Source organism: Janthinobacterium breve (genome assembly GCF_051380895.1).
In the GTDB taxonomy this organism is placed as follows: Bacteria; Pseudomonadota; Gammaproteobacteria; order Burkholderiales; family Burkholderiaceae_D; genus Janthinobacterium.
Genome location: NZ_JBNYXY010000006.1, coordinates 55845 through 112277, shown reverse-complemented (window position 1 = coordinate 112277; position 56433 = coordinate 55845). Strand labels below are relative to the sequence as shown.

The 56433-nt window shown below is 63.5% G+C and carries 47 protein-coding genes and 2 tRNA genes (1 of these 49 cut by a window edge); 31 read left to right on the top strand and 18 right to left on the bottom strand.

Annotation, left to right across the window (positions count from 1 at the left end):
• Positions 1 to 495 carry the start of a sugar phosphate isomerase/epimerase family protein gene (locus ACQ4W0_RS12970; protein ID WP_436577085.1) on the bottom strand. Its footprint begins 567 nt before the window's first position, so the window shows 495 of its 1062 coding nt (coding positions 1-495); the start codon lies at positions 493 to 495; its stop codon lies beyond the left edge, outside the window.
• Between the two features lie 140 nt (positions 496 to 635).
• Between ACQ4W0_RS12970 and ACQ4W0_RS12965 the strand changes: the two genes are divergently transcribed.
• Complete coding sequence (locus ACQ4W0_RS12965) at positions 636 to 1232, top strand: TetR/AcrR family transcriptional regulator (RefSeq protein WP_436577084.1); 597 nt, start codon at positions 636 to 638, stop codon at positions 1230 to 1232.
• 14 nt (positions 1233 to 1246) lie between these two features.
• Here ACQ4W0_RS12965 and ACQ4W0_RS12960 read toward each other — a convergent pair whose 3' ends face one another.
• Positions 1247 to 1618, bottom strand: coding sequence for a flagellar basal body protein (locus ACQ4W0_RS12960; protein ID WP_436577083.1), 372 nt, complete (start codon positions 1616 to 1618; stop codon positions 1247 to 1249).
• Between the two features lie 263 nt (positions 1619 to 1881).
• On the opposite strand from ACQ4W0_RS12960, the gene ACQ4W0_RS12955 reads away from it, so the two are divergent.
• The 4 genes from ACQ4W0_RS12955 to ACQ4W0_RS12940 all read left to right on the top strand — a co-directional run bounded on the left by ACQ4W0_RS12955 (position 1882) and on the right by ACQ4W0_RS12940 (position 6279).
• Positions 1882 to 2964, top strand: a complete 1083-nt coding sequence (locus tag ACQ4W0_RS12955) for a dienelactone hydrolase family protein (RefSeq protein ID WP_436577082.1) — start codon at positions 1882 to 1884, stop codon at positions 2962 to 2964.
• Positions 2965 to 3076: 112 nt separating this feature from the next.
• Entirely contained in the window at positions 3077 to 4552 is a 1476-nt protein-coding gene (locus ACQ4W0_RS12950; protein ID WP_436577081.1) for an NYN domain-containing protein, read from the top strand.
• A 136-nt stretch (positions 4553 to 4688) separates the two neighbouring features.
• A complete protein-coding gene (trhA, locus tag ACQ4W0_RS12945) occupies positions 4689 to 5306 on the top strand; it encodes a PAQR family membrane homeostasis protein TrhA (RefSeq protein ID WP_436577080.1) in 618 nt (205 codons plus the stop codon).
• Positions 5307 to 5397: 91 nt separating this feature from the next.
• Positions 5398 to 6279 (top strand): LysR substrate-binding domain-containing protein, encoded by an 882-nt coding sequence (locus ACQ4W0_RS12940; RefSeq protein WP_436577079.1) that lies wholly within the window; start codon positions 5398 to 5400, stop codon positions 6277 to 6279.
• Here ACQ4W0_RS12940 and ACQ4W0_RS12935 read toward each other — a convergent pair.
• Positions 6276 to 9152 carry a bifunctional diguanylate cyclase/phosphodiesterase gene (locus tag ACQ4W0_RS12935; RefSeq protein WP_436577078.1) on the bottom strand — a complete coding sequence of 959 codons (2877 nt, stop codon included), beginning with the start codon at positions 9150 to 9152 and terminating at the stop codon, positions 6276 to 6278. The two genes, ACQ4W0_RS12940 and ACQ4W0_RS12935, sit on opposite strands and share 4 nt — an antisense overlap.
• A gap of 154 nt (positions 9153 to 9306) precedes the next feature.
• Positions 9307 to 10077 carry a spermine/spermidine synthase domain-containing protein gene (locus ACQ4W0_RS12930; RefSeq protein ID WP_436577077.1) on the bottom strand — a complete coding sequence of 257 codons (771 nt, stop codon included), beginning with the start codon at positions 10075 to 10077 and terminating at the stop codon, positions 9307 to 9309.
• Between the two features lie 153 nt (positions 10078 to 10230).
• On the opposite strand from ACQ4W0_RS12930, the gene ACQ4W0_RS12925 reads away from it, so the two are divergent.
• Together ACQ4W0_RS12925 and ACQ4W0_RS12920 are read left to right on the top strand one after the other, a co-directional pair.
• The gene (locus ACQ4W0_RS12925; RefSeq protein ID WP_436577076.1) at positions 10231 to 10506 is read left to right on the top strand and encodes a hypothetical protein; all 276 of its coding nucleotides are present in this window, start codon (positions 10231 to 10233) and stop codon (positions 10504 to 10506) included.
• A 37-nt stretch (positions 10507 to 10543) separates the two neighbouring features.
• Positions 10544 to 11695: a GGDEF domain-containing protein gene (locus ACQ4W0_RS12920; RefSeq protein WP_436577075.1), complete on the top strand. Its 1152-nt coding sequence runs from the start codon at positions 10544 to 10546 to the stop codon at positions 11693 to 11695.
• 6 nt (positions 11696 to 11701) lie between these two features.
• Here ACQ4W0_RS12920 and ACQ4W0_RS12915 read toward each other — a convergent pair whose 3' ends face one another.
• Positions 11702 to 12070 (bottom strand): hypothetical protein, encoded by a 369-nt coding sequence (locus ACQ4W0_RS12915; RefSeq protein ID WP_436577074.1) that lies wholly within the window; start codon positions 12068 to 12070, stop codon positions 11702 to 11704.
• Between the two features lie 283 nt (positions 12071 to 12353).
• On the opposite strand from ACQ4W0_RS12915, the gene ACQ4W0_RS12910 reads away from it, so the two are divergent.
• The 4 genes from ACQ4W0_RS12910 to fdhD all read left to right on the top strand — a co-directional run bounded on the left by ACQ4W0_RS12910 (position 12354) and on the right by fdhD (position 16720).
• Positions 12354 to 13436 (top strand): calcium:cation antiporter, encoded by a 1083-nt coding sequence (locus ACQ4W0_RS12910; protein ID WP_436577073.1) that lies wholly within the window; start codon positions 12354 to 12356, stop codon positions 13434 to 13436.
• Between the two features lie 164 nt (positions 13437 to 13600).
• Positions 13601 to 15058: a Ppx/GppA phosphatase family protein gene (locus ACQ4W0_RS12905; protein WP_436577350.1), complete on the top strand. Its 1458-nt coding sequence runs from the start codon at positions 13601 to 13603 to the stop codon at positions 15056 to 15058.
• 93 nt (positions 15059 to 15151) lie between these two features.
• Positions 15152 to 15823: a hypothetical protein gene (locus ACQ4W0_RS12900; protein ID WP_436577072.1), complete on the top strand. Its 672-nt coding sequence runs from the start codon at positions 15152 to 15154 to the stop codon at positions 15821 to 15823.
• Between the two features lie 78 nt (positions 15824 to 15901).
• Positions 15902 to 16720: a formate dehydrogenase accessory sulfurtransferase FdhD gene (gene fdhD / locus ACQ4W0_RS12895; RefSeq protein ID WP_436577071.1), complete on the top strand. Its 819-nt coding sequence runs from the start codon at positions 15902 to 15904 to the stop codon at positions 16718 to 16720.
• On the opposite strand, the gene ACQ4W0_RS12890 is transcribed toward fdhD, so the two are convergent.
• Positions 16717 to 19020 carry an FdhF/YdeP family oxidoreductase gene (locus ACQ4W0_RS12890; RefSeq protein WP_436577070.1) on the bottom strand — a complete coding sequence of 768 codons (2304 nt, stop codon included), beginning with the start codon at positions 19018 to 19020 and terminating at the stop codon, positions 16717 to 16719. The two genes, fdhD and ACQ4W0_RS12890, sit on opposite strands and share 4 nt — an antisense overlap.
• A 144-nt stretch (positions 19021 to 19164) precedes the next feature.
• On the opposite strand from ACQ4W0_RS12890, the gene ACQ4W0_RS12885 reads away from it, so the two are divergent.
• Positions 19165 to 19926, top strand: coding sequence for a GNAT family N-acetyltransferase (locus tag ACQ4W0_RS12885; protein ID WP_436577069.1), 762 nt, complete (start codon positions 19165 to 19167; stop codon positions 19924 to 19926).
• Here ACQ4W0_RS12885 and ACQ4W0_RS12880 read toward each other — a convergent pair.
• The 3 genes from ACQ4W0_RS12880 to ACQ4W0_RS12870 all read right to left on the bottom strand — a co-directional run bounded on the left by ACQ4W0_RS12880 (position 19859) and on the right by ACQ4W0_RS12870 (position 26779).
• Positions 19859 to 25327, bottom strand: a complete 5469-nt coding sequence (locus ACQ4W0_RS12880) for a CHAT domain-containing protein (RefSeq protein WP_436577068.1) — start codon at positions 25325 to 25327, stop codon at positions 19859 to 19861. The genes ACQ4W0_RS12885 and ACQ4W0_RS12880 overlap by 68 nt on opposite strands.
• 292 nt (positions 25328 to 25619) lie before the next feature.
• Positions 25620 to 25907: a hypothetical protein gene (locus tag ACQ4W0_RS12875; RefSeq protein ID WP_034786045.1), complete on the bottom strand. Its 288-nt coding sequence runs from the start codon at positions 25905 to 25907 to the stop codon at positions 25620 to 25622.
• Between the two features lie 179 nt (positions 25908 to 26086).
• Positions 26087 to 26779 (bottom strand): ABC transporter ATP-binding protein, encoded by a 693-nt coding sequence (locus ACQ4W0_RS12870; RefSeq protein WP_436577067.1) that lies wholly within the window; start codon positions 26777 to 26779, stop codon positions 26087 to 26089.
• Between the two features lie 322 nt (positions 26780 to 27101).
• Here ACQ4W0_RS12870 and egtD point away from each other — a divergent pair, with 322 nt between their 5' ends.
• Both egtD and egtB read left to right on the top strand, forming a co-directional pair.
• Complete coding sequence (egtD, locus tag ACQ4W0_RS12865; protein ID WP_436577066.1) at positions 27102 to 28094, top strand: L-histidine N(alpha)-methyltransferase; 993 nt, start codon at positions 27102 to 27104, stop codon at positions 28092 to 28094.
• Positions 28095 to 28104: 10 nt separating this feature from the next.
• Positions 28105 to 29352, top strand: a complete 1248-nt coding sequence (gene egtB, locus ACQ4W0_RS12860; RefSeq protein ID WP_436577065.1) for an ergothioneine biosynthesis protein EgtB — start codon at positions 28105 to 28107, stop codon at positions 29350 to 29352.
• A 5-nt stretch (positions 29353 to 29357) separates the two neighbouring features.
• On the opposite strand, the gene ACQ4W0_RS12855 is transcribed toward egtB, so the two are convergent.
• From ACQ4W0_RS12855 to ACQ4W0_RS12840, 4 genes are all read right to left on the bottom strand, one after another.
• Positions 29358 to 30962: a methyl-accepting chemotaxis protein gene (locus ACQ4W0_RS12855; RefSeq protein ID WP_436577064.1), complete on the bottom strand. Its 1605-nt coding sequence runs from the start codon at positions 30960 to 30962 to the stop codon at positions 29358 to 29360.
• A gap of 169 nt (positions 30963 to 31131) precedes the next feature.
• On the bottom strand, positions 31132 to 32838 hold the full coding sequence (leuA, locus tag ACQ4W0_RS12850; RefSeq protein ID WP_436577063.1) for a 2-isopropylmalate synthase: 1707 nt from the start codon (positions 32836 to 32838) through the stop codon (positions 31132 to 31134).
• A gap of 364 nt (positions 32839 to 33202) precedes the next feature.
• Entirely contained in the window at positions 33203 to 33490 is a 288-nt protein-coding gene (locus ACQ4W0_RS12845) for a barstar family protein (protein ID WP_436577062.1), read from the bottom strand.
• Positions 33487 to 34146: a hypothetical protein gene (locus tag ACQ4W0_RS12840; RefSeq protein ID WP_436577061.1), complete on the bottom strand. Its 660-nt coding sequence runs from the start codon at positions 34144 to 34146 to the stop codon at positions 33487 to 33489. The genes ACQ4W0_RS12845 and ACQ4W0_RS12840 overlap by 4 nt, the downstream gene beginning before the upstream one ends.
• Before the next feature lie 176 nt (positions 34147 to 34322).
• Between ACQ4W0_RS12840 and ACQ4W0_RS12835 the strand changes: the two genes are divergently transcribed.
• The 6 genes from ACQ4W0_RS12835 to ACQ4W0_RS12810 all read left to right on the top strand — a co-directional run bounded on the left by ACQ4W0_RS12835 (position 34323) and on the right by ACQ4W0_RS12810 (position 41489).
• A complete protein-coding gene (locus ACQ4W0_RS12835; RefSeq protein WP_436577060.1) occupies positions 34323 to 35234 on the top strand; it encodes a patatin-like phospholipase family protein in 912 nt (303 codons plus the stop codon).
• Positions 35235 to 35293: 59 nt separating this feature from the next.
• A complete protein-coding gene (locus ACQ4W0_RS12830; RefSeq protein WP_034786036.1) occupies positions 35294 to 35701 on the top strand; it encodes a GlcG/HbpS family heme-binding protein in 408 nt (135 codons plus the stop codon).
• 294 nt (positions 35702 to 35995) lie between these two features.
• Complete coding sequence (gene carA / locus ACQ4W0_RS12825; protein WP_436577059.1) at positions 35996 to 37174, top strand: glutamine-hydrolyzing carbamoyl-phosphate synthase small subunit; 1179 nt, start codon at positions 35996 to 35998, stop codon at positions 37172 to 37174.
• The gene (carB, locus tag ACQ4W0_RS12820; RefSeq protein WP_436577058.1) at positions 37167 to 40397 is read left to right on the top strand and encodes a carbamoyl-phosphate synthase large subunit; all 3231 of its coding nucleotides are present in this window, start codon (positions 37167 to 37169) and stop codon (positions 40395 to 40397) included. Before carA ends, carB begins: the two co-directional genes overlap by 8 nt.
• 166 nt (positions 40398 to 40563) lie before the next feature.
• On the top strand, positions 40564 to 41040 hold the full coding sequence (greA, locus tag ACQ4W0_RS12815; RefSeq protein ID WP_102123315.1) for a transcription elongation factor GreA: 477 nt from the start codon (positions 40564 to 40566) through the stop codon (positions 41038 to 41040).
• A complete protein-coding gene (locus ACQ4W0_RS12810) occupies positions 41040 to 41489 on the top strand; it encodes a DUF4149 domain-containing protein (protein ID WP_436577057.1) in 450 nt (149 codons plus the stop codon). The genes greA and ACQ4W0_RS12810 overlap by 1 nt, the downstream gene beginning before the upstream one ends.
• A gap of 106 nt (positions 41490 to 41595) precedes the next feature.
• Here the strand turns inward: ACQ4W0_RS12810 and ACQ4W0_RS12805 are convergent, their stop codons facing one another.
• Positions 41596 to 42066 carry a YhbY family RNA-binding protein gene (locus ACQ4W0_RS12805; RefSeq protein WP_010397237.1) on the bottom strand — a complete coding sequence of 157 codons (471 nt, stop codon included), beginning with the start codon at positions 42064 to 42066 and terminating at the stop codon, positions 41596 to 41598.
• 42 nt (positions 42067 to 42108) lie between these two features.
• Here ACQ4W0_RS12805 and ACQ4W0_RS12800 point away from each other — a divergent pair, with 42 nt between their 5' ends.
• The 6 genes from ACQ4W0_RS12800 (at position 42109) to ACQ4W0_RS12775 (ending at position 47525) form a co-directional block, all read left to right on the top strand.
• Entirely contained in the window at positions 42109 to 42792 is a 684-nt protein-coding gene (locus ACQ4W0_RS12800) for an RlmE family RNA methyltransferase (RefSeq protein WP_096234939.1), read from the top strand.
• Positions 42793 to 42994: 202 nt separating this feature from the next.
• Positions 42995 to 44878, top strand: coding sequence for an ATP-dependent zinc metalloprotease FtsH (ftsH, locus tag ACQ4W0_RS12795; RefSeq protein ID WP_436577056.1), 1884 nt, complete (start codon positions 42995 to 42997; stop codon positions 44876 to 44878).
• Positions 44879 to 44985: 107 nt separating this feature from the next.
• Positions 44986 to 45819: a dihydropteroate synthase gene (gene folP / locus ACQ4W0_RS12790; RefSeq protein ID WP_436577055.1), complete on the top strand. Its 834-nt coding sequence runs from the start codon at positions 44986 to 44988 to the stop codon at positions 45817 to 45819.
• Between the two features lie 40 nt (positions 45820 to 45859).
• Positions 45860 to 47197 (top strand): phosphoglucosamine mutase, encoded by a 1338-nt coding sequence (glmM, locus tag ACQ4W0_RS12785; protein WP_436577054.1) that lies wholly within the window; start codon positions 45860 to 45862, stop codon positions 47195 to 47197.
• An 82-nt stretch (positions 47198 to 47279) separates the two neighbouring features.
• Positions 47280 to 47356 (top strand) — tRNA-Pro (locus ACQ4W0_RS12780).
• Between the two features lie 94 nt (positions 47357 to 47450).
• Positions 47451 to 47525 (top strand) — tRNA-Arg (locus ACQ4W0_RS12775).
• A gap of 71 nt (positions 47526 to 47596) precedes the next feature.
• Here ACQ4W0_RS12775 and ACQ4W0_RS12770 read toward each other — a convergent pair.
• From ACQ4W0_RS12770 to ACQ4W0_RS12760, 3 genes are all read right to left on the bottom strand, one after another.
• Entirely contained in the window at positions 47597 to 47776 is a 180-nt protein-coding gene (locus ACQ4W0_RS12770) for a hypothetical protein (protein ID WP_436577053.1), read from the bottom strand.
• Between the two features lie 168 nt (positions 47777 to 47944).
• A complete protein-coding gene (locus tag ACQ4W0_RS12765; RefSeq protein WP_436577052.1) occupies positions 47945 to 48931 on the bottom strand; it encodes a hypothetical protein in 987 nt (328 codons plus the stop codon).
• Positions 48932 to 49089: 158 nt separating this feature from the next.
• Positions 49090 to 49662, bottom strand: a complete 573-nt coding sequence (locus ACQ4W0_RS12760) for a GbsR/MarR family transcriptional regulator (RefSeq protein ID WP_436577051.1) — start codon at positions 49660 to 49662, stop codon at positions 49090 to 49092.
• Between the two features lie 117 nt (positions 49663 to 49779).
• Between ACQ4W0_RS12760 and cydD the strand changes: the two genes are divergently transcribed.
• The 5 genes from cydD to cydX all read left to right on the top strand — a co-directional run bounded on the left by cydD (position 49780) and on the right by cydX (position 56150).
• The gene (gene cydD / locus ACQ4W0_RS12755) at positions 49780 to 51468 is read left to right on the top strand and encodes a thiol reductant ABC exporter subunit CydD (protein WP_436577050.1); all 1689 of its coding nucleotides are present in this window, start codon (positions 49780 to 49782) and stop codon (positions 51466 to 51468) included.
• Positions 51465 to 53150, top strand: coding sequence for an amino acid ABC transporter ATP-binding/permease protein (locus tag ACQ4W0_RS12750; RefSeq protein ID WP_436577049.1), 1686 nt, complete (start codon positions 51465 to 51467; stop codon positions 53148 to 53150). Before cydD ends, ACQ4W0_RS12750 begins: the two co-directional genes overlap by 4 nt.
• Positions 53151 to 53256: 106 nt before the next feature.
• Positions 53257 to 54834 carry a cytochrome ubiquinol oxidase subunit I gene (locus tag ACQ4W0_RS12745; RefSeq protein WP_436577048.1) on the top strand — a complete coding sequence of 526 codons (1578 nt, stop codon included), beginning with the start codon at positions 53257 to 53259 and terminating at the stop codon, positions 54832 to 54834.
• A gap of 13 nt (positions 54835 to 54847) precedes the next feature.
• On the top strand, positions 54848 to 56002 hold the full coding sequence (gene cydB / locus ACQ4W0_RS12740) for a cytochrome d ubiquinol oxidase subunit II (protein WP_436577047.1): 1155 nt from the start codon (positions 54848 to 54850) through the stop codon (positions 56000 to 56002).
• 22 nt (positions 56003 to 56024) lie between these two features.
• On the top strand, positions 56025 to 56150 hold the full coding sequence (gene cydX, locus ACQ4W0_RS12735; RefSeq protein ID WP_070258990.1) for a cytochrome bd-I oxidase subunit CydX: 126 nt from the start codon (positions 56025 to 56027) through the stop codon (positions 56148 to 56150).
• Between the two features lie 62 nt (positions 56151 to 56212).
• Here the strand turns inward: cydX and ACQ4W0_RS12730 are convergent, their stop codons facing one another.
• Positions 56213 to 56425, bottom strand: a complete 213-nt coding sequence (locus ACQ4W0_RS12730) for a hypothetical protein (protein WP_436577046.1) — start codon at positions 56423 to 56425, stop codon at positions 56213 to 56215.
• Positions 56426 to 56433: the final 8 nt, after the last annotated feature.

Genomic DNA, 56433 nt, shown 5'->3' with positions numbered 1-56433 from the left:
CAGTTCGTCGAAGGCCGTTTCGATCAGGCCGGGCGGGCGCTGCGGGAACGGGAACAGATATGGCCAGGCGAACGAGCCGGAAAACGTGCCCATTTCCGTCAGGCCCAGGCGCTTCGAGGCCATGGCCGCCAGCTTGACCTGCTCGATGGCCCACTCGGTGCGCGCCGCCGGCTGGCCATGCAGGTGGGCTGGCGCGAAGCTGTCGCACAGCGCGTCGTAGGCCGGATGCACGGCTACCAGCTGGCCGAAGATGTGCGTCGTCAGTTCGCTGATGACCAGGCCATGGCCGGCCAGCATGGCGACCAGCTCGTCGCAATATTGCTGGCTGTGGGCGGCCTGCGCCACGTCGAACAGGCGCGCATCCCAGGCGGGAATCTGCAGGGCCTTGAAGCCCATGCCGGCCGCCCACTCGGCGATGGCAGGCAGGGTGTTGAAGGGCGCCGTATCGGCGGCGAATTGTGCCAGGTGCAGGCTGGGTCCTTGGATGGTTTTCATATCGGCTCCTATTATTTGTCGATCGACAAAGAATAGGCGAAATTGTTGGCGCGGTCAAGCCATCAATGCGAAATAAATCGGGAACGCGGCATGCGGGCCAGGCGTTATACTGGCCGCCAGATCGTAAGCAGAGGGTAAACATGGCAGGAAGACCGAGGGAATTCGACCGCGCGCTGGCGCTGGCAAAAGCGCGCGACGCATTCTGGACGCGCGGCTACGAGGGTGTGTCGATGGCTGACCTGGTGGCGGCGCTGGGCATCGCCTCGGCGCGCATCTATGCGGCGTTCGGCTCGAAGGAACAGCTGTTCCGCGAAGCCGTGGAACTGTACGAGTCGGGCGAGGGCGCGTTTGCCGTGCATGCGCTGGCCGCCAGCCTGAATGTGCGCGACGCGGTGGCGCGCATGCTGGAAGAAGCCGTGCTGCTGTACACGCGCAGCGGCCAGCCGCAAGGCTGCATGGTGGTGACTGCCGCCACGAATACGAGTGCGGAAAACGCCGGCATCGCCGACTGGCTGGCGCAACACCGCCGCGCGCGCACGCAAGCCGTCATCGAGCGCTTGCGCGCGGCGCAGCTGGCGGGAGAGTTAAAAGGGGATGCGGACGTGCAGGCGCTAGGTGATTATTATGCGGCGCTGCTGCATGGCCTGTCGGTGCAGGCGCGCGACGGCATTCCGGCCGAACGGCTGCTGGCGTTGATTCAGCCTGCCATGGCGCCGCTGGCGCTGGCTATGATGTAGATAGTCTCAGGGCTTCAAGTCTTGACGTCGATCAGGCTGCCCAAGGCCTGGTCGGCCGCCTTGACGACATTCGCCGACAGGTTGAAACCGGCCTTGTAGACCAGGTTGTCCGTCAGTTCGGATGCCAGGCCAACGCCGTTCGGCCGGCTTTCAGCCGCCTTGGCCGCATTCGCATTGGCGCCGCTGACGCTTTCACTGGCGGCCAGCTTGCGCCCTTCGACGGAGAGCGTGACGCCCGTGCCGGCCGGGCTGGCTTCCTGGAAGTTGGCCGATTGCGGCTGGAAGCCCGGCGTATTCGCATTGGCGATATTGTTGGCGGCCACATCCAGCGCGCGCTGGTTGGCGGTCAGCCCCGAGGTGCCGGTGGTGAGGGCGGATATGGACATGGCAACTCCTTCAGAATACGCCTAGTTTACTCCCGCCAGCGGGAAAAGTGGTTGATGCAAGGCAACAATTTTTTTCTGGCAGATGATTGCCACAAAAAAATAGGTGCATCACGTACATTTTCATATTGTCCTGTGGCATTTCACTGTCTAGACTGGCAGAGACGTCGTCCACGGAGTCCGCCATTTTCCATCTGCTTCGCCCCATTTTCCTGGGTTTGCTGCTCAGTCTGCCTTGCCTGCCCCTGAAAGCCCAGCCTGTCTCCTTGCCACTGCCGCTCGATGCGCGCCTGCACGAGCAGATCATCATGGTGCCGGCCGGCGACGGCTTGCGTGAGATGCTGGAAACGACGGTGTTCCGCCCCGCCGGTCCCGGTCCGTTTCCCCTGCTGTTGATGAATCACGGCAAGCAGGCCGGGCCGGCGAAACTGCAGGCGCGCGAGCGCTTCATCTATATGGCCACCGAATTTGTGCGCCGCGGCTATGCGGTGATGCTGCCCATGCGCGCCGGCTTTGCGCGCTCCACGGGCGCCTACCGCGATGTCGGTTGCGACATGCTGGGCAATGCCCAGGGCCAGGCGCGCGACATGCTCGCCGCGCTGGCCTATGCGCGCCGCCAGAGCTGGGTCGATCCGGAACGCATCGTCGTCGCGGGGCAATCGTATGGCGGCATGGCGGCGCTGGCGCTGGCCACCCGGGTGCTGCCCGGCGTGCGCGGCGTGCTCAATTTCGCCGGCGGCCTGCGCGTCGACATGCCCGGCTGCGACTGGCAAGGAGCGCTGGCCAAGGCCTTCGCCACCCTGGGTGCCTACAACCACATTCCCAGCCTGTGGCTGTATGGCGCGAACGACTCCTATTTCGGACCCGCCCTGGCGCAGCGCCTGTTCCGCTCGTTCACGAGTTCCGGCGGGCAGGCGGAACTGGTCGCGTATGGCCCGTTCAAGCGCGACGCCCACCTGACCCTGGGCAGCCGCGATGGGGTGGCCGTGTGGCTGCCCGCCACGGAGCGCTTCCTGCAGAAAATCGGCATGCCGGTGCGGCAGGTGTATCGCGTGGCCGATGCGCCGTCTCCGCCCGCCACGCATTTCGCACTGCAGGGCGATATTGCCGCCGTGCCGTATCTGGAAGAGCAGGGGCGCGCGGCCTACCGCGTCTTCCTGGAGAAAACCGCGCCGCGCGCCTTTGCTTTGTCGGCCAGCGGCGCCTGGGGCTGGGCCGAGGAGGGCGAAAGTCCCGATGTGCGCGCGCTGGCCTCTTGCCAGCGGCGCAGCAGCATGCCGTGCCAGCTGTACTCGGTCGATGAAAGCGTGGTTTGGCCGGGCGCCAGCGCCGTCGGCGGTGCGCAATAGGCTGCCGCGCACGATAGTTGTCGCCGAAACGGGGGATGGGCGAATATACTAGGCGAAAAGGGAGGCGTTGCGCTTCCCGTCCGCCCTTATCATCCAGCGAGAATTCACCCTTATGGCGTCATCCCCAGAAAACCTCAGCATGGCCGTGTTTTGCGACTTCGAGAACGTCGCGCTCGGCGTGCGAGATGCAAATTACGAAAAATTCGATATCAAGCCCATCCTCGAACGCTTGTTGCTCAAGGGCAGTATCGTTGTCAAGAAGGCATATTGCGACTGGGACCGTTATAAAAGTTTCAAGGGCACCATGCATGAGGCGAACTTCGAGCTGATCGAAATTCCCCACGTGCGCCAGTCCGGCAAGAATTCGGCCGATATCCGCCTGGTGGTCGATGCCCTGGACCTGTGCTACACCAAGGCCCACGTGAACACCTTCGTCATCATCAGCGGCGATTCCGATTTTTCGCCGCTGGTGTCGAAGCTGCGCGAAAACGCCAAGCAGGTGATTGGCGTGGGCGTCAAGCAGTCGACCTCCGACCTGCTGGTGGCGAACTGCGACGAATTCATTTTCTACGATGACCTGGTGCGCGAAAGCCGCCGCACGGCCGCCAAGCGCGACGCGCGCGAAAGCCCGGCTGCGGTCGCCAAGCGCTCGCCCGATGAAGAGCTGCGCCGCAAGGAAAAATACGAGTCGCGCAAGACGGAAGCGATCGAAATGGCCGTCGAAACCTTCGACGCGCTGGTTTCCGAGCGCGGCGACAGCGGCAAGATCTGGGCCTCGATGCTGAAAGAAGCGATCAAGCGCCGCAAGCCCGATTTCAGCGAATCGTATTACGGTTTCCGTACCTTCGGCAATCTGCTGGAAGAGGCGCAGACGCGCGGCTTGCTGGAATTTGGCCGCGACGAGAAATCGGGTGCCTATGTCTACCGCAGCAGCGGCCTGGTGGCCATGCCGGCTGCCGTGAACGCGGATGCCGCCAGCGAGACAATCGCCAGTGGCGAGACCGGCGCGACGGCGGAAGAGGGCAACAGCCGCGAAGGCGGCAGCCGTCGCGATTCGCGCCGCAATGGTCGTGGCGGCCGCAAGCAGAACGAACAACGCCGCGGTGAAGCACCGCAGGCCTTCGTGCCGGTGGCCGAGGCCGAATCTGCCGTCGCCGTCATCGAGCAGTATGCGCCGGCGGCGCAGCCGGAGGTCGTGCACGAGGTGGCCGAAGAGGGCAACGCCAAGCGCGGTTCGCGCCGCAATGGTCGTGGTGGCCGCAAGAATGGCGATGGCGCGCGTGAAGCACGCGTGGAGGCCGTCGAGGTGGCGCCAGCTGCGCCTGTGCCAGTGTCCGAGCCAGTAGCCGAGGTGGTCGCGGAAACGGTCGCCGAAGCGAAACCCAAGGCCAAGCCGCGCACGCCGGCCCGCAAGGCGGCAGCATCGAAAAAGCCGGCCAGGAAGGCGGTTGACACCGTGCCGGAAGCGGCGCCTGTCGTCGTAGCGGCACCGGTGGAAGTGGCTGTCGTGGCGGAAGACAAGCCGGCCAAGGCGCCGCGCAAGACCCCGGCGCGCCGTCCCGCGCGCAAGAAGGCCGAAGAAGCTTGATAGTCTGAGCAGCAATAAGCGGGGCGGCAATCGCATGCGCCCCGGCTTTTCCAGGCCCTGCCTTGCGCAAAGCGCGCACCCCGATCTCCCCAAGCGTGTACGATGAGCCTGTTTTTAACGCAGCGGGCGGTCTAGCATGTACCACGGTGAACGGTTCAACAGCATTTCCCATACGGTGGGCGCCGCGCTGGCGGCCATCGGCGGCGTCATCCTGATTGTCGCGGCGGCCCGCACGGGCGACCCATGGAAAATCGTCAGCTGCAGCGTGTATGCGGCCATGCTGCTGACCCTGTACCTCACTTCCACCCTGTACCACAGCGTGCGCGGCAAGGCCAAGGCCGTGCTGCAGCGGCTCGACCACTGCGCCATCTACCTGCTCATCGCGGGAACCTACACGCCCTTCATGCTGGTGACCCTGCGCGGGCCGTGGGGCTGGTCGCTGTTCGGCGTCGTCTGGGGCCTGGCCCTGCTTGGCATCGTGCAGGAATATGTGTACGCGAAAGGCGCGCGCATCCTGTCGCTGGTGATTTACGTGGCCATGGGCTGGCTGGTCGTCATCGGCATCAAACCGCTGCTGGCGGCGCTCGAGTGGAACGGCTTCCTGTGGCTGGTGGCAGGCGGCTTGTGCTATACGGGCGGCATCGTCTTTTACGCCACCGACCACAAGCTGCGCCATGGCCACGGCATCTGGCACCTGTTCGTGCTGGCCGGCAGTAGCTGCCATTTTATCGCCATTTTGTTCTACGTTGCCTGACGTTGCCTGCTGCCGTCACTGTTGCCATGATTCCATTATAATGGCGCGATATGTGAAAATCGAGCAACAATGCGGCAATAATAAGGCAACAATGGATATCAATTCGGACGACCTGAAAATCTTCGTCACCGTCATCGACAGCGGCACCCTGAGCGCGGCCGCCGTGCACCTGGGACAAACCACCTCGGGCGTCAGCCGCGCCCTGTCGCGCCTGGAAGACAAGCTGGCCACGTCGCTGCTGACGCGCACCACGCGGCGCATGGAGCTGACGGAAGAAGGGCAGCTGTTCCTGGACAAGGCGCGCGCCATCCTCGCCTCGATGGAGGATGTGGAGGAATCGATCCGCATCCGCCGCCAGAAGCCGGCCGGGCGGCTGTCCGTCGATGCCGCCTCGCCCTTCATGCTGCATTGCGTGGTGCCCCACGTGGCGGAATTTCGCGCCATGTACCCGGACATCCGCCTGGAGCTGACCAGCAACGACCAGATCGCCGACCTGCTCGAGCACCGCACCGATATCGCCATCCGCATCGGCGCCCTGGTCGACTCGACCCTGCATGCGCGCCCGCTCAGTGCCAGCCCTTTGCATGTGCTGGCCACGCCCGCCTACCTGGCGCGCCACGGCGTGCCCGACACGCCGGAAGCGCTGTCCGGTCATGCGCTGCTGGGTTTTGCGCAATATGAGCTGGGCAATCAATGGCCGCTGCGCCACGCTGCCGGCAACAGCCTGCAGATTGTGCCTGCGCTGGCCGCTTCCAGCGGCGAAACCCTGCGCCAGTTGGCGCTGCACGACCAGGGCATCGTCTGCCTGTCCGACTTCATGACGAGGGACGACATCGCCGCCGGCCGCCTGGTGAAGGTGTTGCAGCCGTTCTACACGGGCTACCGCCAGCAGATCCACGCCGTGTATTACCGCAACACGCAGCTGGCGCAGCGTATCAGCTGTTTTCTGGAATTCCTGCAGCAGAAGCTTTAGGCCGTCACGCCCGTTTCCGCCCGCAGCAGCGCTTCCACCTCGTGCGCGGGCAGCGGGTGGCTGAAGTAATAGCCTTGTGCTTCGTCGCAGCCGTGCTGGCGCAGGTAGTCCAGCTGTTCCGCCGTTTCCACGCCTTCGGCCACCACGCGCAGCTTCAAATTGTGCGCCAGGGCGATGATGGAGACGACGATGGCGGCATCGTCCGCGTCGCGCGCCACGTCGCCCACGAAACTGCGGTCGATCTTCAGCACGTCGATGGGGAAGGTGCGCAGGTAGGCGAAGCTGGAATAGCCGGTGCCGAAGTCGTCGATCGACAGCTGCACCCCCAGTGCCTTCATGTCGTGCAGCTGGCTGACGGCCAGTGCCACGTCGTGCATGAACAGGCTCTCCGTCAGCTCCAGTTCCAGGCAGGCGGGCGGCAGGCCCGTCTCGGCCAGTACTTCGGCTATCGAGGCGACCAGGTTCGGCTCGTTGAACTGGCGCGCCGACAGGTTCACGGCCAGGCGCAGCAGGCCCAGCCCAGCCGCATGCCAGGCTTGCATCTGCGCGCATGCCTGCCGCATGACCCACGCGCCGATCGGCACGATCAGGCCCGTATCCTCGGCCAGCGCGATGAAGCGCTGCGGCGCTACCATGCCCAGGTCCGGGTGCTGCCAGCGCAGCAGCGCTTCCACGCCGACGATGCGCCCGCTGGCCAGGTCCAGCTGCGGCTGGTAATGCAGCACGAACTGTTCGCGCTCCAGTGCGTTGCGCAGCGCCGTCTCGATGCGCAGGCGCTCCAGCGTGGCCTGGTTCATGGCCGTCGTGTAGAACTTGATGTTGTTGCGGCCCTGTTTCTTGGCGCAGTACATGGCGATGTCGGCCTGTTCGATCAGGTTCTGCGTCTCGCCATTCAAGGTCACGTCGCCGGGGGCGTCGTAGCGCGACATGTCGTAGACGGCCACGCCGATGCTGCAGGTGACGAAGAATTCCTTGCCGTCGAGCAATACCGGCTGGGCCACGGCATCCATCAGGCGCTGCACGATGGCGCCGCTGAGCACTTCGTCGGCCTGTTCGCCCAGGATGGCGACGAATTCATCGCCGGACAGGCGCGCCACCGTGTCGCTTTCGCGCAGGCTGGCCTGCAGGCGCGTGGCAATGGTTTTCAACAGCAGGTCGCCAGCCTTGTGACCCAGGCTGTCGTTGACGAACTTGAAACGGTCGAGGTCGATCAACAGCACCCACAGCGCGCGGTTCTTGCGGCGCGACAGGGCCATCGCTTGCGCCAGGCGGTCGCGCAGCAGGGCGCGGTTCGGCAAGCCCGTCAGCACGTCGTGGTGGGCGATGTGCTGGATTTGCTGCTCTGCCAGCTTGCGTTCCGTGATTTCGGACCCCGTGCCCCGGTAGCCGCGAAATTCGCCCAGTTCGTTGAACAGCGGTTCGCCGTTGATGCTGAACCAGCGCAGCTGGCCATCGCGGTCTTTCATCGCATATTCGAGGTTGGAAAAGGGCAGGTGCGCTTCCAGGTTGGCGATGTGCTGCTTGCCCCAGCGCGAATTGCGCATCTCCGGGTTGTTGTCCCAGCGCGTCATGCCGATGAAGCGTTCCAGCGGCATGTTCGACTTGTCCGTAAAACCGCTGGTGATATGGGTGAAGCAGAAGTTGGCATCCTGTTCCCAGTACCAGTCCGAGGACAGGGCCAGCAGGCGGCGGAAGCGTTTTTCGCTTTCCTGCAAGGCGCGCTCCGTGCGCTGGCGCGCCCGCACGTCGGCGCTGAGCAGTTCATTGCTGCGCTTGAGGTCGGCCGTGCGCTGCTCCACCAGCAGCTGCACGCGGCGCGAGCGCTGCGTCAGCGATTGCACGAAGGCGGCCGTCAGCACGCTGAACAGCAAGCCCGTGATCAGGGTGAACAATGAACCCAGGTGGTCGGCCAGGAAGGGGCGCGGATGGGCCACCACGCGTACATGCCAGGGCCGGCCGGCGGAAGAAAAGGCCCGGTCATAATGGCTGTGGTACGCAAAGTGCAGCCAGCGTGGCAGCGACTCCCAGGCGCCGCCCGCTTCGTCGGCAGGGGGCTGGCCATGCTGGAAGATCAGTTGGCGCGGGTCGGCACTGGCGTCGGCGTAGACGCTGAGTTCAAGCTGTGGGTCACCCAGCAGGTCGGCGCCGGCAAGGATTTTCTGCACCAGTTCCCCGGCGCGGATGATGGCCGCCGTATCGCCGATCAGCGCCGCGCGCCGCTGCTGCACCGTCTGCAGCGGCATGCCGTGGCGGTACACGGGGCGCAGGATGACGAAGCCCTGCTGCGGTCCCTGCGCCAGGGCCAGCAGGCCGGTGGCGGTGGTCTGGCCGCTGATGATGGCCTTTTCCAGCGCGCGCGCCAGCAAGCCGTTCGGGCTGACGTTCAGGCCGAAGGCGGGGCGGTTGCCCTGTAACGGTACGAGGTAGTCCACCACCAGGTAGCTGGCGCGCGTTGTCGCGGGCACGACGACGCCGTCGCGCATCTCCGTCATGGCGTAATCGGGCGCGATGCGCCGCAGCTCGGCTTCGAAGGCCGCGCGCTGCGCATGCGGCACGATGCGGTGGAAATTGAAGGCCTGGATGAAAGGGTGGCGCTGCAGCAGCGGCGTGGTGAAGTCGTGGAACTGCGCGCGCGTGACGGGCACGACGGCGGAAAACAGCTGGTTCGTCGTGGTCAGCACCTCGACCGCGTCGTCGAGACCCTGCTCGATGGCGGCCACGCGCGCGCCGGCGCGCTGCTGCAGGCTCAGGCTCATCTTGTCGTATTCGAGCTGGCTGATGGCGGCGAACAGCACGGCAGTGATGCTGACGCCGCAGGCAAAGGTCAGCGCGGCCGCGGCAGAAATCGACAATGGCAGGCGGCCACGCAGCATGGTTTTTCCTATCTCACTTCATGGATACTTGGATTCGGTGGCGCCTGCCGGCCCCACGCAGGCCGTAGTTTGTCATAAACTACATCGATCATGCTGATTTTGCACCAAATTACTGCCAATAAGCAACAACATCCATGGCCGGGAAAGACGACTTTCAGTCGCTGCGTGCGCCTGACTGCCGGCGCACACGCCACAGCTGCCATGCGGGCAGCAAGCGGTTCAGGAAGGCCAGGCCGCACACCCGCCGCCAGCGCACCAGGCGCACGACGCGCAGGGCACGGCCTGCCCCGAGCTTGTCTGGCCTGGCGGCGAAGATGATGCGGTTGTTGCCGGCGATGCCATCGAAGTGGCACACGGCGCCGCGGAAGGTGATCAGCAGGCGCGCGAGCATGGCGGAGTAGTGCTCGTCATAACTGAACAGGTTGGCCACCAGCACGCCACCGGGCAGCAGGGTGCGCAGGCAATCCGCATAGAAGCGCGCGCTGCCCAGTGCGGGCGGCAGGCCCGTTTCGTCGTAGCCATCGAGCAGCAGCACGTCGGCGCAGCCCGGATGCTGGCGGATATAGCTGACGGCGTCCGTCTCGATGATGCGCAGGCGCGCGTCGTCGGGTGGCAGCATGAACTGCTCGCGCAGTGCGATCACGTCGGCGCGCAATTCCAGCACCGTGATGCGGGTGTCGGGCAGGTGGCGGTGGCAGAACTTCAGCAGCGAGCCGCCGCCCAGTCCCACCATCAGGATGTGCCGGGGACGCGGCACGAACAGGGTGACGCACATCATGGCGCGCGCATAGCGCAGCAGCAGATGGTCGGGGCGCGACAGCAGCATTTCGCTCTGGATCATGCCTGGCTGGAATTCCAGGCGGCGCCGGTCGCCGCAGGTATGCACCTGGGGCGCGCGTACGGCAGGTAATTTGCTATCCGACATAGGACGACTTCGCTGAGTGGACTGGGGGGAGATGCTTTGTTGCATTCAGAGAAATCTGATAAGCTCCCGTGAGCATACCCGATTAATCCGCGCCGAGCATGTGTAATGGCACGCGGCGGCACGGCCGCGCAGTCGGGCACCATGGAGACAAGCATGTTTTTGGATCACCCCATCATTACGGCGACGAACAGTTTTACCGAGCCTGACCGCATCGAGCGGCTGACGCGCGTGTATGGTTACACGGCGGCGCTGGCCGACGTGGCCGACAATGTCGGATTCATTGAAAAAGTGGCGCAGATCCACGATCACAAGGGCACCCTCATCGTCTTCTGGCACGAGGCGCCCAGCGAAGTGGAAAAGCAGTATTTCGTGCAGGCGTGGGCCAGCAAGGTCGGCGACGGCAGCACCAATGTCGAACACGAAATCTGACCAGGCGCGTCGCGCCTGCGCATCGATAGCGTAGCCCATGGATATCAAGACCCTGGTACTGGCCCTGGCACTCGGCAACCTGAGTCTGTGCGCGGCCCTGTTCTTCTTCGAGTACGAGCGCAAGAAGTCGCTCAGCATGTCTACCTGGGCGGTAGCCAAGCAATGCCAGGCCGTGGCCTGGTGTTTGCTATATTTCCGCGGCGTGCTGCCCGATGTACTGTCCATTTTTCTTGGCAACAGCCTGCTGTTTGCAGGCATGGCGCTCGACGCGGGCGCGCTGTGGCAGGCGGCCGGACGCAGCGGCTGGCGCCGCACCATGCTGCCGGCGCTGGGCCTGTCGGTGGCGCTGTTTGCCGCCTGTTATCTGTTCGACGTGGCGCCGCTGCTGCGCAGCGCCGGCGGCTCGCTGATCGTGGCCGGCTTTTTCCTCGCCGGCGTGGCCGCGCTGTGCCTCAAATGGCGCGAGGCAAGCATGTTGCGCCGTTTTCTCGTCGTCAGTATGGGCATACTATCGCTGCTGATCGCCGCGCGCGGCGTGCTCGCAGCCGCCGTCCCCGGCTTTGACGCCGAGCTGCTGCAACTGGCCGGTTTTGGCGCCCTGTACCTGATGATGCTGACGAACGCTTTCGGCTACCTGCTGCTGTCGCGTGAGAAACTGGGCGGCGAACTGGCGCGCCTGGAAGTGCTCGACGCGGCCACGGGCGTGCCGAACCGGCGTGGTTTTTACCAGGCGCTGGCGCCGTGGATGGCCCTGGCTCGCCGGCCCGGCTTGCCGACGGCGCTGGTGGTACTCAATATCGACCATTTCAAGCGCGTCAACGACAGCTATGGGCATCCGGTGGGCGATGCGGTACTGAAAACCATCGTCGACACTTGCCGCCAGCAACTGCGCGACAGCGACCTGATGGGTCGCCTGGGTGGCGCCGAATTCGCCATCCAGCTGCCGCGCACGACCCTGGCCGATGCGCTGATGGTGGCCGAGCGCATCCGCGCCGCCGTCGAAGTGCTGCCCGTCAAGACGGAGCGCGCCGTGCTGCAGCTGACGGCCAGCCTGGGCGTGACCACCATCCGCGCCGAAGACAGCACCGTCAGCCTGTTCAAGCGGGCCGACGAGGCGCTGCAGGCGGCCAAGCAGGCAGGGCGCAACAGGGTGGTCGAGGCGCAGGGCGCCAGCACGCTGGACGTTTAAGCCAGCTTACTTCTTGCGCGAGCCCAGCCAGCTGGGCTCCTTGCTGCATTCCTTGCTCAAGAACAAGGCATCGAGGCCGGGATCGCAGCGCCTGTCAGGGGCCTTCATCGGCTCCACACTCAACCATTCACTCCTGGGCAGGATCTTTTCTTCGCGTGGTGCCACGGGCGGCGCAGGCGGCAGGCTGTCTTGCCACCTGGGCGCGGCGGCAGGCGCAGGCGGGGTGGCCCAGTTTGAATCAATATGTGCTTGCGGTGTGCCCGCGTTTGCGGCCGTGTCCTCGCGCGGCGCCTGCGTGCTTGCCTGTGCTGCGGCGCATAGCAAGCTGCCCGCGAAGACGAAGGTGCGCATGGCTGCGCTGTTTACTGAAATCATGGTTTCTCCTTGATCGTTGCCGTGAAGGTGGATCCAGTAGTATGACGGCCGCAGGAAGCAAAAAGACAAGGAAATTGCAACGGCATGTTACCAAAGGGACTATAGTTACTGGTAGTAAGTAGGTACATTGCAGCAAGGTGGTCGAGGCGCGGAGCGCCGGCATCCGAACGTGTGCATTCCCTAACTTTCATTTAAGCTAAGCAAGTTATGCTATGGAGCGCACGCCAGGCTCGCCTTTGCTGTCCGCACCGCACCCCTCTTTTTTACTCTTGCCAGGCCCATAATGAAAATGCTCAAATCCCTGCCTGTATGGCCGCTTGCCGCCCCCCTTGCCGGCTGGTTGTTCCTGTTCGGTTCCACCTTCAATGTTGGCGGCGCCTACCAGATATTGCTGGTGGCTGGCCTGATCGGCAGCGTGCTGGCCGCCGTGTACCACGCGGAAGTGGTGGCGCACCGCATCGGCGAACCGTATGGCACCCTGGTGCTGGCGCTGGCCGTGACCCTGATCGAGGTGGCGCTGATCGTCTCGCTGATGCTGGCCGGCGGACCGGAAACGACGGGACTGGCGCGCGACACCGTGTTTGCTGCCATCATGATCATTTTGAACGGCATCGTCGGCATCTGCCTGCTGCTGGGCGCCGGGCGCCACCGGGAGCAGAGCTTCGGCCTGCTGGGCGTGAGCGCGTCACTGGCCACCCTGGCGGCCATCGCCATCCTGACGCTGGTGCTGCCGAATTACACCTCCAGCGCCGCCGGACCATATTACAACTCCAGCCAGCTCATTTTCATCGCCGTCATCTCCCTGGTCCTGTACGGCACCTTCGTGCTGGTGCAGACGGTGCGTCACCGCGACTACTTCCTGCCCAAGGAAGCCGTCGGCGACGAAGAGGTGCATGCGGCGCCGCCGACGCCCACCGTCGCCTGGGTCAGCGCCGGCGCGCTGCTGGTGTGCCTGGGCGCCGTGGTGCTGCTGGCCAAGTCGCTGGCGCCCGCGCTGGAGACGGCGATTGCCGCCATGGGTGCGCCGAAAACCCTGGTCGGCATCGTCATCGCTGCTATCGTGCTGCTGCCCGAAGGCCTGGCCGCCGTGCGGGCCGCGCGCGCCAACCGCTTGCAAACCAGCTTGAACCTGGCGCTCGGTTCCGCACTGGCCAGCATCGGCCTGACGATACCCGCCGTGGTGGTGGTGTCGCTGGCCACGGGCCTGACGATTACGCTGGGACTCGATATCAAGTCGACAGTGCTGCTGCTGCTGTCGCTGATGGTGGCCACACTGTCGCTGGGTACGGGCCGCACCACGGTGATGCAGGGCACGGTGCACCTGGTGATTTTTGCTGTCTATTTGTTTACCACCATCGTGCCTTAAACGTCGTCGCCGCGCGACTTCTTGTCACAATCCTGTCACGCCGCTGTCATACGATGGGGGTAGTGTGGTAGGATTTTTAAATCGTTTAAATGATTTATATAGTTTAGCAACTGATTTTGCCAACTTTTTCAGTTGGTACAGCAATGACAAGACAAGAGGCCAGTATGTATGCAGCGGTGGACCTGGGGTCCAACAGTTTTCGTTTACACGTCGGCAAGCATGATGGCGACACCATACGCGTGGTCAAGAGCGTGCGCGACCCGATCCGCCTGGCCGCCGGCCTGGACGCCAATGGCGACCTGACCGAGGCGGCCATGCAGGGGGCGCTGGCCTGTTTGCAGCGCTTTCGCGCCATCCTCGCCGGCTTCGAGCTCGAAGCCGTGCGCGTGGTGGCCACGTCGGCCATGCGCGTGGCGCGCAACGGCGCCGTCTTCCTGCCGCTGGCCGAGCAAGCCATCGGCTACCCGATCGAGATCATCTCGGGCGAGGAAGAGGGACGCTTGATCTACATGGGCGTGGCCAATGCGCTGGCCATCCCTGGCGAACGCCGGCTGGTGATGGATATCGGCGGCGGCTCGACCGAACTGATACTGGGGCGTGGCAGCGATATCGAGCGGGTCGAATCGTTCAGTCTGGGCACCGTCAAGCAAAGCCTGTCGTTCTTCATCGGCGGGCGCATCGACGCGCCGTCGTTCGAGGCGGCCATCCTCTCGGCGCGCAGCCATTTCGAGGATGGCGCGCCACCATTCGGTCCGCAGCACTGGAAGACGGCCTACGGCTCTTCCGGCACCATCCGCACGATCGCCGACATCATCGCCCGCAACAAGCTCGGTGATGGCTTGCTCACCAGCGCCAGTCTCGATGCGCTGGCGCGGCGCTTCATCGAGCTGGGCCACACCAGCCGCATCGACATGCCCGGCCTGCGCCCCGACCGCGCCAGCACCATTGTCGGCGGCCTGGCCATCTTGATCGGCCTGTTCCGCGAACTGGCCATTCCCCTCATGACGCCGATCGAGGCAGGCTTGCGCATGGGCGTGATGTGGGACCTGTACCTGCGTTCGACCAAGCGCGACCGCCGCGAACAGTCGGTGCAGGGCTGCATGGAGAAATTTCATATCGACCAGCAGCGCGCCGGCCGGGTGGCCGAGCAGGCACTGACCATGTACGCGCAGCTCAAGCCCACGTCCGATGTCCTGGTGAAGTGCCTGCGCTGGAGCAGCCTGCTGCACGAAGTGGGGCTGGCCGTGTCGCAGACGGGCTACCACAAGCACGCATCCTACATCGTGGAAAACGCGGACTTACCCGGTTTTACCACGCGCGAACAGAAGACCATGAGCCGTTTGATCCTGGCGCAGAAGGGCAATTTGCGCAAGATCGGCGAAGTGCTGTCCGACCCTGATTTCGCCAAGGCCGTGCTGGCGCTGCGCCTGTCGATTCTGCTCATGCATGCGCGCATCGAAGCCGATTTCAGCGAACTGCGCCTGCGCATGAAGAGCCGAATCGAGCTCGACATCAAGCGCGGCTGGGTGGCGCACCATCCCACCGTGTCGTTCTGGATCGAAAAGGAGCAGGAATTCTGGGATGAGGTCGGAGTCGATTTCACCATCCGTGCCAGCGCCTAGGAGGTCATGCAGTACGCATGGCTTGATGTGCAGCAAGCAAGATTTAAAAAAAGAGTATATATTGTTTATATTATTTATTAGATTGGAAAATCCATGACCAAAACCGTTCCAGTGAAAAAGGCCGACAGCGCGCCCGCATCGATGTTCCCCACCAGCGCCTCGATCAATGCGGCATCGGCCAAGGCCGCACCGGCCGCCAAGCCGGCGGCCAAACCGGTGGCAAAAGCCGCCGCCAAGCCAGTGGCCGCCAAGCCCGCCGCAGCGAAGCCTGTTGCCGCCAAGCCTGCCGTTGCCAAGGCGCCCGCCGCCAAACCGGCGGCCAAGGCTGTCGTGGCCAAACCAGTTGTGGCCAAGCCAGTCGCCAAAGCCGCCGCCAAACCGGCCGCCAAGGTTGCTGCGAAACCAGCCGCCAAGGCCGTCGCCAAGCCGGCAGTGAAAGCCGCCGTCAAACCGGCAGCCAAGCCGGTAGCGAAAGCGGCCGCCAAGCCGGTCGCCGCGAAAAAAGCGCCGGTCGCCAAGGTCGCTGCCGTCAAGGAAAAAGCCCGCAAGCCGAAACTGGTGCGCGACAGCTTCACCATGCCCGAAGCGGAGTATGAAGTTCTGGGCCAGGTCAAGAAAGCTTGCCTGAAGGCCGGTTTCGAGATCAAGAAAAGCGAATTGCTGCGCATCGGCGTGGCGCTGATCAGCCAGATCGACCTGGCGACCCTGCAAAACGTGCTGGCCGGCTTGCCGCAGCTGAAAACGGGCCGTCCGAAGAAGGACTGATGGCGCGAGCGGAGGGGCCGCCCCCCGCTTGCCCATTCTGGTTTACCATGGGGCCTGTGATAGTTCCCCATGGTTGCCATGTCAGAAGAAACCAGTATTGAACGCGCCGGCTTCGTCGAGCGCGCCATCGTCCGCCACCGCGCGGGCGACTCCACTGCCGCCATCGACCACGTCGCCGAGGAAATCCCCGTCGCGCTGGTCTTCAATGGCATTTCCCACGTCGTCATGATGGCCACCCCGCGTGACCTGGAAGCGTTTGCCTATGGCTTCGCGCTGACGGAAGGCGTGGTCGCTTCCGCCGGCGACATTTTCGACTGTGAAGTCTTGCTGCGCGCTGATTCCGCCGAAGTGGCGCTGACCATCGCGCAGGAGGATTTCGTGCGCCTGAAGGACCGCCGGCGCGCGCTGACGGGCCGCAGCGGCTGCGGCGTGTGCGGCATCGACAGCATCGACATGCTCGATTTGCAGCCGGAAGCGCTGCCGCCGTCCCTGATCCAGGTCGACTTGCCCGCCGCGCTGGCGCGCGCGTCGAGCGGCTTGCGCGAACACCAGGCGCTGATGCGGGCAACGGGCGGCGTGCATGCTGCCGCGTGGTGCACGCCCGACGGCGTTATCGTGCACGTGTTCGAGGATATAGGCCGGCATAACGGCCTCGATAAACTGATTGGCCACCTCGCCCTGAACGGCGCCGACATGCGGCGCGGCTTCGTGTTCCTGTCCAGCCGCGGCAGCTACGAGCTGGCGCGCAAGGCGGCGCGCATGCAGATTCCCTTGCTGGCGACCATTTCCGCCCCCAGTTCGCTGGCCATTTCCATCGCCACGCAGGCGGGCATGAAGCTGGTGGGCTTCTGCCGCCAGGATGCTTTCGTCGACTACACTCCCGGCGTCACGCTTTAAGTTCCGCTGCGTTCCAGCAGTACGGGGACGGATTTCGACGTCGGCGTGCCGGCGCCGTCGGCCGTGCTGGCCAGCGGCACCAGCGCGTTTGTTTCAGGATAGTAGGCGCCCAGGCAGCCGCGCGGGATGTCATAGGCCACCAGCCGGAAGCCATCGGCGCGGCGCGGCACGCCATCGTCCCAGGCGCCGATCATATCTACCAGCTCGCCATCGGCAAAGCCCAGCATGGCGATATCTTCCTTGTTGGCGAAGACGACCTTGCGCGTGCCGTACACGCCGCGGTAGCGGTCATCCATACCGTAGATGGTGGTGTTGTACTGGTCGTGCGAGCGCGTACTCATCAAGACCATCAGGCGTTCGCCATGGCGCGCGCGGGCGCGGTGCAGCGGCGTGTCCAGCGGCAGCGGGGCGACGAGGAAGCTGGCCTTGCCGCTGGCCGTCTTCCACACGCGCTCGCGCGAGGCCACCGTCAGATGAAAGCCGCCTGGAATGGCCACCCTGGCGTTGTAGTCGTAAAAATCGTCAAACACCTTTTCGATGTCGTCGCGGATGCGCGCATAGTCGGCTGCATATGCGCGCCAGTCTACCAGGCCGCTGCCGACCGTCGCTTCGGCCATGCCGGCCACGATGGCCACTTCCGAGCGCAGCTGCGACGAGGCGGGCGCATTGCGGCCGTATGAAATATGCACCATGCTCATCGAGTCTTCCACCGTCACGCCTTGCGCCACGCCGCCCTGCAGGTCGATTTCCGTGCGCCCCAGGGTGGGTAGCAGCAGGGCTTCCTTGCCGATGACCAGGTGGCTGCGATTGAGCTTGGTGGCCACCTGCACCGTCAGCGCGCAGTTGCGCAGGGCGGCGCAAGTGACGGGCGTGTCGGGCGTGGCGGCGGCGAAATTGCCGCCCAGGGCGATGAACACCTTGACGTCGCCGCGCTGCATGGCGGCGATGGTGGTCACCACGTCGTGGCCGTGCGCGCGCGGCGGATGAAAACCATACACCTGGCCCAGGCGGTCAAGGAAGGCCGCCGTGGGCTTTTCCTCGATGCCCACCGTGCGGTCGCCCTGCACGTTCGAGTGGCCGCGCACGGGACACAGGCCGGCACCCGGCTTGCCGATCTGGCCGCGCAACATCATCAGGTTCGACAGCATGCGGATGGCCGCCACGCTGTGCTTGTGCTGCGTCAAGCCCATGCCCCAGGTGGCGATGATGCGCTGGCCCTTGACGAAGATGTCCGTCAATGCCTCGATCTGCGCGCGCGCCACGCCCGACTCCTGCAGCAGCAGTGGCCAATTCTCCGCGCGCAGGTCGTCGCGGAAGGCGTCGAAGCCGCTGCAATGCTGCGCGATGAAAGCATGATCGATGATGGCGGGGGCACCGGCCACCTGCGCCGCATCGTCATGCTCGACGACGCGCTTGGCGACGGCCTTGATCAGGGCGAAGTCGCCGCCCAGGGGCGGCTGCACGAACAGGCCGGCCAGGCGCGTGCTGCCCAGAGTCGCCATTTCCAGCGCGCTTTGCGGGTCCATGAAGCGCTGCAAGCCCCGTTCGCGCAGGGGATTGATGGAGACGATGCTGCCGCCGCGGCGTGCGCATTCGCGCAGTTCGCCCAGCATGCGCGGGTGGTTGGTGGCGGGATTCTGGCCGAAGATGAGGATGGTGTCGGCCAGTTCGAAGTCGTCCAGGGTCACCGTGCCCTTGCCGATGCCCACAGTGGCCGGCAAGCCGCGGCTGGTCGCCTCGTGGCACATGTTCGAGCAATCGGGGAAGTTGTTGGTGCCGTACAGGCGCGCCATCAACTGGTACAAAAAGGCGGCTTCGTTGCTGGCGCGCCCCGAGGTGTAAAACGCGGCCTGGTTCGGGTCGGGCAGGGTGCGCAGGTGGCGCCCCACCAGGGCGTAGGCGTCTTCCCAGGCGATGGGCACGTAGCGGTCACTGGCAGCGTCGTACACCATCGGTTCGGTCAGCCTGCCGTGCTGTTCGAGCGCGTAGTCCGATTGCTCCAGCAGCTGCGTCACGGTATGGCTGGCAAACAGGTCCGGGCCGGCGCGGCGGCTGGTCGCTTCGGCGGCGACGGCCTTGGCGCCGTTTTCGCAAAAGGCAAACGTGGAAGCGTGGTTGCGGTCGGGCCAGGCGCAGCCGGGGCAATCGAAACCGTCCGGCTGGTTTTGCGCCAGCAGGGCTTTCAGATTGCCGGGCGCCACCCGTTCCTGGCGCAGGCTGATGGCCACGTGTTTCAAGGCATCCCAGCCGGCGGCCGGCCTGGTGTAGGGCGTGATGTGCGGTGCGTCCTGGTCTTTCATGCTGTCTTCCTGCTGGGCGAGTGTGGTAATTATGCACGATCCCCGCATGACATTGACTTGCGTCATGGAAATGACATTCGGCTGTCATTTTCCTGACATATTAGACAAGTACGCTGGAGTCGTCTTGATCACAGGGATGAAACCATGCAAAACATAATCGCATCAAACGAAGCCAAGGCCCGGCCGGTTCAACTGGTGTTGAGCCAGGCCACCACAGCGGCGGAATTGCGCGAAGTCCAGCGTTTGCGTTACAAGGTGTTTATCGAAACCATGGGGCTGACGTCGCTGGCCAACGCCGATGGCCTCGACAGCGATGAATTCGACGCGCATTGCGATCATCTGATCGTGCGCGACGCCGATACCTTGAAAGTGGTGGGCACTTACCGCGTGCTGAGCGCGGCCAAGGCAGCCAAGATCGGTCGGCTGTATGCGGAAAACGAGTTTGACCTGAGCCGGCTGAAGAACCTGCGCGGCCGCATGGTCGAAGCGGGCCGCGCCTGCATCCACCCGAAATACCGGGGTGGCAGCGTGATCATGCTGCTGTGGTCGGGTCTGGCCGAGTACATGCGCCGCGAGCGCTGCGACTACCTGGTCGGTTGTGCCAGCATCAGTTTGGCCGATGGCGGGCATAACGCCGTCGCCGTGTACCAGGCGCTGGCGGAAAAACACATGGCCCCAAGCGAATACCGCGTCACGCCGCACCTGCCTTTCCCCATCCACCAGGTGGAAGCGGCGCACAAGCCGCAGGTGCCGCCGCTGATCAAGGGCTATCTGCGTTCGGGCGCCTGGATTTGCGGCGAACCGGCCTGGGACCCTGATTTCGAAAGCGCCGACATGTTCATGATGATGCCGCTGGCGAATCTGGATGAGCGCTACGCGCGCCATTACGGAGTGGTGCCTGGCTAAGGCCAAGACCCGGCAGTGAGGACTGCAACTGGCTGGCCAGCGCCTGCACGGCGCTGCGCACGCCGGTCTCCGCGCTGTCGGGCGGCAGCAGTTCGAGCAGGAAGTGCAGCGGCACCATGATCGCTTCGGATTCGCCGATGCTGCCGTGGCGCCGCACGGCGTCGTGGTAAAGCGCCAGGAACGCGGCGCGCGCGGGCGCGTCGAAGGGCTGGCCATCCGGCGCCTGCCACAGGGCCGCCAGCAGGGCGGCGCGCACGGGGGCGCCGGCGTCGATGGCGCGGTGTTCGTCCGCGTGGCGCTGGCGCGCATACGCGATGGCGTCGTGCAGCAAGTCGCCCAGTTGCGCATCGAGCGCGTGCCAGGCGCTGTCGTCGCCATGGGCTTTCAGCAGCAGGGCGCCCGTCAGCACCTGGAAAATCAGGTCGCAGTCGGCCACGCCGCTGCGCAGCCGCGCTTCTTCCAGCGCGGCCAGGCAGGCATCGCTCATGGCGCGCAGCGCCGGCGCGCCGGAGATTCCCCCGGCGCAGGCCAGGCGTGCCTGCAAGGCCCAGTAGCGTCCCAGCAGGGCCAGGCGCTGCGCCGTGGGTGCCAATTTCACCAAGAGGTCGATATGCTGCTGTCCGTCGTGCAGCAGCTGCCGTCCCTGTGCCGGGTTGGGCACGGCTGGCACCTCGATGCCGGCGCCCGCATCGATGCCGCACAGGGCCGCGCCCTGGCGTATCTCCAGTTCCGCCCAGTGCGCCAGCGCGCGCAGGCCCACCTTGCCGTCGGCCGCGCTGTGCGCCGCCCGGTAGTGCTCGATGGCGCGCAGGGTGTTGTCCAGGCCACCGAGGCCGGCGCGCGTGGCGGCCATGTTTTCGCGGATGTCGGCGCAGCCGAAGAAGCGCGCGCGCACGGCTTCCTCGATGCTGGCCAGCTTTTCCTCGATGGCGGCGCGGCGCGCCGCGTCGGCGCCCGCCAGGCGCGCATGCAGGGTTTCCAGGTCGGCCAGCAGGTGGCCATGGTAGTGGTAATCGGGCACTTGCCAAGGGCGGCTCTGGGTGTTCGGGAAACGGTAGCGGTCGTCGCCATACGCCTGGTAGGCGCCCCAGGTGTTCGAGGCCGGGAACTGCAGATACGCCGCCTCGCGCGCCAGGCGCACGGCATCGCCGAAAAATTCGCCACTCAGCATGGCGTGATAAAAGCTGTGCGCGAAGATGCTGGCCGCCTGGTCGTCGATGCGCCAGCCGGCCGCGATCACCGCCTGCGAACCCATTTCAATGAAGGCCGTGGCCAGGCTGGCGGCCAGTTTCGACCACGGAGCGATGGCGTCCGGACGCATGTCGCCCAGGTGGCAGCAATTGATGAAGACGAATTGCGGCACCCGTTTCAGCTTGCCCACCTGCGCCGCCGTCAGCCGCGTCTTCGGTCCCAGCACCAGGCCCGTATGGGCGATGCCGGGGCCGGCCACTTCGCCGTGGCCGGCCAGGTGGATGGCGAAATAGCGCTCGTCGAACAGGTGCACCAGCACGCGTTGCGCCTGCGGGCGCAGCAGCTCGCGCACCTGGTAGCCGTACGCGCCGAACATGCGCGCCACGTCCTGCGCCTCGGCCTGCGCGGCGGGCAGCTCGGGCAGGCCGGAATCGGTATCGCCGATCACCAGCACGTTGTTGCTGGGCGGGCTGACGGCGGGCGGCTGCTCGCGCAGGCTGGCCAGCTGGCGCACCATGCCGATGCGCGTGGACAACGGGCTTTCCTCGCTGCCCGCCTCGTCGCGCATCAGCTCCCACGGATAGATGGCGGCGCTCTGGTCGACGGCCAGGATCAGGCCGCGCATCTCGGGGATGGCCGCCTTCAGCCCATTGGGCAGCATCAGTTCGTACAGGGCGCGCGACAGGCCCGGCTGGTCGGTGGTGTTGTCGGTGGCATCCATGATCAAGCCGTCGACGGCTTGCCGCTGGTTCGGCTCTTCGTCGACGCTGTTGTGGGCGCGGTCCGTCAGCACGGTGAAGCGCAGGGCGCCGGAGAGATCCGCGGCGACGATCTGCACGCGGCGCCAGCCATTGTCGCCGCTCAGGCTGGGCAGGATGCGCCGATAGCCGCCCGGGCTGTGGCGGATGCGCCGCTCGAACGTGAAGCTGCCCTGGTAGCGCGCCTCGGCCATGATCTGCTCGATGGCCACGGCGGCGGCGATGGCGCGCGCCTCCGATTGTTCATAGATGGCGATGTGGCCGATGCGGCACGCCATGCCCGCGTCTTCCAGGCGCCGGTTGGCGCTGCGCGCGCCGTCGATCAGGGCTCGTGCACACAGGGCGATGCTCAAGCCGCCATAGCCGGAACCGGACAGCAGGCTGGCCACGCGCAAGCCGTGTTCGCCCATCGGCGGCGCAGCCACACGGTCGGCGGCGCGCACCTGCAGGCAGACGCACGCGTATTCGAGCAGGCCGCCGGCAAAGGCGCGCGCCAGTTCGCCCGGCGTCAGTTCGCCCAGCGCGCCCAGGCCGATGACGATGGCGCCGCCGGGCCGGTGCGCCGCATCGGGCTGCAGCACCACCAGGGCCGCATCGGGACGTTGCGGAAAGCGCCCCAGCGCGTGGATTTCCTGCAGCTTGCCCGCCAGCAGGCGGTCCAGGAAACTCATGCTGCCGCGCAGCGATTCATACGCATAGCAGCCGCTCATGACGGGCGCGTCGGCCGAGGCCATGCTGCCGTGGATGAGGGATAGGCTCAGCTGCGGCGCGCGGCTCTCGGGCGCGCTGGCGGGGCCGGTGGCGCCGATGGCGGCATCGAGCAATTCCTGCGCTTGCGGGTACAGCGGTCGCGCATCGGGGGCGTATGGGCGGAAGCGGGGCGGTGTGCCGCCAGGCGCGTGCGGCGGGCGCCGGGGCAGGGCTGCGCCCTGGCCGCCGTCGAGCAGCTGCGCGATGGCCGGGTAGTATTCTTTTTGCAGCAGCAGGTCGCCATGCGCCACCGGCAGGTAGCAGGCCTCCACCCCGGCCGGCACGGCGCCTTGCCAGGCCGTGCGGCCATCGCCGTCCGGCGACCAGGCTGTCTCGATGCCGCCGTCATGCAGGCGCAGCGCCACCGGCGTGTCGGCGCAGCCGGCCAGGTAGCTGCAATGGCGGGCGTCGAGCGGGGCCGCTTCCAGCAGGGCCACGGTGGCGCGCGCCGCCGCCAGCGCTGGCGCTTCGGGCGCCTGCCAGCCGTCGGGCAGGCCCGCTTGCCCGTCGCCCGCGGCCAGTTGCACCCAGGCGTCGGCGTCGAAATAATCGATGCTGCCCGCCTGCGGCCACGGCAGCATGTCCAGCACGCCGGGAAAGGCGCGCACGAAGCCGAGAAACTGGCGCCGCGTGTGCTTCCAGCCTATCCAGCACGCCAGCATCTGCACCAGCCGGTCGCGTCCCAGCAGCACTTGCACCATCGCCTGCGTGCCCCGGTTGGCGCTGCCCACCTGCAGCAGGCGGCTGCCGGGCAGGGCGCCGAAGCGTTGCCAGCGGTCTTTCAGGGCCAGCCGCGCCACCAGCCCGCCCATGCCGTGAGCAACGATGCGCAAGGGTTGGCTGCGCTGTTCGGCGTCGTGCATGGCTTCGTCGAGCACGGGCAGGAAGGCGTTGCTGGCGTGCTGCAGCGATAAACGCCAGTCATACGTAAAGGGCCGCACTTCCTGGCGTTGCGCGAGAAAGCGGGCAAACGGCTCATAGCAGGATTCGACCCAGCCGGCGCTGACGATGTGCAGCTGGCCCACGGCCAGGCGCTCGATGCGCCCTTCGACCAGATTGACGGGGTCGAACCAGATGCGGTTGCTGCCCACTTGCAGGTGGCTGCCCATGATGTCGGGCAGCAGCAGCACGATGGGGGCGTGCGCGCGCCGCTTCGGCACTTCGCCGCCGCGCGCCAGCGCGCCGTGCTCCATGCCGGGCAGCGGCTGGTAGGCGGTCTCGTCGCCGGTGAGCGCCTGCACGGCGGCCAGGCTGGACGGCGCGCGTTCGAAGTAGTTCAGGTGGTGCGTCTGCGGCCCGCGCAGCAGCAGTTGCCGCACCGGCGTGCTGCGCGTGGCGCCGCCGGCCATCGAGGCGCAATTGACCACCAGGTCGTTCTGCCCGCCATACAGCTGGCCGTCGAGGCAGTCGCCCAGCCAGCCCAGCAAGCTCTCGCCGCTGCACGCGCCGGCCAGCACATGCAGCGGGCTGGCCACGCGCACGTCGGGCGCGTTGAGCAGCGCCACCAGGGGCGAGTCGGGCATCATCGCTTCCAGGCCCGGCAGGATGCGCGCGTCGCAGCGCTGCTGCACCACGGCCAGCAGGAAGGCCATGCCGCCATCGGGCACATCGTCCTGCAGCAGCAGGTTGCACATCACGCTGGCCCAGCGGTCCAGCCGGCCCGACATCAAGGTGGTGCCGCGCGCCGGGCAGGCCACGCGCACGAAGCGGGCGATGCGGATGGCGCGCGTCTTCAATTCCACGCCCAGTTCGCGCAGGCGCGCCGCATCCGCGTCGTGGCCGCTGCGCCCGCCCAGCCGCGCCTGCGCCGCGAAGTGCTCGATATCGTGGCTGTTGAACGCTTCGCCGCCCACCGTGTTTTCGCTCAGCCGTTCCAGGCCGTCGCCAGCCAGGTCGACGGCGCCGCGGCTGTCGATGCGCTGCGCCCGCGCCAGCAATTCTCCCACCAGCCCGCCGCGCGAATGGGCCAGCAGGTGCAGCACGGCGCCGTGCGGCAGCTGGCGCACGAGTGCCAGCGCATTCTCGATGGGGCTGTCGCTGAGGCTGCGGTGCTCATAGCCGTAGATGCGGTTGCCGTACTGCGCCGCCAGCCGCGGCGCTAGGCCGTTGCGCCACAGGCCGCCAAAGCTGCGCTGGGTCGATGACGCCGTGCCATGCAACAGCAGCAGTACTGGTTCCGGCCCGGCGGGCAGGCTGGCCACAGCGGTCATGCTGCCCGCTTCGATGCCGCAACGGTACAGGCCCAGGCGCTGCTCCAGCTGGCGGTCCTGGAAGGTGCCCGCCGCCGTCAGCGCCGTCATGGCGGCGGCGCCGCAGCGGTATACGCGCACTGCCCGCAGCATCCAGGCGCCCAGGCCGTCGCGGCTGGCGCCGGGCGGCGGGCGCGCCGCCTGCGGACGCAAGGCCAGCCCCACTTCGATACTGGCGGGTGCGCCGTCGCGTGCCGCCGTGGCCGGCCCCAGATAGCGTGGCAGGTCCAGGCTGCTCGCCAGCAGCGAACTGCCGTCGCACAGCAGCAATTGCACCACGTCGGCCGGACCGATATCGAGTGCGATGCGGCAACTGCCGATGCCGCGCGCGCCCGACAGCACATGGGTCTCGCTGTGCCAGCCGGGCGCGGCGGGGCAGGCACCGGCGCTGGCGAGGGGATCGCGCGTGAGCGTCAGGCGCAGCACGGGCGGCGCAAGAGGGTCGCTGGACATGCGGTTGAGATCACTGGTTAAAAGCTGACCTTGCTACCTGCGTAGACTATGCGTGTTGTGTCAGATCAAGTTTGAGTGGAAATGCTGGCTGGCAGAGGGTAGTGCGGAGTGAAAGCGGGGAGGGGATGGCGCTGGAGCGGGTGGGCAGAGAAACGGTCAGCATGGTTTGGGCTGGGTCTCTTCGCTATCGTGCTCGGATGTTGTTTGGTGAGCCTACTATGCGAATTTCAGGGCAAAAATACATGGCGCCGGGGACCTGGGTGCCTGGCATGGCATGACAACAGCGTGTGGTTCAGTGGACTGGCGTGGCGGACAGTTCCTTCAGTTCGCGGATGGTGATGTCCGATTTTTCATGCATGCGCAATAAAATCGTTGCACCGACCGACAGTTTGCCGTGACGAATCTTGCTGATGATGGGGGGCTGGACTTCCAGAACTCGGCACAGCTCCGCATCATTTTTCAGGTTCATCTTCTCGATCAGGGTATCGAGCAGCTTGTTGGGCACAAAACTCGATGGTTCGAGCGCACGCGCCCGGTTCATCGCTTCAATCATTTCCAGCTTCTTTTGCCGAACGTTCATTTACTCCTCCTTCAGGTTATGCAAGGGACGAGACCACATACTGCGGTCCCGGCTATAGTTCGTCATCGCAGTACGGCTGTCCGGATGACGTGACATCATTCGCATTGAAACATTGATAACCAGGCAAGTGATTTCAATAATACTACGATAACAAAACTTGTGATAGATGGTTGCTTAAATTAACTGATTGTTTGATTAATTTGGTTGACGATTGTTGTATTTTGTAAGCCGTTTTTCGTCAGAATCATGGTTCTGTCCGCCATTTCGGCGGCGGCCAGCGAATGCGTGACCATGATCGCGCAACTGCCGTTGGCCTTGATTTCGGCGCGCAGCAATTGCAGGATGCTGTGCGCCGTATCGGGGTCGAGGTTGCCGGTAGGCTCATCGGCCAACACCAGCGCCGGCTTGTGCACGAGCGCGCGGGCAATGGCCACGCGCTGCATTTCGCCGCCGGACAGTTGCTGCGGAAAGTCGCCGCCGCGTCCGCCCAGGCCGACCGCCTCGAGCATGCTGGCGGCACGCTCCTGGGGCAGTCCGTTGAGCAGCAGCGGCAGGGCCACGTTTTGCAGCAGGGTCAGGTGCGGCAAGACGTGGAAGGCCTGGAATATAAAGCCCATGCGGGCGCGACGCAGCCGGGTGGCGGCGGCGTCGTCGAGGCTGGACATGGCAATGCCGTCCACCAGGATAGGGTGCGCTTCGGCACCCGCATCGGGCGTATCGAGGCCGGCGATCAGGTTCAGCAAGGTCGACTTGCCGACGCCCGAATCACCCATGATGGCGATGAATTCCCCTGCCTTGAAGCGGCAGGAAATGTTGGCCAGCACGGGACGGGCATGGGCATAAGACTTCGACAGATGGCGCAATTCGAGCATGGTGTTAACGGTTATCGTAAAGGGAGGCACGCGGGGGAGAGGGGGGCCTGGGAACTGCAAAGGGGCGCGGATTATTTGGCCGGCAATGTGTAGTATACGACAGGATTATCCTTTTTGCTTGGCAATACCAATTTTGTGTGCACACTGCTGGTTTGACCTTAAGTTACCTGTCGCACGGCTGGCTTGTGCGGATTCCGCTATGATGGGAAAAAGTCATCGGCAATGGCGCCCTCCATGCCCTGCGCGGCAGCAGGCAGAACGCGTGCATGCCAGGTGCCTGCCCAGCAAGCCCTTCGTGAACCTTGATAGACGACGCCAGCCCATGACCATGCCACTCGCGCAACAGCAGTCAGATTTGTCTCCCGCCAGCAACGTCCGGGTGGCCAGCGCCACTCTTGCCACGATAGTCGAGATCAGCAGCGGCCTGCTGGCGCGCGAAGCCTGGACCTCGCCCAAGTACCTGTACGACGCGCTGGGCTCGAAACTGTTCGAAGCCATCTGCGCCTTGCCCGAGTATTATCCTACGCGCACCGAGGCGGCCATCTTCGCCCGGCACGGCGCCGAGATCGCGCACGCCGTGGGGCCGGGCAGCACCCTGATCGACCTGGGGGCGGGCAATTGCGCCAAGGCCGCCAGCCTGTTTCCCCTGCTGCACCCGGTTCAGTATGTGGCCGTGGATATTTCCTATGATTTCCTGAGTGAATCGCTGGGCCGGCTGCAGCAGCGCTTTCCGCACATCGAGATGACGGGCCTGGGCCTGGATTTCTCCAGCCGCCTGGACTTGCCCGACAGCGTGCGCGAGGCGCGGCGATTGTTCTTCTATCCAGGCTCGTCGATCGGCAATTTTGCTCCTGAGCAAGCGACCGCCTTCCTGCGCCGCCTGCGCGCCAATGCGGACGGCGATGGCGGCCTGCTGATCGGCGTTGACCTGATCAAGGACGACGCCATCCTCGACGCGGCTTACGACGATGCGCTGGGCGTCACGGCCGCCTTCAACCTGAACATGCTGCGCCACGTGAACGGGCTGATCGGCGCGGACTTCGACGTGCGCGCCTGGCAGCACCATGGCTTTTTCAATGCCGACGAGCGCCGCGTCGAAATGCACCTGGAAGCGCGCAGCGAGCAAGTTGTCCATTGGAAAGGTGGTCAGCGGCGCTTCGCGAAAGGCGAGCGCATCCATACAGAAGACAGCTACAAATACACGCGCGCAAGCTTCGTCGGCTTGCTGGAGCAGGCGGGTTTTTCCACCGTGCAAGTCTGGACAGACCCGCAGCAGTGGTTTGCCGTCATTTACGCGCGCGTCATCCGGGATTAAGAAGGAAGAGATGTTGATCGATCATTACAACAAGGTGCGGCAACACTCGCTGTTGCTGGCCGAACCATTGTCCGACGAGGATTGCGGCGCCCAGTCGATGCCGGACGCCAGTCCCGTGAAATGGCATCTCGCGCATACCACCTGGTTTTTCGAGACGTTCATTTTGGAAAGCATGGAAGCGGCGTTCACGCCATTCCACCCCGCCTTTCGCGTATTGTTTAACTCGTACTACAACGGCGTGGGCGAGAAGCATCCGCGCGCCCAGCGTGGCTTGCTGACGCGGCCCGGCATGGCGCAGGTGCGCGCCTACCGGATCGATGTCGATGCGCGCATCGCCCGCCTGCTGGCGGGCGAACTGGCGCGTCCCGAGCGCGAGCGGCTGACCACGCTGCTGGCGCTGGGGCTCGAACACGAGCAGCAGCACCAGGAATTGCTGTTGACGGACGTGAAGCACTTGCTGGCGCAGAGCGCCCTGTTTCCTGCTTACCTCGATACTGCTAGCCTGGACAGCGTGCTTGCGCCAGCGCAACAGCACGCACCGCCCACCGCCTGGCTTGCGTTTGACGGCGGCCTGTCGCAGATCGGCCACGCGGGCGACGGTTTTTGCTTCGACAATGAATTGCCGCGCCATCCGCAATACGTGGCGCCGTTCGAACTGGCCAGTGCGCTGGTGACGAATGGCGACTATCTGGCCTTCATCGAGGCGGGCGGTTACCGCACGGCGCATTGGTGGCTGGCCGAAGGCTGGGACTGGGTGCGCAGCCAGCAGCTGGAATGCCCGTTGTACTGGCAGCGCGACGCGGCGGGTCACTGGCAGGAATTCACATTGTTCGGGTTGCGCCCGCTCGACGTGCAGGCGCCGGCCACCCACTTGTCGCTGTTCGAGGCGGATGCTTATGCGCACTGGGCCGGCGCGCGTCTGCCGACGGAAGCGGAGTGGGAAGTGGCGGCGCAAGGCATCGAAGTGCAAGTCGGCCGGCTGCATCCGGCCACCGGTGCGCCGGGAGGGGGATTGCGGCAAATGTTTGGCCACTGCTGGCAGTGGACCAGCAGCAGCTACGCGCCGTATCCCGGCTACCGCACGGCGCCCGGGGCGCTGGGCGAGTACAACGGCAAGTTCATGCTGAACCAGTATGTGCTGCGCGGCTCGTCGTGCGCCACGCCGGCCGGTCATGCGCGCGCCAGCTACCGTAATTTCTTTCCGGCCGGTGCGCGCTGGCAATTTTCCGGCATCCGCCTGGCGCGCCAGGTGCAGTAAATAGCCTAGTGCAAGCGCGGGACGGTGGGCGCATCAGGGCGGCTTGGCGCCTTGCCGCCGGCGTCTTGCTCCAGCCTGAACTGGCTGACGAGGGTTTCCAGTTCGCTTGCCTGTTCATGCATGGCCGCTGCTGCCGCAGCCGCCTCTTCGACCAGGGCCGCGTTCTGCTGCGTCGTCTGATCCATCTGCATGATGGCGGCATTGATCTGCTCGATGCCTTCGCTTTGTTCGTGGTTGGCGACGCTGATTTCACCGACGATGGCGCTGACCCGGCCCACGCTGGCCACCACTTCATCCATCGTGGCGCCCGCCTGGCTGACCAGCTGCGCGCCCTGGCCCACCCGATCGACGGAGTCGGCGATCAGTTCCTTGATTTCCTTGGCGGCCGCTGCCGAACGCTGCGCCAGGTTGCGCACTTCGGACGCCACCACGGCAAAGCCGCGTCCCTGTTCGCCGGCCCTGGCCGCTTCCACGGCCGCGTTCAGGGCCAGGATATTCGTCTGGAAGGCGATGCCGTCGATGACGGCGATGATGTCGACGATCTTGCGCGAAGAGGCGTTGATGGCATCCATGGTGCCGATCACTTCCGCCATGGCCGTGCCGCCGCGCTGCGCGATGTTTGATGCCGAGCGGGCCAGGCTGTCGGCCTGGCGCGCATTGTCGCTGTTGCTGCGCACGGTGCCCGTCAGTTCGATCATCGACGAAGCGGTTTCTTCCAGCGCGCTGGCTTGTGCTTCCGTGCGGGCCGACAGGTCGGCATTGCCGCTGGCGATCTGGCTCGACGCCACGGCGATGGTGCCCGTGCCGCCGCGCACTTGCCCCACGAGGGTGGCCAGGTTGGTATTCATGTCGCGCAGCGCCTGCAGCAACTGGCCCGTTTCATCCTTGCCGTCGGCCACGATTTTACTGCTCAGGTCGCCTGCGGCCACGGCTTGCGCCACGCGCAGGGCATACGCGATGGGCGTGGTAATCGAGCGCGTGACCCACCAGGCAAAGAGCACGCCCAGCAGCAGGGCGGCCGTGCCCAGGCTGGCCATCAGCACATTGGCTGCGGAAATATTCTGCTGGATCTGCTGGCCGCCATGCACGACCACTGCACGCTGGATTTCATTCAGGTGGTTCACCGTTTTCTGCAACTGATTCAGGGCGGGCAGGGTATCGTCGCGCACATGCACGGCCGCTTCCGCCCGCTGTCCCGCCACCAGCAGCTTGTCGGCCTGGCTGAACGAGACGACATAGGCCTTGCGCTGCTGCTTCAGGGTGGCCAGCAGTTCCTTGCCTTCAGGCAGCATGATCAGGCCGTCGAGGATGGCCAGCGCATCGCTGATGGTGGCCTTGTTGGCATCGATTTCGCCGTGGATGGCGTTGGCGCGGGCCGGATCTTCATGGATGAACAGTTCCAGCACCAGCGCCGCGTTCGAGCGCGTGGTGCTGCGGATGGTGGCAATGGCGTCGGCCTTGGCCCAGTCCTTCTCGATGATGGACTCGCTGAGCGCGCCGATTTTATCCAGGCGCAACAGTCCCGTACCCACCAGCACTGCCATCAGCAGCAGCACCACGCCAAAACCGGCACCCAGGCGCATGCCTATCTTCATATCCGTCAATTTCATACTGATTCCCTCGGTAGCTAATGATCTGTCTCCGGTGGTCTTGTTATGAAACGATTATACGGTCGGCGATACCTGATTTGCACTACTAATTGCCCAATAGAAATGAAAAAGCGGCACGGCGATCAAGCCGTACCGCTTTTTCTCCCTATGAGGGATGCCTGAGTCTTGCTCAGGCGGCGCTGGCCGCCACGTCGGCTGCCGTTGTTTTTTCGGCGTCCGTCTGCGCGATGCGGCGGTTCACGGCCGACAAGACAGCCTTGAACGAGGCGGTGACGATATTGCTGTCGATGGCGGCGCCGAACAGGGTCGGGCCGTTGTCGAGGCGCAATTCCACATAGCAAGCCGCTTGCGCGTTGGCGCCCGAGCCGATCGAGTGCTCATGGTAATCCATCAGTTTGATGTCCAGGCCCAGCGCATTGACGAAGGCGTCAATCGGGCCGTTACCGCCGCCTTGCAGGGCCAGCGGCGTCTGGCGGTGCGACAGGCTGATGTCGATCTGCACGGATTCATCGCTGCTGGTGTCTTCCACCATGCGGTGCGAAGCGTAGGCGTACGGCGCCGTCTGCTCCAGGTATTCCTTCTGGAAGATTTCGTGGATATCCTGCGCGGCGATTTCGCGGCCCGTGGCGTCGGCCACGGCTTGCACGGCGCGCGAGAATTCGATCTGCAGGCGGCGCGGCAAGACCAGGCCGTATTCTTGTTCCAGCAAATACGCCATGCCGCCCTTGCCGGACTGGCTGTTGACGCGGATCACGGCGTCGTAGCTGCGGCCCAGGTCGGCCGGATCGATGGGCAAGTACGGCACTTCCCAGATGCTGTCCGGTTGTTGCTTGGCAAAACCTTTCTTGATCGCATCCTGGTGCGAGCCGGAGAATGCCGTAAACACCAGGTCGCCCGCATACGGGTGGCGCGGGTGGACGGGCAACTGGTTGCACTCTTCCACGCACTTGCGCACGGTGTCGATGTCGGAGAAATCCAGGCCCGGGTGCACGCCCTGCGTGTACAAGTTCATCGCCAGGGTCACCAGGTCGACGTTGCCGGTGCGCTCGCCATTGCCGAACAAACAGCCTTCCACGCGGTCGGCGCCTGCCATGACGGCCAGCTCGGCCGACGCGACTGCCGTGCCGCGGTCGTTATGCGGATGCACGCTGATGATGATGGAATCGCGGCGCGCCAGTTTGCGCGACATCCATTCGATCTGGTCCGCATACACATTGGGCGTGCTGCATTCCACGGTCGACGGCAGGTTGACGATCATCTTGTTGGCGGGCGTCGGCTTCCAGATGGCGCTGACGGCGTCGCAGATGTGCTTGGAGAAATCGAGTTCCGTGGTGGAGAATGATTCTGGCGTGTATTCAAAGCCCCATTGCGTTTCCGGATGCTGCGCCACCAGCTGTTTCACGAGGGTGGTGCCGGTGGTGGCGATCTGCGTGATTTCTTCGCGCGACATGCCGAATACCACTTTGCGGAACACGGGCGCCACGGAGTTGTACAGGTGCACGATGGCGCGCTTGGCGCCGACGACCGATTCCACCGTGCGGCGTATCAATTCTTCACGCGACTGCGTCAGCACGATGATGGTGACGTCGTCAGGGATACGGCCTTCATCGACGAGCTTGCGCACGAAGTCGAAATCCGTCTGCGATGCCGATGGGAAACCCACTTCGATTTCCTTCAGGCCGATGGCGATCAGCATCTCGAAGAACCGCAGCTTCTTTTCCGCGCTCATCGGCTCGATCAGCGACTGGTTGCCGTCGCGCAAGTCGGTGCTCATCCAGATAGGCGGTTTGCTGATGATCTGGTTCGGCCATTGACGGTCGGTCAATTTGACGGGAGGAAAAGCGCGGTATTTGGAAGCTGGGTTTTGCAACATCATGATCGGGTACTCCTGAAGATAGGGGGGAAATCAATCGTTGTGGCGCAAGCTTGCCGGGCGGCCACGCAACACTAGGCCAGGCAAGCGGTCGGTAGCGGTAGCAGAGCGGCTGCGATGCCAGCGGGGGCGGTCGCAGTGGGGATTACGTGTACGAATGGGGATGGTGCAAACATCATCAAACCTTCCAGGGTTTTTGAAACACGCCGGCGTGTGGCCAGGCGAAGCAATGCGGCAAACTTATGCGCGTGCTAGGTGTAGTCGCGATAGCGACAGCAGGGAAGGGGAGGAATGTTTGAAGGAGGACATGCACTTAATGTACGGGAAGTTGGGCCGGACTGTCAAGCGTTTCCGTTTTACCGCTCATTTACAAGTAACGCACGTGCGCTGCCTGGGCCGGTATTTCCTGCGCCAGGCGCGCCAGGATGCGCTGCAGGATGGCTGCATCGCCGGGCAGCCGCGTGACAAAGGCTTGCCAGCCGACCAGTTCTAGCTGTTGCGGCATGTCCACCAGGCCCGTGATGGCATCCCAGAAGGCATCCCAGTTCATGCCGTAGAAGGCCGGAAAGGCCAGTGCGGCCGCCAGGCTGGCATGCAGCTGGCGCGCGGTGTTGATATCGCTCAAGTCGAGCGTCACCAGGGTTTGCCTGTTCATACTATGCCCTTGAGCAGGTTTTGCAGGTTTTCGCGCATGCCGCCCACCACGCTTGCGTGCTGTTCCAGAATGGTGGGCGCATGCTTGAACGGTGCCGGATCGAGGTACAGGCGCGGCAAGTCGGCCACGGCCACGCCGCGTGGGCCGGCGCGCAGGATGTCGTCCACATGCTTGTTGATCGAGTTGACGGCCGCCTGGATGCGTGGCGTGGCTGACGCGGCCAGGCAGGCGGCCAGCGCGGCGTCCAGTTCGGCGCGCGCGGGCGCCTGTGGCAGCACGGGCGCGGCGATCTGTTCCAGCGGCGACATGTTGACGGCCGGCTTGCGATACGCGCGCAGGGTATCGAGCGCCATCAGCCGGTGCGGGCCGCCGCGCTGCAGCCAGTCGAGGATGCGCGGCCAGGGCGTGCCCAGCAGGGCTGCCGCCACGCCCCATTGTCCCGCCACGGGCGAGCCCATATTGGCGTCGATCCAGTCGATGGCGGCCGGGTTGCCCGTATAGGCCAGCAGGATGGCGTTCGACGAGCGCAGCGCGGGCGCCTGCGTGGCCAGCACGCAAGTGAGCCAGGCGAGGGCGCCGTCGCCGGGGCGGCTGGCCAACTGTTGTGAAAAAGGGGCGCTCAAGGCGCGGCTGTCGGCAAATTGATGTTCTGACATATCGGAAGCAAGTAACAAACCAGGCGCCAGTCTAGCAGCCGTGCGGTGGCAGAGTCGGCGCGCACGAACATTGTCACCGCAAACATTTAAGACAGGCTTCAGTGCGGGCGGCCCCGCTTGCGCTACAATCGGCTCTCCTTTGTTGCCACTGCCGCGCGCGGTTCTCTTCTGCCACTATGTTCCCTAAACGCCTGACCCTGCTTGCCCTGGCCGCCTTTGCGCTGGCCGGCTGCGATACCACCGTCCCGAAACCCGTACAAGTATTGACTCCCCCCGAGCCCATCGTCGTGCCGCCGCGCAAGATCAAGATCGGCCTGGCCCTGGGCGGCGGCGCGGCGCGCGGCTTCGCGCATATCGGCGTGATCAAGGCGCTCGAATCGCAGGGCATCCACGCCGACATCGTCACGGGCACCAGCGCCGGCAGTGTGGTGGGCGCCCTGTATGCGGCGGGCAACAATGGCTTCGCCCTGCAAAAGATGGCGTTCGACATGGACGAGGCGGCCATTTCCGACTGGGCCTTGCCCCTGTTCGGCAAGTCGTCCGGCGTGCTCAAGGGCGAGGCGCTGCAAAGCTATGTCAACAAGGCTGTCGGCGGCGTGCCGCTGGAAAAACTCAAGATTCCGTTTGGCGTGGTGGCGACCGACCTCAAGAATGGCCAGCCCATCCTGTTCCAGCGTGGCAACACCGGCATGGCCGTGCGCGCCTCGTCGGCCGTGCCTGGCGTGTTCCAGCCCGTAACGATTGCCGGTCACACCTATGTCGATGGCGGCCTCGTCGCTCCCGTGCCCGTGCGCTTTGCGCGCGACATGGGCGCCGATTTCATCATCGCCGTGAATATCTCGTCGCAAACGGATACGCAAAAGGCCATCAGTTCGATGGAAGTGCTGATGCAGACCTTCGCCATCATGGGCCAGCGCATCAACCAGTTCGAGCTCAAGGATGCGGATGTGGTGATCCAGCCCAGCCTGGGCACCATGAAGGGCAACGATTTCAACAGCCGCAACCAGGCGATCCTGGCGGGCGAGCAGGCGACCTTTGCCGTCATGGCGCAGCTCAAGCAAAAGCTGAAAGCCAAGCGCGAGCAGTAAGCGATCGCGCCGCTGCGCATTTCGTATACAATTTTGCTTCAACATAACAAGGATGCACCATGCAATCGAAACCGATTTTGACCCTGGACGACGTAAAGAAAATCGCTGCCGCCGCCGAAGCGGAAGCGGTCAAGAATAACTGGGCGGTCACGATCGCCATCGTCGACGACGGCGGCCACCTGCTGTGGCTGCAGCGCATGGACGGCGTGGCGCCGATCTCGTCGCACATCGCCCCATCGAAAGCCAAGACGGCAGCGCTGGGCCGCCGCGAATCGCGCATCTATGAAGAGATGATCAATGGCGGCCGCGTGTCGTTCCTGAGCGCGCCTGAAATCGACGGCTTGCTCGAAGGCGGCGTGCCCATCGTGTTCGACGGACACTACGTGGGCGCCGTCGGCGTCTCGGGCGTGAAATCGGCGGAAGATGCGCAAATCGCGAAAGCGGGTATTGCCGCTTTAACGGCCTAAGTAGTCGCCGCAGTTGCAGGGCCAGCCGCTCCGCGCAAGCCGGGCGGCTTTTTCATGGGGCGCGGGTTTTATGCTGCCATGCAAAAAAATGCCGCCCACTCTACATTTTCTTCCTTGTGGAAAAGCTTCCTTTTGGTTATAATTCAAAGGTTTAGCCAATCACACATATACCGTAGCGACTACCCATCCCCTCATTCAAAATGACCGTTGAAACACCCTGAGTGCATCTGGCTCGGGTAACTAGGCGGTCGGTCTGACGTGGCGCAGCTACGGTAACTTTATCAGGAGTTGCCCTTGCCGCCATTTTTTTCTGGCCCTGCCGTTCCAGCCATATTAGCGCTTGCTGATGGAACGATCTTTAAAGGTTTTTCGATCGGTGCCGCCGGTCATACCACGGGCGAGGTTGTTTTCAATACCTCGATGACCGGGTATCAGGAAATCCTTACCGACCCAAGCTATTGCCGCCAGATGGTCACCCTGACCTATCCGCATATCGGCAATACGGGCGTCAATCCGGAAGATGTCGAATCTTCCAAGGTACACGCCGCTGGCCTCATCATCCGCGATCTGCCATTGCTGGCATCCAATTTCCGTTCCACCCTCTCCCTGTCCGATTACCTGAAAGCTGAAAATATCGTCGCCATCGCCGGCATCGATACACGCAAGCTCACGCGCATCCTGCGTGAAAATGGTGCGCAGGGCGGCGCCATCCTGGTCGGCACGCAAGGCAATGAGCCATCCGCCGCGCAAGCGCTGGAGCTGGCCCGTTCCTTCCCCGGCCTGGCCGGCATGGACCTGGCCAAGGTGGTATCGAGCAAGGTCGCCTACGAGTACCGCGAAACGGAATGGACACTGGGCGAAGGTTACGGCCAGCTGGCCGACGCGGACGCGAAATACCACGTGGTCGCCTTCGACTACGGCGTCAAGCGCAACATCCTGCGCATGCTGACGGCACGCGGCTGCAAGGTCACCGTGCTGCCGGCGCAAGCGACGGCTGCCGACGCCCTGGCGCTGAATCCTGACGGCATCTTCCTGTCGAACGGTCCTGGCGACCCGGAACCGTGCGACTACGCCATCGCGGCGACCAAGGAGCTGATCGAGAAGGGCATCCCGACCTTCGGCATCTGCCTCGGCCACCAGATCATGGCGATCGCTTCCGGCGCGAAAACGCTGAAGATGAAGTTCGGCCACCACGGCGCCAACCACCCGGTGCAAGACCTGGAAACCAAGCAAGTCTTGATTACCTCGCAAAACCACGGTTTCGCCGTCGACGCGGCAACCTTGCCCGCGAATTGCCGCGTGACCCATGAATCGCTGTTCGACGGCTCCCTGCAGGGCTTTGCCCGCACGGACAAGCCGGCCTTCTGCTTCCAGGGCCACCCTGAAGCGTCGCCGGGCCCGATGGATGTTGCTTACCTGTTTGACCGCTTCATCAACTTGATGGCTGCGGAGGAGAAAAAGAAAAATGCCTAAACGTTTAGATATTAAAAGTATTCTGATTATTGGCGCCGGCCCGATCGTGATCGGCCAGGCCTGCGAATTCGATTATTCCGGCGCGCAAGCGTGCAAGGCCCTGCGCGAAGAGGGCTACAAAGTCATCCTGGTCAACAGCAATCCTGCGACCATCATGACCGATCCGGAAATGGCCGACGTGACGTATATCGAACCGATCACCTGGTCGGTCGTTGAACGCATCATCGCCAAGGAGCGTCCAGACGCCATCCTGCCGACGATGGGCGGCCAGACGGCGCTGAACTGCGCGCTGGACCTGTTCAACAATGGCGTGCTGGCGAAATACAACGTCGAGCTGATCGGCGCGTCGCCGGAAGCCATCGACAAGGCGGAAGACCGTTCCAAGTTCAAGGACGCGATGACCAAGATCGGCCTCGGTTCGGCCCGTTCCGGCGTCGCGCACTCGATGGACGAAGCCTGGACCGTGCAGCGCACCTTGGGCTTCCCGACCATCATCCGTCCATCGTTCACCATGGGCGGTTCCGGTGGCGGCATCGCCTACAACGAAGAAGAATTCGAAACCATCTGCAAACGCGGCCTGGAAGCATCGCCGACGAAAGAGCTGCTGATCGAAGAATCGTTGCTGGGCTGGAAAGAGTACGAGATGGAAGTGGTGCGCGACAAGGCGGACAACTGCATCATCATTTGCTCGATCGAAAACCTCGACCCGATGGGCGTGCACACGGGCGACTCCATCACGGTTGCGCCAGCGCAAACCCTGACGGACAAGGAATACCAGATCATGCGCAATGCCAGTCTGGCAGTGCTGCGCGAGATCGGCGTCGACACCGGTGGCTCGAACGTGCAATTCTCGATCAACCCTGTCGATGGCCGCATGATCGTCATCGAAATGAACCCGCGCGTATCGCGTTCGTCGGCGCTGGCATCGAAAGCGACGGGTTTCCCGATTGCCAAGATCGCTGCCAAGCTGGCCGTCGGTTACACCCTGGACGAGCTGCGCAATGAAATCACGGGCGGCGCCACGCCGGCCTCGTTCGAACCGTCGATCGATTACGTCGTCACGAAGATCCCCCGTTTCACGTTCGAGAAGTTCCCTACCGCCGACCACCACCTGACGACGCAGATGAAATCCGTCGGCGAAGTGATGGCGATTGGCCGTACCTTCCAGGAATCCTTCCAGAAAGCCTTGCGCGGCCTGGAAGTGGGCGTGGATGGCATGAACGAAAAGACCAAGGACCGTGAAAAGATCGAAGAAGAACTGGGCGAGCCTGGTCCTGAGCGTATCTGGTACGTGGGCGATGCGTTTGCCCAGGGTTTCACCCTGGAAGAAGTGCACAACCTGACCAAGATCGACCCATGGTTCCTGATCCAGATCAAGGAAATCGTCGACCTGGAACTGTGGCTGGACACGCAGAAGCTGGACAACCTGGACAAGAACACCCTGTACAAGTTGAAACAGAAGGGCTTCTCCGACCGCCGCCTGGGCTTTTTGTTGCAGACGACCGACACGGCCGTGCGCCAGCAGCGCCATGCGCTGAATATTCGTCCCGTCTACAAGCGCGTCGATACCTGCGCGGCCGAATTTTCGACCGACACGGCATACATGTATTCCACGTACGACGAAGAGTGCGAATCGAATCCGACCGACAAGAAAAAGATCATGGTGCTGGGCGGTGGTCCGAACCGTATCGGCCAGGGCATCGAGTTTGACTATTGCTGCGTCCACGCGGCCCTCGCCATGCGCGAAGACGGCTACGAAACCATCATGGTCAATTGCAATCCAGAAACGGTTTCAACCGACTACGATACCTCGGACCGCCTGTACTTTGAATCGCTGACGCTGGAAGACGTGCTGGAAATCGTCGCCATCGAAAAACCGGTGGGCGTGATCGTGCAGTACGGCGGCCAGACGCCTTTGAAACTGGCGCTGGACCTGGAAGCGAATGGCGTACCGATCATCGGCACCTCGCCCGACATGATCGATGCGGCCGAAGACCGCGAGCGTTTCCAGCAACTGCTGCACAAGCTGGAACTGCGCCAGCCGCCTAACCGCACCGCGCGCACGGAAGCCGACGCTTTGGCGCTGGCGCAGGAAATCGGTTACCCGCTGGTCGTGCGTCCATCGTACGTGCTGGGTGGCCGCGCCATGGAAATCGTCCATGAGCAACGCGACCTCGAGCGCTACATGCGCGAAGCCGTCAAGGTATCGCACGATTCGCCAGTGTTGCTGGACCGCTTCCTGAACGACGCCATCGAATGCGACGTCGATTGCATCTCCGACGGCGAAACGACGTTCATCGGCGGCGTGATGGAACACATCGAACAGGCTGGCGTGCACTCGGGCGACTCGGCTTGCTCGCTGCCGCCGTACTCGCTGTCGCAAGAAACCATTGATGAACTGAAACGCCAGACGGCGCTGATGGCCAAGGGCTTGAACGTGGTCGGCCTGATGAACGTGCAGTTCGCCATCCAGAAGCAGGAAATCGACGGCGAAATGAAAGATGTCGTCTTCGTGCTGGAAGTGAACCCGCGCGCTTCGCGTACCGTGCCTTTCGTTTCGAAAGCCACGGGCTTGCAGCTGGCGAAGATCGCCGCCCGCTGCATGGTCGGCCAGTCGCTGGCCTCGCAAGGCATCACGCAGGAAGTCGTGCCGCCATACTTCAGCGTCAAGGAAGCCGTGTTCCCGTTCGTCAAGTTCCCGGGCGTGGACACCATCCTGGGCCCTGAAATGAAATCGACGGGCGAAGTCATGGGCGTGGGCCTGACGTTTGGCGAAGCGTTTGTGAAATCGCAACTGGGCGCCGGCGTGAACCTGCCAAAATCGGGCAAGGTCTTCATCAGCGTGAAAGCGTCGGACAAGCCGCGCGCCGTGCAAGTGGCGCGCGACCTGGTCGAGTCCGGTTTCACCGTGGTCGCCACCAAGGGCACCGCCGCCGTGATCGCTGCTGCCGGTATCGCCGTCACGCCAGTGAACAAGGTGATCGAAGGCCGTCCGCACGTCGTCGACATGATCAAGAACCATGAAATCGTGCTGGTGATTAACACCGTGGAAGAAAAACGCAGCGCCATCGTCGATTCGCGGGCCATCCGCACCTCGGCCCTGGCGTCGCGCGTGACGACCTACACCACCATCGCGGGCGCGGAAGCGGCCGTCGAAGGCATCCGCCATCTGGATGAGTTGCGCGTGTACGATCTGCAAGGCCTGCACAAGACCTTGAACTAAGCGTGCTATTTGCAGTGGCCGCCGTTAGGCGGTACACTGCATGTTTATCAACCACAGAGTTCCGTGCAGAGCAGCGCGCGGCCTCTGTGGTTTTCACTTGGTGCATCCGTTAACCGTGACAAAACACGGACAGCGGCGCTGATAACTAGCAGATAGTAGAGATAACATGACCTCAGTCCCATTGACCACATACGGCGCAGAACTTCTGAAAGAAGAGCTGCATCATTTGAAGACCAAGGAACGCCGCATCGTCATCGATGCGATCGCCGAAGCGCGTTCGCACGGCGACCTGTCGGAAAACGCCGAGTACGACGCCGCCAAGGAGCGCCAGGCGTTCGTGGAAGGCCGCATCGCCGAACTCGAAGGCAAGCTGGGTGCAGCGCAAATCATCGACCCGACCGCGCTCGACGCGGAAGGTCGCGTGGTCTTTGCCGCGACCGTGAACCTGGAAGACCTGGAATCGGGCCAGAAAGTCACCTACCAGATCGTGGGCCTCGATGAAGCCGACCTGAAAAAGAACAAAGTGTCCGTGACGTCCCCGATCGCCCGCGCGCTGATCGGCAAGTACGCCGGCGACGTGGTGGAAGTGCAGGCGCCGTCCGGCCCGCGCGAGTACGAAATCCTGGAAGTACTGTACATCTGATGCTGAGCCGCGTGCGCCTCCTCGTTGCCACCCTGTGGGCGGGCAGCCTGTGGACCATCGGCTTCATCGTGGCGCCCACGCTGTTCGGGACATTGAGCGACCGTGTGCTGGCAGGCAATATCGCCGGCAGCATGTTCCGTGCCGAGGCCTGGCTGTCCATCGCCTGTGCTTTGATACTGCTGGCCTTACTGCAGTGGAGCCCCGGCGCGCTGGAACTGAAGCGCCGGCGCCTGCTGGCCGCGCTGGTGCTGTCTATGCTGGTGTGCGCGCTGCTCAGCCATTTTGGCATCTCGCCCCTGATGACCGAACTGAAGGCGCAAGCCCAGGGTTCGTCGGGCATCATGGACGAAGCCATGCGCAGCCGTTTCGGCATGCTGCATGGCGTGTCGACCCTGATCTTTGCAGTGCAGAGCTTGCTGGCGGGCGTATTGATCTGGAAACAACAGTAGTTTGATGTAAGTAAAGTAATCACATGAAAAAAGCGGAGCAGGGGATATCCCGTGCTCCGCTTCTTGTTTCAAGCCCGGCAGCCTTGCGGTTGCCGGGTGAACAGGCTTACTTGCTGCCCAGTGCGCTTTTCTTGGCGCTTTTCTGACGTGGCTTGGCACGCTTGATGGAACCGCCTTCGGTAACGCGCTCATTGCCCTTGATCATGACTTTCGTCACGCTGGGGCGCTTGGTGCCGCTGGCGCTGGCCTTGACGATGGTCACTTCGCGCATGCCTTTGCCGGCGCTGACCTTCTCCTTAACCACTTCTTTTTTCGGACGGTAGATTACCAGCAGTTTGCCAATATGTTGTACCGGGGCGGCGCCGAGATTGCCGCAAATCGTATCGTACATTCCGACGCGGGCTTCGCGGTCGTCGCCGAACACGCGCACTTTAATCAGGCCGTGCGAATCCAGGCCAAGGTCGATCTCTTTGAGGACAGCAGGTGTCAAGCCCGCTTCGCCAATGATGACGATAGGCTTCAGCGCGTGTGCTTCGGCGCGCAGTGCGCTGCGCTCTACGGGTGTAAGTTTTAGCATAATAATATTTAGTAATTCCCTTAAAAGCAGTATTCTACGCGAATGGCAAAGAAGAAATTAAACAAAAACTGGTTGCACGACCACATAAATGATCCTTATGTGAAGTTGGCGCAAAAAGAGGGCTACCGCGCCCGGGCAGCATACAAGCTCAAAGAAATCGATGAAGACGAAAAACTGATCAAGCATGGCCAGGTAATTGTCGACCTTGGTTGCACTCCTGGCAGCTGGGCCCAGTATCTGCGGCGCAAGCTGGCTGGCAAGGATGGCGGCGGTGTCAATGGTACCCTGATTGGCCTGGATATGCTGGAAATGGAGCCGATCGCCGATTTCCACTTCATCCAGGGCGACTTCCGCGAAGCGCGCGTGCTGCGCCAACTGGAAGTGGTGTTGCAAGGACGCAAGGTCGACGTGGTCCTGTCGGACATGGCACCGAATCTGTCGGGCATTGCCACGGCGGACGCCGCGCGCATGGAGCATTTGATCGACCTGGCCATCGAATTTTCCCAATTGCATTTGAAACCATCGGGCGTATTGCTGGTGAAATGTTTCAAAGACATGGGTTTCAGCCAGATCGTGGAGAAGTTCCGCGCCGAATTCAAGGTCGTGGTGCAGAAAAAGCCCAAGGCCAGCCGCGATAAATCGTCAGAAATCTTCCTGATGGGGCGTGGCCTCAAGAATCCGCTGAAAAATGCCGTGCAAGAAGATGATTCCGCCCTTGATATTTAAGAGGGAATCCGCACATGGGAACGAGAAGTGCAGTAGCGTCTGATGGCATAAAAGCCTAAATTGTTTATACTGCATTTTTTTGCGTGAACGCGTTTTTTTCGCGCGCACGGATCGGCGGGCTTTGGCACGGCCCGCTTATTGCGAGTAAAATCGTGTTTCTAGCTATTGGTAAAGAGATGCGCACTGCATCCAAGGAGTCTTCGTGAATAACATGTTTTCCAAATCTGCCATCTGGGTAGTCGTATTGCTGCTGTTGTTCATGCTGTTCAAGCAATTCGACAGTCATGGCGCCACAGGCGGCAGCAAGGCCATCGCTTATTCCGATTTGCTGGATGAAGTCAAAGCCAAGCGCGTCAAGGATGTCGTGATCGAAGGTTCGTCGATCACCGCCAAGCTGATGGACGATACCAAGGTGCGTACCACCGCCACCACTCTCGACAAGGGCCTGATCGGCGACTTGCGCGACAATGGCGTGCATTTCGATGTGCGCCCGCCTGAGGAAGCGTCGTTCCTGCAAACTATTTTTGTATCCTGGTTCCCCATGCTGCTGTTGATCGGCGTCTGGGTGTTCTTCATGCGTCAGATGCAAGGCGGCGGCAAGGGCGGGGCATTCTCGTTCGGCAAGTCGAAGGCGCGCATGATGGATGAAGCCAGCAACACTGTCACCTTCGCCGATGTCGCCGGTTGCGACGAAGCGAAAGAAGAAGTCAACGAAGTGGTCGACTTCCTCAAGGATCCGAGCAAATTCCAGAAACTGGGCGGCCGCATTCCCCGCGGCGTGCTGATGGTCGGTCCTCCGGGCACGGGTAAAACCCTGCTGGCGCGCGCCATCGCCGGCGAAGCCAAGGTGCCGTTCTTCTCGATTTCCGGTTCCGACTTCGTGGAAATGTTCGTCGGCGTGGGCGCTAGCCGCGTGCGCGACATGTTTGAAAATGCGAAAAAGCATTCGCCATGCATCATCTTCATCGATGAGATCGACGCCGTCGGTCGTCACCGCGGCGCCGGCATGGGCGGCGGCAATGACGAACGCGAACAGACCCTGAACCAGTTGCTGGTCGAGATGGACGGTTTTGAAGCGAACTCCGGCGTCATCGTCGTGGCCGCCACCAACCGCGCCGACGTGCTCGACAAAGCCTTGCTGCGTCCGGGCCGTTTTGACCGCCAGGTTTCCGTCGGCTTGCCCGATATCCGCGGTCGCGAGCAGATCTTGAACGTGCACATGCGTAAAGTACCTATCAGTACCGACGTGAAAGCCGATATCCTGGCCCGCGGCACCCCTGGTTTCTCGGGTGCGGACCTGGCCAACCTGGTCAACGAAGCAGCCCTGTTTGCCGCCCGCCGCAGCAAGCGCCTGGTGGAAATGGCCGACTTCGAAGATGCGAAAGACAAGATCTACATGGGTCCTGAGCGTAAGTCGATGATCATCCGCGAGGAAGAGCGTCGCAATACGGCTTACCATGAGTCCGGTCACGCGGTGGTCGCCAAGTTGCTGCCGAAAGCCGATCCCGTGCATAAAGTCACGATCATGCCGCGCGGCTGGGCTCTGGGCCTGACCTGGCAGTTGCCGGAACACGATAATTTGTCCGCCTACAAGGACAAGATGCTGGAAGAAATTTCCATCCTGTTCGGTGGCCGTATCGCCGAAGAGATTTTCGTGGGGCAAATGTCCACGGGCGCGTCGAACGACTTCTCGCGCGCCACCAAGCTGGCCCGTTCCATGGTGACCCGCTTCGGCATGTCCGACAGCATGGGCGTGATGGTCTACGAAGACAGCGAAAACGAAGGTTTTTTCGGTGGCGCCACCAAGACGATCTCGGAAGCGACCCAGCAAAAGGTCGACGCTGAAATTCGCAATATTCTCGACAAGCAATATGCTTTGGCGCGTACCTTGCTGGAAAGCAATCGCGACAAGGTCGAAATGATGACCAAGGCCTTGCTGGAATGGGAAACTATTGATGCAGAGCAAATCAATGACATCATGGCCGGCCTGGAGCCGCATCCACCGAAAGTCATTCCGCCACGCCGCAATGCGGGCGGCGACAGCGGCGCGGGCGGTATCTCGCCAAACGTGACGGCACCAGCCTGATAGTGACCACTGCTTGAGCGGTGGCGCGCAATCAAAAGGGTAAGGAGCAATCCTTGCCCTTTTTCGTTGCCGCGACAGTTTTTTTCCTGATGACTAAAAAGAGTGACATGCGACATTATTTGCAATTCGGCCGCTTCGGCTTCAACCTGTCGGGCACGCAGGCGCTGGTGATGGGTATCCTGAACATCACGCCCGACTCGTTTTCCGATGCGGGCCAGTATCAACACCTGGAATTTGCCCTCTCGCGCGCCGAGCAGATGATGCTTGATGGCGTCGATATCATCGATATCGGCGGCGAATCGAGCCGTCCCGGCGCGCCGCCGCTGCCGCTGCAGGACGAGTTGCAGCGCGTCATGCCCGTGCTGTACGCCTTGCGCGACTGCGGCAAGCCCCTGTCCGTCGACACGTACAAGCCCGAAGTGATGCGCGAAGCCATCCTGGCGGGCGCCGACATGATCAACGACATCAACGCTTTCCGCGCGCCAGGCGCCATCGAGGCCGTGCAGGACAGCGATTGCGCGCTGTGCATCATGCATATGCAAAGCGTGCCGCAAACCATGCAGGACCAGCCCCAATACGACGATGTGGTGCGCGAAGTCATCGACTTCCTGCGCCAGCGCATCGACACCCTGACGGCGGCCGGCATAGACCGCGAGCGCCTGTGCGTCGATCCCGGCTTTGGTTTCGGCAAGACGGTGGAGCAGAACTATGCCTTGCTGCGCGCCACGCGCCAGTTGCGCAGCGAACTGGAGCTGCCCGTGCTGGCCGGGCTGTCGCGCAAGTCGATGATAGGCGCCGTCACGGGACGTCCCGTCGAGCAGCGCCTGGCCGGCAGCATCGCCGGTGCGCTTGCTGCGGTAGCGCAAGGTGCGGAAATTATCCGTGCGCATGATGTAGCTGAAACCGTCGATGCGCTGAAGGTCTGGCGCATGGCACACTGAGCCTGTAAAATTTATCATAAACAACAAAAAGAGAAATACTATGACGCGTAAATATTTTGGCACCGATGGCATCCGCGGTCTGGTGGGCACGGCTCCGATCACCCCCGATTTCGTCATGCGCCTCGGCTATGCGGCCGGCAAGGTGCTGGCCAAGTCGCAAGGCGGAAAGGCGCGTCCGACGGTGCTGATCGGCAAGGACACGCGCATTTCCGGCTACATGCTGGAAGCGGCGCTGGAAGCGGGCCTGTCGGCCGCCGGGGTGGACGTGATGCTGGCCGGCCCCATGCCGACGCCGGCGATTGCCTACCTGACGCGGGCGCTGCGCCTGTCGGCCGGGGTGGTCATTTCCGCCTCGCACAATCCCTACCATGACAATGGCATCAAGTTCTTTTCCGGCCAGGGCACCAAGCTGCCCGACAGCGTGGAACTGGAAATCGAAGCGGCGCTCGACGAACCCATGGCTTGCGTGCCGTCGGACAAGCTGGGCCGCGCCAAGCGCCTGGACGATGCCCAGGGCCGCTACATCGAATTTTGCAAGAGCACCTTCCCGAACGAGCTGGACTTGCGCGGCCTGAAGATCGTCGTCGATTGCGCGCACGGCGCCGCCTACCATATCGCCCCGCATGTGTTCCATGAGCTGGGCGCGGAAGTCATCGCCATCGGCAACAAGCCCGATGGCTTCAACATCAATGCGGGCTTTGGCGCCACGGCAACGGCCGCCATGGCTGCCGCCGTCATCGAGCATGGCGCCGACCTCGGCATCGCCCTGGACGGCGACGCCGACCGCCTGATCATGTGCGATGCTACGGGGCGCCTGTATAACGGCGACGAGTTGTTGTATGTCATGGTCAAGGACCGCCTGGCGACGGGCCCCGTGGCCGGCGCCGTGGGCACGCTGATGACCAACATGGCGCTGGAAGTGCTGTTCAAGCAGCAGGGCATCGGCTTCGCGCGCGCCAAGGTGGGTGACCGCTACGTGCTGGAAGTCATGAAGGAAAAGGGCTGGATACTGGGCGGCGAGGGTTCCGGCCATTTGTTGTGCCTGGACCGCCATACGACGGGCGATGGCATCGTTTCCGCGCTGCAAGTCTTGTCCGCGCTCAAGCGCAGCGGCCAGAGCCTGCAACAATGCCTGGCCGAACTGGTGCTGTTCCCGCAAACCCTGATCAACCTGCGCGTAGCGCCCGGTTTCGACTGGCAAAAAAATGCTGCCATGGTGGCCGAGAAAGAGCTGGTCGAGGCTGAACTGGGCGATACAGGCCGCGTGCTGATCCGCGCTTCGGGCACGGAACCGCTGATCCGCGTGATGGTCGAGGCGAAAGACAAGGAGATGGCCGAATCGATGGCGCGCCGCATCGCCGATAAAGTTACCGCGTGATAGGCAAGGACCGATAGTTATTTCCATCTAATTCGCCTGGGGCAATTGACGAAATTGGATGGGGGCGTTATTATCTTGTCTTCGGAGTGTGGCGCAGCCCGGTAGCGCACCTGGTTTGGGACCAGGGGGTCCAAGGTTCGAATCCTTGTACTCCGACCAAAGTCATAAGCGGGCTGTCAGAAATGACAGCCCGTTTTCTATTCCGCGCCGGCATTTCATTGCTGACGCGCATGGATTAAAATACTGCACCTTTCCGCCCATCGTTCAACGGATAGGACAACGGTCTTCTAAACCGTGAATGGGGGTTCGATTCCCTCTGGGCGGACCAGTTTCATACTGGCCACGGCTTGCGCCATGCGGCCGCATTCTTCTCTCTTTCCTGTCTCTCCGCACGCGGCCCTAAGGCTGCGCAAACAGCACCACGCTCAGCAAATACAGCAGCGGCACCGCACACAGCAGCGCAGACAATACCGACAGCATTTTCTTGCTCGCCAGGCGCGCCAGGCGCAGCCGTTCGCGCACGGGCAAGTGCTGGCGCAGCATGCTGCGCGTGCGTGGCTGGAATGGGGATTCATGCATGGTTGCTCCTTCACAAGGGTGGCGGTGGTGCGAACCAGCATAGCGAGAGGGGCATAAATACGGTGTAAAAAGGTGGGGGCTGGCCGTCAACGCCGCCTAAAAAGCGGGCTGACGGCCGCTTGCTACCTGGCCAGGCCTTGCGGCGCAGGCGCAGGGGAGGGCGCGGATTTAGTTCGAGATGGTGTGGACGCAGGCCCAGCCGATATTGTTTGCGCTCCAGCTCTCTTTCCAGTTGATGTTGGTCTGTTCGCGGCAGGCCAGTTCCGAGGAGTAGCGGCTGTCCGGATAGGTCTTGTAGACATAGCCATCCTGCGGACGCCATACTACGCCGTACCAGTAATCCTTGGGATTGATGGCGGTGCTGAAGGTTTCCACCGGTTTGTTCAGGCTCGTATTCTTGTAGTCCACTTGCGATGTGCCATCGCTATTGTAGACGCGTACCCAGGCTGACTGGTTCAGCGTGCCGGACTTGTCCACGGGCGTGCAGATGCGGGTTTTCGCGGCAGTCATGCCTTCAGGCATGGTCAGGCAGAAATAGGGATTGGGCGCGCCTTCGATGATGGACCATTCCACGCTGCCGCTCGTTTGCGTGCTCGGGCTGCAATAGTGGGCATATTTTCCACTCTTGAACCCTTCCACATAGGTGCTCGACTGCAGACCGGACAGGAGCGTACCGGAACCATTCGTCGAGGTAGGCAATACCGCGCTGCTTTTCACTGCCAGGCAATCGGTATAGGTGCCGTATTCCTTGCCGACGGCGATGCCGATGGGTTTCATCTGTGCATCAAAATGAATTTTCCAGATGTTTTGTCGTTGCAGGCGGCCATCGGCGCCGCGGCGCTGGAACTGGATCACTTGCGACGTCTTGGTTTCCTGCTCCACGCCGTCGGTGACGAAGGGGTAGGACTCTTCCGTGCGGATGATCAGGTTTGCCGTGCCCAGGAAGCCGTCATTCGAGGGCAGGTCCACGCCGTTTTGATTGGTGTTAATGAACTTGCTGAATGCATCGGCCGCGTTGATGCTGGCGATGACAGGTACCACCGGTGTCACCGGTCCCGTTGGCGGGCCGATAGGGGCATCGTTGCCGCCGCTTCCGCCGCCTCCGCAACCGTTGAGGAGCAAGACGATACTGCTAACTGCGATAGATTTTTTCATGAATATGGCCAGTGAGGTCGACAGAGGCGTGTCGATTCGCGGCCGCATTATATGAAAATTAATTTGTGGAAATCTCACCAAATCTCACGAAGGCAAGGCCGGCCGGAAGGGGGGGGGCGCTCACTGCACGGACGTGCCGGTGGCAGGCGAGGTTGGGCCTAGCTTTCCTCGGGGCTCTTGCCAAACAGGCGATCTTTGGCGTTGAGCAATTTTTGCACCTTGGCGCCCATTTTCATCAGTTGCGCCATCGATTCGGGCGACAGGCGCTGCAAGTCGTCGAACCAGGTGTTGGCCAGGTCGACCAGTTCATACATTTCGCGCATGCGCTCCTGCGCATACTGGTCCACGGGTTCCGTGGCCGGCGCCAGCAGCGATTCGCGCAGCACTGTCAGGGTGGGCGCCACTTCACGGCGGCGGCGTTCGGCGGCCACCACACGGAAGATTTGCCACACATCGCCCAGCGAGGAAAAATACTCGCGCCGGTCGCCGGGAATGCGCGACTGGCGGATCAAGCCCCAGCCCTGCAATTCTTTCAGGCCGATACTCACGTTCGAGCGTGAAAAACTCAGGTGTTCCGCGATTTCGTCCGCGTGCAATGGGTGCTCCGCGACAAACAACAAGGCGTACACTTGTCCCACCGTACGATTAAAGCCCCAGCGGCTGCCCATCTCGCCGAAATGGCTGACAAAGGTCAGGATCAGCGGCGTCATGTGGATATTTTGAGTTTTCATAATTATCTGAATTTTTTCACGCTATACCCGCAGGGTCAATTGATATATGTCATGTTTCGCAGTATTATACAAAAAATCGAATTTACAGAAAATTCTGAAAACTCAAAAAGTATAGAGATGCCGACTACGCCACTGTCCTTGCCCCGCTTTATTCTTCCCCGTGTCGCCAGCCTGGCACAAGGTGGTGCCGCCTTGCTGTGGCTGCCGCAAGCGGCCTTGCTGGCCTGGGCCGTGCAAGTCATGCTGGGCGGCGCACCCTGGCGCGCGGCCCTGTTGCCGGCCGCGGGCGTGCTGCTGCTGGGCGTGCTGCGCGCCGGCTGCGAAGCGTGGGGGGCGCGGCGCATGTATGCGGCGGCGCGCGATCACCTGTCGAGCCTGCGTGCGCAAGTGGCGCAGGCGCTGGCGCGCCGTTCGCCGCTGGACCGCCAGCGCGCGCAGTCGGGCCAGGCTGCCAGCGTCATCGCCGAGCAGGCGGAGGCCATCGTGCCGTATCTGGTGCGCTACAAGCCCGCGCGCTGGAAAGTCACGCTCGTGCCGCTCGTGATCCTCGCCGTGGTGACGCCCCTGTCGTGGATCGCCGCCTTGATCCTGCTCATCGCCGCACCCCTGATACCCGTCTTCATGGCCCTGGTGGGCATGGGCGCGCAAGCGGCCAGCCGCGCGCAGATGGTGGAAATGGGCAGCATGAACGCCTTTTTATTGGACCGCCTGCGCGGCCTGGCCACCCTGCGCGCGCTCGATGCCGTCGACGCCACGGCCGAACGGCTGGATGCCTCGTCGCAATCCGTGCGCCGGCGCACGATGGTGGTGCTGCGCATCGCCTTTTTGTCGTCCGCCGTGCTGGAACTGTTTTCCGCGCTGGGCGTGGCCATGGTGGCGGCGTTTATCGGGTTCTCCTTGCTGGGCAGCATCAATTTCGGCACCTGGGGCCGGGAACTGAACCTGGGGCAGGGCTTGTTCATCCTGCTGCTGGCGCCCGCATTCTTCGAGCCGCTGCGCGAACTGGCAGCCGTCTGGCACGACAAGGCGGCTGGCGAAGCGGGTTTGGCCGGCTTGCACGACCTGGCTGCCGATGGCGTGCCCCTGCCTGGCGCCGGGGTGGCAGCGGCTGCCGTTTCCGCCGCCGCCATGGCGGTGGCGCCACCGCCCGCCGTCGACATCCGTGAACTGCGCTTTGCCCATCCTGGCGAAGCGCCCGTGTTCGAACAGTTCGACCTCGCCGTGCGCGCTGGCGAGCACGTGGCCCTGCTGGGCGCCAGCGGCGCCGGCAAGACCACCTTGCTGTCCTTGCTGGCCGGCTTGCTGCCCGCCAGCGGTGGAGAGATACGCATCGGCGGCGTGCGCCTGACCGACAGCACCGTGAATACCTTGCGCCAGCGCATGGCCTGGATGGGCCAGCGCCCCCACGTGTTTGCCGCGTCCGTCAGCCAGAATGTGACCCTGGGCCGCGTCGGCGCGAATGCCGCGCACGTGACGCAGGCGCTGCACCTGGCCGACCTGGCCGCCGTGGCCCAGGCGCAGCCGGCCGTCATGCTCAGCGATGGCGGCCAGGGCTTGTCCGGCGGCGAGGCCGTGCGCCTGGCGCTGGCCCGCGTGGCCCTGCACCCGCATGCCGACCTGCTGCTGGTCGATGAACCGACGGCTCACCTGGACAGCGAAACGGCGGCGCGCGTCACGGACGCCTTGCTGGCATTGGCCAAGGGCAAGACCATGATCGTCGCCACGCACGACCCCGTGCTGGCTGGCCGCCTGCAGCGCACGGTGCAGGTTGATGCCCAAGCCCTGGCACAGGAGCTGAGCGCATGAAAAATTCAATGACATTGAACCCCGTCCTGCGGCAATTGGTGCTGGCCCAGCCGGGCAAGTTGATCGGGGGCGCCTTGCTGGCGGCCCTGACGGCGGTGGCCGGCATGGCATTGCTGGGCTTGTCCGGTTGGTTTATTACCGCCACCTCGATTGCCGGCCTGCACGCTTCGACGGCCGTGCTGTTCGACGTGTTCGGCCCGTCGGCCGGCATCCGCCTGCTGGCTATCGGCCGCACGGGCTCGCGCTATGCGGAGCGACTCGTCACGCACGACGCCACGTTCGCCGCGCTGGCCTGCATCCGCGTGCAACTGTTTCGCGGTTGGTCGCGCCCGGAAGCGGCCAGCCGCTTGCTGCGCCAGCCCGCCAAACTGCTGTTTCGCCTGACGGCCGATATCGATGCGCTCGAATCGCTGTACTTGCGCCTGCTGGTGCCTGCCTTCACGGCACTGTGCGCGGCCTTGCTGGCAGGCGTGGCGCTGGGCGTGATGCAGTGGCAGCTGGGCCTGGGCCTGGCCGCGTGGCTGCTGGCCGCCGGCGGCGGCATCAGCTGGGTCGTGGCGCAGCGTGCCCGCCGTCCCGCCATCGTGCGCTCGCGCGCCATCGAAAAACTGCGTTCCGGCACCATCGACCTGGTGGCGGGCCAGACGGACCTGGTGATGGCGGGCCGCATCGACGCCCAGTGCGCCGCGCTGGGGCAGATTGACCGCTCGCTGGCGCAAGCCGATTTCGCCTTGCTGCGACTGGAGACGGCGGCCGGCGCCGCGTACGGCGTGGCCGGTAGCGTGACGTTGGCCGGCGTGCTGCTGGCCGTGGCCGCGCTGGTGCAGCAGCAGGCGCTGAACGTGCCGCTGGCGGCGCTGGCCTTGCTGATCGCCCTGACAGCCGTGGAACCGTTTGCGGGATTGCGCCGCGGCGCGCTGGAAGCGGGGCGCATGCTGCTGGCCATGCGCCGGCTGGCGCCGCGCCTCGATGGACAAGACGTCGTGGCGCCGTCGTCCGCGGATGCCGCGCCGGGCTTGCGCCTGGAACACGTCAGCGCTGCGCATGCGGGCAGCCATGTTGCAATTTTGCATGATATTTCCCTGCACATCGGGGAAGGCGAGCGCGTGGCCTTGATCGGTCCCAGCGGCGCAGGCAAGTCGACCTTGCTGGCCATCGCCGCGCGCGAGCTGGCGCCGCTGTCGGGCAGCGTGGCCGCGCCGCGCGCCTGTTTGTTTACCCAGAAGACAGAACTGTTCCAGGACAGCCTGCGCGACAACCTGCGCCTGGCCGACCCGTCCGCCAGCGATGCGCAGCTGTGGGCGGCGCTGCAATCGGCCGGCCTGGATGAGGAAGTGCGGGCCTTTGCGGGCGGCCTCGATACCTTGCTGGGCGAGGGCGGCCTGGGCTTGTCGGGCGGGCAGGCGCGGCGCTTGGCGCTGGCGCGGCTGTTCCTGCACGCGTCGACCTTGTGGCTGCTGGACGAAGCCACTGAGGCGCTCAATGCGCGGGCGGCAATCGATGTCCTGCAGCGCCTGCGCGCGCGCAGCGACGGACGCAGCTTGCTGATCGCCACCCACTTGCGGCGCGAAGCGGCGCTGGCAGACCGGCTGGTCAGCCTGCGCGATGGCCGCATCGTGGGCGATGCGCGCCGTGGCACACCCGCCTTCGAGGCGGCACTGGCCGGCTTGCGCGGAGATTGATGGGCGGGCGGCACAGCCCGATAGTTGTTTACAGCAGCAGAAGCTATCGAACAGCCGCATGTAGATATCAGGTTTACACACATTAGGGAAACACCAAGGAAATCATATGGACTTCGATATTGTCGCTTTATCCAGACTGCAGTTCGCGCTGACAGCTCTGTACCACTTTATATTCGTTCCGCTGACGATAGGCCTGTCAGTGATCCTGGCCATCATGGAGACGGTTTACGTGATGACGAACCGCACCATCTGGCGCGACATGACCAAGTTCTGGGGTGTCTTGTTCGGCATCAACTTCGCCATGGGCGTGGCGACGGGCATCGTCATGGAATTCCAGTTCGGCATGAACTGGAGCTATTACAGCCATTATGTGGGCGACATTTTCGGCGCGCCGCTGGCCATCGAGGGTTTGATGGCTTTCTTTCTGGAAGCGACCTTCGTCGGCCTGTTCTTCTTCGGCTGGGACAAGCTGTCGAAGCGCGGCCACCTGGTCACCACCTGGCTGGTGGCCATCGGCTCGAACTTCTCGGCCCTGTGGATCCTGATCGCCAACGGCTGGATGCAAAATCCCGTCGGCGCGGCCTTCAATCCGCAGACCATGCGCATGGAAGTGACGGACTTCGGCGCCGTGTTGACGAATCCTGTTGCACAGGCGAAATTTGTGCACACGGTGTCGGCCGGCTATACGGCGGCTGCCATCTTCGTGCTGGGTATTTCCGCCTGGTATCTGCTGAAGGGCCGCCACGTGCAGCTGGCCAAGCGCTCGATGACGGTAGCTGCCTCGTTCGGCCTGGCCGCCACGCTGTCGGTGGTGGTACTCGGCGATGAAAGCGGTTACCTGTCTTCCGAACACCAGAAGATGAAGCTGGCCGCCATCGAAGCCATGTGGACCACGGAGCCGGCGCCTGCCGCCTTCACGGCCTTCGGCTTCCCCGACGCGAAAGCGCGCGAGACGCATTACGCCGTGCATATCCCGATGGTGATGGGCTTGATCGGCACGCGTTCGCTGACGACGGAAATCCCCGGCATCGAGCAATTGGTCGACCGCGGCGAGCTGCTGATACAGGATGGCATCAAGGCCTATGACGCGCTGCAAACCATCCGCAGCGTGGCGCCCGGCGCGCCCGTGCCGCAAGAGGCGAAGGACATGTTCGAGTCGAAAGGCCAGTCCATGGGCTATGCCTTGCTGCTGAAACGCTATGTGGACGATCCGCGCCAGGCCACGCCCGAGCAGATCCGCAAGGCCGCGCTCGATACCGTGCCGCCCGTGGCGCCCCTGTTCTGGTCTTTCCGCGTGATGGTGGGCCTGGGCATGTTCTTTATCTTGCTCACCGGCACGTTCTTCATCCTCTCGACGCGCCGCACCCTGGACAAGCACCGCTGGCTGTTGAAGCTGGCCGTGTTCGCCATCCCGCTGCCGTGGGTGGCGATTGAAGCGGGCTGGATCGTGGCCGAAGTGGGCCGCCAGCCGTGGGTCATCGAAGGCGTGCTGCCGACGGCCGTGGCCGTCTCTAACCTGGGCGCGACCACCTTGCTCATCACGATTGCCGGCTTTGCCGCCATCTACACCGTGCTGTTGATTATTGAAATGAAGCTTATGCTCAAGGCCATCCGCAAGGGGCCGGAAGAGACGGCGCCGGCCCCCGTGCCAGCGGCCGCAGCCATTCATACACAACGCGCCTAAGGAGGGCCAGACCATGATTTTGCATGAAATGATTTCTTACGAAACACTGCGCCTGATCTGGTGGCTGCTGATCGGCATCTTGCTGGTGGGCTTTGCCATCACGGACGGCTTCGACCTGGGCACGGGTATCTTGCTGCCCTTCGTTGGCAAGACGGACCTGGAACGCCGCGTCGTCATCAACAGTATCGGTCCCGTGTGGGAAGGCAACCAGGTGTGGCTGATCCTCGGCGGCGGCGCCATCTTTGCCGCCTGGCCGCAGTTGTACGCGGTCTCGTTCTCGGGCTTTTACCTGGCCATGTTCGTCATCCTGGTGGCGCTGATCGTGCGTCCCGTGGCCTTCAAGTTCCGCAGCAAGCGCGAAGACCCGCGCTGGCGCGCCCGCTGGGACGCGGCCCTGTTCGTGGGTGGCTTCGTGCCGGCCCTGATCTGCGGCGTGGCCATCGGCAATGTGCTGCAGGGCGTGCCGTTCCGTTTCTCGCCGGACATGCACATCTTCTATGATGGCAGTTTCTTTGCGCTGCTCAACCCGTTCGCACTGCTGTGCGGCCTCGTCTCGGTGGCCATGCTGGTGATGCACGGCGCCACCTGGCTGCAAGTGAAAACGGACGGTGCCGTCGCTGACCGTTCGCGCCGCTACGGCAGCGTGGCGGCGATCGCCACCGTCGTGCTGTATGCACTGGCCGGCGCCGCCCTGTGGCTGTGGGTCGACGGCTACCGCTACACCAGCGCCGTCGTCGTCGATGGCCCGTCGAACCCGATGCTGAAAACGGCGGAAATGCACGTGGGCGCATGGTTCCTCAATTTTGCCGCCCATCCCTGGACCTGGATCGCCCCCGCTGTGGGCTTGCTGGGTCCCTTGCTGGCGTTTGCCTTCCTGCGCGCGCGTCGCGAAGTGCCTGCCTTGCTGGCCAGCGCGGCCAGCATCGCCGGCATCATCCTCAGCGTGGGTGCGGCCATGTTCCCGTTCATCCTGCCCTCGTCGATCGACCCGCGCGCCAGCCTGACGGTGTGGGATTCCTCGTCCAGCCACATGACCCTGTTCATCATGCTGGTCGTCACGGCCATCTTCATTCCCCTCATCGTGGCTTACACGACCTGGGTATATAAAGTGCTGTGGGGCAAGGTTGACGGCAAAGCCATCGAAGACGAAACCGGTCACGCTTACTAAGCATTAAGGAAAGGATATAACTATGTGGTATTTCGCCTGGATACTGGGTCTTCCGCTGGCGGCGACGTTCGCCGTGCTCAATGCGATGTGGTATGAAATCGCCGATGGCGACACGACGCCCGAGCAGTACCGCGACACGCCCAAGTAAGCGCGTGTCGGCTTGACTGGCCCCGCCCCGTGCACATGCATCGGGCGGGGCTTTTACTTTGATCAAAGCAAGATGAATTCGCCGCGGATGCGCAGCTTCATGCCGCGCGGCGCGTCGGCGCCCGCCGCCACGGCCCAGGCCGTGATCCATTGCGCGCAGCGTTCGCGCTCGACCGCATCGTGCAAGCATTGCAAGCGCGCATCGGCCCGGTCGATGCGCTGCGCCAGGTACAGGCGCTGGTCCAGGGGATCCGTCTTTTTGCTGTAATGCTGCATGGCGACTC

What these genes read in the sequence shown, in the direction of transcription:
- egtD (WP_436577066.1), top strand. Translation starts at nt 27,102, where the DNA reads ATGACCATGCCACTCGCGCAACAGCAGTCAGATTTGTCTCCCGCCAGC.
- ACQ4W0_RS12830 (WP_034786036.1), top strand. Translation starts at nt 35,294, where the DNA reads ATGCAATCGAAACCGATTTTGACCCTGGACGACGTAAAGAAAATCGCT.
- ACQ4W0_RS12750 (WP_436577049.1), top strand. Translation starts at nt 51,465, where the DNA reads ATGAAAAATTCAATGACATTGAACCCCGTCCTGCGGCAATTGGTGCTG.
- ACQ4W0_RS12965 (WP_436577084.1), top strand. Translation starts at nt 636, where the DNA reads ATGGCAGGAAGACCGAGGGAATTCGACCGCGCGCTGGCGCTGGCAAAA.
- ACQ4W0_RS12855 (WP_436577064.1), bottom strand. Translation starts at nt 30,962, where the DNA reads ATGAAATTGACGGATATGAAGATAGGCATGCGCCTGGGTGCCGGTTTT.
- folP (WP_436577055.1), top strand. Translation starts at nt 44,986, where the DNA reads ATGCGACATTATTTGCAATTCGGCCGCTTCGGCTTCAACCTGTCGGGC.
- cydX (WP_070258990.1), top strand. Translation starts at nt 56,025, where the DNA reads ATGTGGTATTTCGCCTGGATACTGGGTCTTCCGCTGGCGGCGACGTTC.
- ACQ4W0_RS12835 (WP_436577060.1), top strand. Translation starts at nt 34,323, where the DNA reads ATGTTCCCTAAACGCCTGACCCTGCTTGCCCTGGCCGCCTTTGCGCTG.
- trhA (WP_436577080.1), top strand. Translation starts at nt 4,689, where the DNA reads ATGTACCACGGTGAACGGTTCAACAGCATTTCCCATACGGTGGGCGCC.
- fdhD (WP_436577071.1), top strand. Translation starts at nt 15,902, where the DNA reads ATGTCAGAAGAAACCAGTATTGAACGCGCCGGCTTCGTCGAGCGCGCC.
- ACQ4W0_RS12925 (WP_436577076.1), top strand. Translation starts at nt 10,231, where the DNA reads ATGTTTTTGGATCACCCCATCATTACGGCGACGAACAGTTTTACCGAG.
- leuA (WP_436577063.1), bottom strand. Translation starts at nt 32,838, where the DNA reads ATGATGTTGCAAAACCCAGCTTCCAAATACCGCGCTTTTCCTCCCGTC.
- ACQ4W0_RS12915 (WP_436577074.1), bottom strand. Translation starts at nt 12,070, where the DNA reads ATGATTTCAGTAAACAGCGCAGCCATGCGCACCTTCGTCTTCGCGGGC.
- cydB (WP_436577047.1), top strand. Translation starts at nt 54,848, where the DNA reads ATGATTTTGCATGAAATGATTTCTTACGAAACACTGCGCCTGATCTGG.
- ACQ4W0_RS12880 (WP_436577068.1), bottom strand. Translation starts at nt 25,327, where the DNA reads ATGTCCAGCGACCCTCTTGCGCCGCCCGTGCTGCGCCTGACGCTCACG.
- ACQ4W0_RS12910 (WP_436577073.1), top strand. Translation starts at nt 12,354, where the DNA reads ATGAAAATGCTCAAATCCCTGCCTGTATGGCCGCTTGCCGCCCCCCTT.
- carB (WP_436577058.1), top strand. Translation starts at nt 37,167, where the DNA reads ATGCCTAAACGTTTAGATATTAAAAGTATTCTGATTATTGGCGCCGGC.
- ACQ4W0_RS12745 (WP_436577048.1), top strand. Translation starts at nt 53,257, where the DNA reads ATGGACTTCGATATTGTCGCTTTATCCAGACTGCAGTTCGCGCTGACA.
- ACQ4W0_RS12840 (WP_436577061.1), bottom strand. Translation starts at nt 34,146, where the DNA reads ATGTCAGAACATCAATTTGCCGACAGCCGCGCCTTGAGCGCCCCTTTT.
- cydD (WP_436577050.1), top strand. Translation starts at nt 49,780, where the DNA reads ATGCCGACTACGCCACTGTCCTTGCCCCGCTTTATTCTTCCCCGTGTC.
- ACQ4W0_RS12940 (WP_436577079.1), top strand. Translation starts at nt 5,398, where the DNA reads ATGGATATCAATTCGGACGACCTGAAAATCTTCGTCACCGTCATCGAC.
- ACQ4W0_RS12905 (WP_436577350.1), top strand. Translation starts at nt 13,601, where the DNA reads ATGTATGCAGCGGTGGACCTGGGGTCCAACAGTTTTCGTTTACACGTC.
- ACQ4W0_RS12900 (WP_436577072.1), top strand. Translation starts at nt 15,152, where the DNA reads ATGACCAAAACCGTTCCAGTGAAAAAGGCCGACAGCGCGCCCGCATCG.
- ACQ4W0_RS12760 (WP_436577051.1), bottom strand. Translation starts at nt 49,662, where the DNA reads ATGAAAACTCAAAATATCCACATGACGCCGCTGATCCTGACCTTTGTC.
- ACQ4W0_RS12890 (WP_436577070.1), bottom strand. Translation starts at nt 19,020, where the DNA reads ATGAAAGACCAGGACGCACCGCACATCACGCCCTACACCAGGCCGGCC.
- ACQ4W0_RS12930 (WP_436577077.1), bottom strand. Translation starts at nt 10,077, where the DNA reads ATGTCGGATAGCAAATTACCTGCCGTACGCGCGCCCCAGGTGCATACC.
- egtB (WP_436577065.1), top strand. Translation starts at nt 28,105, where the DNA reads ATGTTGATCGATCATTACAACAAGGTGCGGCAACACTCGCTGTTGCTG.
- ACQ4W0_RS12800 (WP_096234939.1), top strand. Translation starts at nt 42,109, where the DNA reads ATGGCAAAGAAGAAATTAAACAAAAACTGGTTGCACGACCACATAAAT.
- ACQ4W0_RS12950 (WP_436577081.1), top strand. Translation starts at nt 3,077, where the DNA reads ATGGCGTCATCCCCAGAAAACCTCAGCATGGCCGTGTTTTGCGACTTC.
- ACQ4W0_RS12935 (WP_436577078.1), bottom strand. Translation starts at nt 9,152, where the DNA reads ATGCTGCGTGGCCGCCTGCCATTGTCGATTTCTGCCGCGGCCGCGCTG.
- ACQ4W0_RS12960 (WP_436577083.1), bottom strand. Translation starts at nt 1,618, where the DNA reads ATGTCCATATCCGCCCTCACCACCGGCACCTCGGGGCTGACCGCCAAC.
- ACQ4W0_RS12770 (WP_436577053.1), bottom strand. Translation starts at nt 47,776, where the DNA reads ATGCATGAATCCCCATTCCAGCCACGCACGCGCAGCATGCTGCGCCAG.
- ACQ4W0_RS12870 (WP_436577067.1), bottom strand. Translation starts at nt 26,779, where the DNA reads ATGCTCGAATTGCGCCATCTGTCGAAGTCTTATGCCCATGCCCGTCCC.
- ACQ4W0_RS12920 (WP_436577075.1), top strand. Translation starts at nt 10,544, where the DNA reads ATGGATATCAAGACCCTGGTACTGGCCCTGGCACTCGGCAACCTGAGT.
- glmM (WP_436577054.1), top strand. Translation starts at nt 45,860, where the DNA reads ATGACGCGTAAATATTTTGGCACCGATGGCATCCGCGGTCTGGTGGGC.
- ACQ4W0_RS12885 (WP_436577069.1), top strand. Translation starts at nt 19,165, where the DNA reads ATGCAAAACATAATCGCATCAAACGAAGCCAAGGCCCGGCCGGTTCAA.
- greA (WP_102123315.1), top strand. Translation starts at nt 40,564, where the DNA reads ATGACCTCAGTCCCATTGACCACATACGGCGCAGAACTTCTGAAAGAA.
- ACQ4W0_RS12730 (WP_436577046.1), bottom strand. Translation starts at nt 56,425, where the DNA reads ATGCAGCATTACAGCAAAAAGACGGATCCCCTGGACCAGCGCCTGTAC.
- ACQ4W0_RS12805 (WP_010397237.1), bottom strand. Translation starts at nt 42,066, where the DNA reads ATGCTAAAACTTACACCCGTAGAGCGCAGCGCACTGCGCGCCGAAGCA.
- ACQ4W0_RS12845 (WP_436577062.1), bottom strand. Translation starts at nt 33,490, where the DNA reads ATGAACAGGCAAACCCTGGTGACGCTCGACTTGAGCGATATCAACACC.
- ACQ4W0_RS12765 (WP_436577052.1), bottom strand. Translation starts at nt 48,931, where the DNA reads ATGAAAAAATCTATCGCAGTTAGCAGTATCGTCTTGCTCCTCAACGGT.
- ACQ4W0_RS12810 (WP_436577057.1), top strand. Translation starts at nt 41,040, where the DNA reads ATGCTGAGCCGCGTGCGCCTCCTCGTTGCCACCCTGTGGGCGGGCAGC.
- ACQ4W0_RS12875 (WP_034786045.1), bottom strand. Translation starts at nt 25,907, where the DNA reads ATGAACGTTCGGCAAAAGAAGCTGGAAATGATTGAAGCGATGAACCGG.